This is a genomic window from Paludibacter sp. (assembly GCF_009712605.1).
Taxonomy (GTDB): Bacteria; Bacteroidota; Bacteroidia; order Bacteroidales; family Paludibacteraceae; genus Microbacter.
Window position 1 is genome coordinate 1 of the sequence record NZ_WASO01000009.1, and the last position, 57,671, is coordinate 57,671.

A 57,671-nucleotide genomic window follows, 5' to 3' on the forward strand; every position below is an offset into this window, starting at 1 on the left:
ATGGAATCTTAAAACAAGAGTTTTTATTGGAGGAATATCAGGTCGACATCCAAACGATGCAACTATTGGTAAAAGATGCTGTGCGAATTTACAATACGCAAAGACCTCATTATTCTTGCCATATGAGGACTCCTGAGCAAATGCATGAACAGAAAGAGATTGAAATCAGAACCTATAAAAACAAAGATAGATGTCGGGCTAGCCCGACATCTATCTCATAAAGCGTATTAATTTTGTCCTAGTAAAAACTGTAACGCTTTTTTAGGACTAGACAAACCTGTCTCATAAAAAAGTGATCCTACCGGGAATCGAACCCAGACCAACAGAACCGGAATCTGTCATTCTATCCATTAAACTATAGGACCAATCGGAGTGCAAAATTACACTTTTTCGTGGATATTTCCACTTTCCGGATGCAGATTCTATTCTGTTTTTTTACAAGACTTGTCTATTGTCAAAAAATTACGGACGTAAGCTTTTCATTACGAAATCGATAATTTCTTTTTCTCTTTTCTTGGCAAATTCAGGATAATCCATGCCATCCCAGTTGAAAATGTACTGAGAGAACGAACGGTTGATGAATACCGAGAACAGGAGAGAGAATACGCTAAAGAGCAATTCTTTTGTTTCGATCGGACGAATAATGCCTTGTTCGATAGCTTCTTTGGTTTGTCTTTCAAAACGGATCAAAATTTCCTGTGGGAAAAGAGAAATCTTACGTTTCAGGAAGTTCAAACGTTGAGGATTGTTCAAAAACTCATTAACGATAAACAAAGGCATTTTAGGACTTGAAATAAACAACTCAAACTGAGCAGCCATCATTTGATGAAGTCTGTCAAGATAAGGTTTTTCGCCGTCCACCGCTTCAGTAAGAACCACAAGTACTTGCTTGTACTTGTTGATAAATACTGTTTCAAATAAATTTTCTTTAGATCTGAAATAATAATGAACCAAAGCGTGGTTCACTTCTGCTTTACGTGCAATTTCTGTAGTTTTTGCTGCGCTGAATCCTTTGTCAAGGAACACTTCTTCAGCAGCCATCAGGATACGATGCTCTGTATTAATTCCCTTCATTGTTGTGTAATTGATTTGGTTAGTTAAAATATAGCACAATTAAAATAAACTCTGTTCAAAACGAATATATTTGTATTCGTATTTTCGAATCAGGTTAAACACCTTACAAAGATAACAATTAAATCTATTTTTCGGTTTTTTTAAAGTAGATTTTCTTGGCCGACAAAAATAACAGATATACACCAATAAAACAACAAAAAAAAATATTTTTTTATTTCTATAACACATAAATGTTCAACCAACTCGGATTAAATAATTTTATAATTTCTTCACCATGAGAAGCTCCATAATAATAATCATTATATTCTTGATTATAACCACTCTACCCGACATCATACTTTTTAGACGATGGATAAAACCGACTAAAAAAGAGTGGCTCAAAAAATTACACTGGACTCTTTATGCCATTTTTATTGTCGGAATATTGGCACTTCTCTTCATTTTACCCAAAATTCAAAACGAAATTTTTCTTGAATTATTCATCTGGTTTAACTGGTTACTCTTAACTATATATATACCAAAATTCCTTTTAATTCTTTTTTTACTACTAAATGGAGCCATTTCTTCTCTTTTCAGGAAAAAGTTTCAAATTGTAACGTACGCAGGATTTTTTCTGGCCGGCATCACTTTTGTCGGTTTTATATATGGCGCATTCATAGGCCGTTTCGACACGGAGGTAACTCATATCGAAATTAAAAGTTCATCATTACCAAGAGCATTCAACGGGCTGAAAATCGTACAACTGTCCGACCTACACATTGGCAGTCTTGGAGCCAACAGTTCTTACTGGAAAAAAGCCGTTGATTTATGCAACAAAGAGATGCCCGATGTGGTGGTAATGACGGGTGATATGATGGACAATTTTGCATCAGAACTCACCCCTGAGCTAATTAAAACGTTCCGTCAACTAAATGCGTGCACAGGCAAATATTCCATTCTGGGCAATCACGACTACGGAGACTATACCAAATGGAGTTCTCCGGAAGCAAAAAAGGCCAACCTCGACTCTTTAATACAACGCGAAAAACAAATGGGATTCCGTCTATTAATGGATGAACACTTATTCTTAGCAAAAGACAAAGACACTCTGGTTATTGCTGGCGTCCAAAATTGGAGCAAACCACCGTTTCATTGTTATGGAAACCTTGCAAAAGCAATGAAAGGAACAGAACGTTATCCCTACGTTTTACTCCTATCTCACGATCCGAATCACTGGATGGCGCAAGTTGTAAAATATCCAAATATCCGACTTATGCTTGCCGGCCACACCCATGGAATGCAGCTTGGCATACGCAAATTCGGATTACACTGGTCGCCGGCACAATGGGTATTCAAGCAATGGGACGGACTCTACTCATATAATAATAAATCATTATACGTAAACAGAGGATTAGGTTATCTTGGGATTCCGATGCGATTGGGCATGCCTCCTGAAATAACAGTAATCACGTTAATTACAAAGTAATAAAATAAAACGAAACAAATCTTATCGAATCACAAGTAACAAACTCGCAGTACAACTTAATTCTTTAGCATCATCACCGTTTTGCAATCCGCAAAAAATGCCCTATCTTTGCATTAATATATAGAAGAAGCGCTACCATTATGATTAATAGGATTTTGCTTCGTATCAAGATCGTCCAGATTGTATTTGCATACTACAAAAGTGGCGAAAAAGATTACGGAGTTGCCGAGAAAGAGTTATTTCACAGTATTGAAAAAACCTACGACCTGTATTATCATTTGTTATTATTGGCCATCGAAGTTACCCGCTATTCTCGTAACAAAATAGATGCCGGATTACAAAAATACAGACCTACGGAAGAAGAGCTCAACCCTAACAGACGTTTTGCAGACAACCGCTTCATTGCGCAACTGGAAGCAAACGAAATGTTCGTTGAACGGGTTGAAGAGAAAAACCTTTCCTGGATTGACTCTCCGGACGTGTTAAAATCTTTGTATGATTCGATTGTATCTTCGGAATGCTACAAATCATACATGGAAAGTGAAACGAATGATTATGCCGCCGACAAAGAGTTGTGGCGTAAAATTTTCCGTAACGAAGTTCTGAACAACGAAGCATTAGCAGTTGCTCTCGAAGAACAAAGCATCTATTGGTGTGCTGAAGCCGATTTTGTGATAAGCTTCATACTGAAGACTATCAAAAAATTTGACGAAAGCAAAGGCGCTACTCAGGCATTGCTACCCATGTACAATCACGATGAGGACAAACGATTTGCTCAAAAGCTATTTTTTAATACTATCCGACACGGAGATGAATACAAGGCTCTCATTGAAGAGTTTACAAAAAACTGGGAATTAGACCGTATTGCTTACATGGATGTCATCATTATGATGGTAGCTCTCGGTGAGCTAAACGACTTTCCATCCATTCCGGTCAATGTAACACTAAATGAGTACATTGAAATAGCAAAACAATACAGCACTGATAAAAGCGGAACTTTCGTCAATGGAGTTCTCGACAAGATAGTATCCCATCTCAAAAAAGAGGGAACTCTCATGAAAGCAAACTAAATTATCGAATTAAACAAAACATAATCCAAATTAAATTCTAATTATGAACACATTAGCTCTTATCTTACAAGCTCCTGCCGGGCAACCGGGCGGCATGGCCAACTACTCCGGTATCATCATGATTGTGTTATTATTTGTCGTTTTCTATTTCTTCATGATTCGTCCACAATCAAAACGTCAGAAAGAAATCAAAAACTTTCGTGCTGCAATGAAAGTTGGTGACAAAGTAATCACTTCGGGTGGCATCTATGGCCGCATCAAAGAAATCAGCGACGATACAATTTTGTTGGAAGTTGATGAAAACGTACGTATCCGCGTAGACAAAAACTCTGTTTTTGCTACTGTTGCCGATACTCAACAGAAATAACATCGCATCAATATGTCTGCTAAAAAACCCATACGGCAGATAAAACGCTTAGGCAAAAAGACAAAAGCTCCTTTCCCAACGAAAGAGGCTTTTGTCTTTTTGTCTTTTCTGATCTTTTCGACCTTACTTTGGTTTCTTTATAAAGTTAGTCATGTACAAGAACTTAAAGTCAAAGTCCCAATTGAATATGTTGGCATTCCAAACAACGTAGAACTCGTTGGCAAACTCCCCAAAACTCTCACCGTACAATTCAAGGATAAAGGGTCGGCTCTTTTCACTTACATCCTGAAACAGGAATTACCTCCTTTCAAAGTTGACCTGACCGGGCAATTCAAAGGAACAGGACGCATTTCCCTCCCGACCAGCAAATACGAAGGCCAGATATTCAACAAACTAAAACCGACCGCAACGCAAATACACATTGCTCCCGACTCGTTGATTATCCACTATTATTCTTTATACAAAAAGATTGTTCCGGTTCGGTTTTACGGTTCCATTCAACCTGCACAACAATTCATCCTCACACACGGCATTTCGGTTTCCCCGGCATTTTTGGAAGTGTATGGCAACAAGCAGAATCTCGATACACTCAAAATCATTTACACAGAACCAATACACCTTAAAGATGTCAAAGATTCCGTTAATTCGGATTTCTACCTTAAAGTTCCCAGAGGAATACACTTGTCACAACCCAAAGTAAGAGTGCATGCTGCGGTAGAACCATTTACCGAAAAAACGCTGGAGGTCCCGGTAACCAGCATCAACCTTCCCGATCAATATTTGTTGCGAACTTTTCCTGCAACCGTTAAAGTAATTTGTCTGGTGGGTGTCTCTCATTTCAAATCGCTGACTTCCGAAAGCATTCAGGCTGTTGTCAACTACAATACTTTGTCTAGAATCAACGCCGGAAAAGCCAAAATTCAGGTATTTTCCACATCATCCGACCTTATCCGGTATCATGTGTCGCCCGAGACTGTAGATTTTCTTCTTGAAATAAAAAAATAATCATGGATATTGTTGGTATTACAGGAGGAATTGGATCTGGGAAATCAGTGATATCAAAACTACTGATTGCCATGGGTTATCCCGTCTATGACTCGGACGTGGAGGCCAAAAAGATTATGCAGTCTGATTTAGTTGTAATCAAGGAACTTCAGCTGGAATTTGGAGAAAACACATATATCAACGACCAGTTAAACAAACAACACCTTGCCAGCGAAGTGTTCGGGAATCCTGAACGCCTACAAGCGCTGAACGCAATTGTCCATCCCGCGGTCAAAAGACATTTCCAGGCGTGGGCGACACAACAATCAGGTTCGGTTGTGTTTCTGGAAACTGCCATTTTATTTGAGAGCGGATTTAATAGCGAAACACATAAAGTCATTTTGGTTACGGCGCCATTAGACATTCGAATAGAACGGGTTGTTCGCCGCGATCAGTGCACCCAAGAGCAGGTAATGCAACGCATAGCGCAACAATGGACCGAAGAAGCGAAGGCGCTTAAATCCGACTTTATCATCGTCAATGACGGATTGCACTCTTTAATCAAGCAAACCGAGAAAATAATTTCGGAACTTACACAATAGCAGAACCTCCGGTTATTCTCCGGCAAACCGAATCACAAAATACATGTCCCAGTACAAACACCTCTTTTTCGACCTCGACAATACTCTTTGGAATTTTACGGAGAACGCCCGTTCAGCACTTTTTGACGTTTATACAACTTACAACCTCAACCGGTATTATCCTGAATTCGACTCGTATTTCAACCAGTTCGAAGAAAACAACGTTGCGCTCTGGCGGCTTTACGGAGCCGACAAAATAACCAAAGAATTTCTAAACACTGAACGATTTTTAGCTCCGCTGAGAAAATTTGGGATTCTAAATGAGCCGCTTGCCAGAGCAATGAGCACGTTTTACCTTGAGCAATGCTGCGAAAAGACAGCAGTCATGCCAAATACATTTTCTACTTTGGACTATCTGAAACCACATTACGATCTCTATATCATTTCGAATGGCTTCAAAGAAGTTCAGTACAAGAAACTAAAAAAATCGGGGTTATCCGGCTACTTCAACAAAATCTTCTTATCCGAAGAAGTAGGACACCACAAGCCCAAACCCGAATTTTTCGCACACATGTTTTCAGTTTCGAATGCTCAAAAGAAAGACAGCCTTGTGATTGGCGACAATTTTGAAGCGGACATTGAAGGCGCCATGAATTTCGGCATCGATCAGGTGTATTATTCTGCCGATTCATCTCAAACGCTCATCAAGCAGCCCACATATACAATTCACAACTTATCAGAGCTTTGCTCTTTTTTGTGAATTTATAAAAATCAATTAATATTTATTACTTTATTTAGATAATTCACACATTTTCACACTTATGTGGTTTCACTAAATAAAAGAATATGTATCTTTGTGGATAATCGATCTAAAAACTAAGGTATGTTTGGTATCAATCTCAACGGATTAATCCCGTTAAGAAGCGCTGCAGATGAGGCAAGCGAACAGCTCACACAGATTTTATTTGGTGAATATTTCACTGTAGAAGAAGTCATTGAACGCTGGGTTCGGATTCATAACGTCCGTGATAACGAGACCGGATGGATCGACCGTAAAATGATGACTCCTATTGATGAGCGATTATTCGACCAACTAAACCAACAGGAGCATGTCGTGGTCTCGAAACCTCTTTCGTATGCGACCCTTCAGGACGGAACAAAACAGCCTTTACCCGGCGGCAGCCTGCTTCCCTTCTATAACAAAGACAAACAGCAATTCTCAATAGGCGACCGCGTTTTCGGATTCTCCTCAGAAGACACAAACATCAACACATCATCGTCCGAATTTGTAGAAAAGGCCTTAGCATACCTCCACGCTCCTTATCTATGGGGCGGCAAAAACATCATGGGAATAGATTGCTCGGGACTGGTTCAGGTGGCAGCACTCATGTGTGGAAAGCAACTAACGAGGAACGCCCGTCAGCAAATAGAATTCGGAGAACAGGTAAGTTTTCTGGCCGAAGCACAACCCGGTGATGTTGCCTTTTTTGACCACGACGACGGCTACATAAGCCACGTAGGGATTCTGCTCAACGATCACCAAATTTTGCACGCATCAGGCGAAGTACACATTGCCCCTATCGACAATCAGGGAATCAAATCCGTCATTACCGGGAAATATACTCACTCTCTTAGGGTTATCAAGAGAATACTATAAATTCTGTCTTTTAATCACAAATAGCTACTACTATGAATAGCCCCTACCCCGTGTTATTTGTCGGACATGGGACTCCGATGAATGCCATAGAAGAAAATGAATTCACAACCCAATGGAAAGAGATTGGACGCCAGCTTCCGACGCCGGAAGCCATTGTATGCATATCTGCTCATTGGCTCACAAGTGGCTCATGTGTAACTCTTTCTCGCCATCCCCGTACCATTCACGATTTTGGGGGATTTCCGGAAAAGCTCCATGCTGTAAAATATGGCGCACCGGGGAATCCTGAATTAGCAAAAGAGATTATCGATACTGTCAGGACTGCAAATATAATAAGTGATCTGGAATGGGGCTATGACCATGGCTGCTGGAGCATTTTAACGCATATGTTTCCCGAAGCAACTATTCCTGTCATTCAGTTCAGTCTGAACGATACACTTCCCGAGAAGAAACATTTCGAACTCGCCAAACAATTAGCTTTTTTACGTAACAAAAAAGTGCTAATTTTGTGCAGTGGAAACATTATTCATAATCTTCGTTTGCTCGACTGGAGCAAAAAAGACGATGAAGAGTTTGGCTACGACTGGGCGAATGCTGTTAGTAGCCTGATGAAGAAATTGATCACTTCAAACAAGGTTGACGATTTGTGTAATTACCTCAAACTCGGACCTGACGTACAAAGGGCAATTCCAACCCCTGATCATTTTTGGCCAGTGCTTTACGCTTTAGCATTGAAGCGCCCCGAAGAAACAGTCCGTTTTTTTAATGATAAATTAGTAATGGGTTCATTATCTATGACCTCATTTATTATTCAATAAAATTGTTACAGCGAAAAATTATTATAGAATGAAAACAAATCCGGCAGAATGCCTCTATTGCACTAAAAACCAGACGCAACAAGACTTAATGATAAAAATTTGCGATCTTTCGGTTTCTGAACTTTTCCTTTTCAAAGAACAATCCTATCATGGCCGTACGTTGGTTGCCTACAAGGGTCATGTGGACGGGCTTTTTGAACTGACCGATGAAGAACGCAACGCTTTTATGGCTGATGTTGCCAAAACTGCTGCAGCAATGGACAAGGCATTCCATCCTGACAAAATCAACTTCGGAGCTTATTCCGACACGCTATCTCACCTTCACTTTCACATTGTCCCCAAATATCAGGGTGCATTCGGCTGGGGCGGTGTATTCGAAATGAATCCAAAACAGAAATATTTGAGCGATGCTGAGTATACTCAGGTAATCGATGCAATCAAAGCTGCTCTCTAAGAAAAAACACCTGAACATACATAAAGAACCGGAAGACCTTGTCTTCTATCTTTTTTCAAAGCAAAGGCTGATATTCTCAGTCTTTGCTCTGTTTTTAATACGGTTATAATGAAACGATTAATATTATTTTTTTGCTGTATTTTATATATCACGAATGCCATGGCGTTGCGTCAACCCAGAGAAATGAAAACTCAGGTGGATTCTCTGTTGGCAAGCTATGAACGTACTTACGCCGGTTTGGGAAGATTCCGCGTAAAAGAAATATCCATCAATGCAGCCGAAAAACGCGTTAACATTTACTGCAGCGAATCGTTATCGTATATTCCTTATCGTCCGGCAGTGGTGTCAAAACTATACGCTCAGCTTGATTCATTAACCCACGCAGGGCAGCCCGACTACAAAGTACAGGTTTTTGCCGGAAGCAAAGAACTCAGCGCCCTCATACCAAATATGTTCCGTCCTGATAAGAACGTAGACAGAAATAGATTCCCTAAAAAAGAATTTCAGGGAACACCTCTCATGACTCCATTGTCAAAGCCATACACTGTCACACAAGGACTGGGAAATCGTCATTTGGCTCTTTGGCAAAGTCACGGTTTATACTACCGCCTTCGCACCGACCGCTGGCTCTGGCAACGCGATCGGGTATTTCAGACCGTCGAAGACAAATACACCATGAGCTACGTTCTCCCTTATCTCGTACCAATGCTGGAGAATGCAGGTGCAAATGTTTTTTTGCCCCGCGAACGAGACACGCAGACCAACGAAGTGATTGTGGATAATGACGGTTCTTCCGGCTCTTCCATCTATCGCGAACGAGGCACAACCATTGAAAATGGAGGTAATTCAGGTTTTGGATTCACAAAGAAACAACTTGAAAATACCGAAAATCCTTTTACTCTGGGAACCTACCGTAAATCCGGTGCACGATCTACTGAAAATGTAGCATTCGAATGGATACCCGATATTCCGGAAGATGGTTGGTACTTCGTATCAATTGCATACAAAACCTTAGCAAACAGCAGTAAAAATGCTCATTACACGATTTATCATACCGGAGGCCAAACCGAATTTTCGATAAATCAGCAAATGGGTGGTGGGACATGGATTTACCTTGGTAATTTTTATTTTAAGAAAGGAATACACTCCGAATCAGGCAGAGTAACTTTAACAGGTGCTACAAAAGGAAGAGGAACTGTAATCACGGCCGATGCCGTTCGTTTCGGGGGAGGAATGGGAAATATCGCCCGACCGGACTTCAGCTATGAAAAAATGCCTTCAAAACCCGCAGCTCCGGCTAAACCTGACACCACATTGCAGCACATACAGGAACCGAACATTACGAACAACAACATCATCACAGATGAAAAAATGCCTCAGGACAGTCTGAGTACCGACACCGTTCGCTACACAACCAAACACGTTTCAGTCAGCGGCCGAGCCCGTTATCTGGAAGGAGCCCGTTACTGGCTTCAATGGGCTGGCATGCCGTCAAATATCTATCATAAACGCAAAGACGAAGCGCCGAATGATTACAACGAAGATATCTGGGCACGCCCTTATTGGGTGAATTATCTCAATGGCGGTTCTGTCTATTCGGGAAAAGATTCGGCTTCTACCGGTTTAAAAATCCCCATAGATCTTTCAATGGCTATTCATTCCGATGCCGGAAGAGTAAAAGGAGATTCCATTGTCGGCACATTGGCAATTTACACAACATCTCTCAACAACGGTCAGTTCAGCACCGGACAAACTCGCATGACCTCACGTGATCTGGCCGACATGATACAAACCCAAATTGTTGACGACCTGCACCAAAGGGGAGTAAAAAACTGGACGCGAAGAGGTTTATGGGATCGTTCATATGCCGAGTCCCGAGAAACAGATGTTCCTTCGGTGCTGATGGAACTACTGTCCCACGAAAACTTTGCTGACATGAAATACGGTCTCGATCCGAGGTTTAAGTTTACCGTCAGCCGGTCTATCTACAAAGCCATACTGAAGTATCTGGCCTATCAACATCATAGTCCGTTTGTCGTTCAACCACTCCCTGTCAGCCATCTTGCTTCGGAGTTTGTGGACGACACCCACATTAACCTCTCCTGGAAAGCAGAAAACGACTCACTGGAACCAACGGCAATTCCAAACCGCTTTATCGTCTACACCCGTGTGGAAGGCGAAGGTTTCGACAACGGGCAGATTACGGAAGGTACATCCATGACACTTGCTGTTGAGAAAGGGAAAATCTACAGTTTTCGTGTAACCGCTGTCAATGATGGCGGTGAAAGTATGCCGTCGGAAACTCTTTCGGTATGTCGCAACTGGAAGAGCACACCTGTGGCGATGATCGTCAACGGATTTGACCGCATCTCTGCGCCCACATGGTTCGACACGCCTTCTTACGGAGGTTTTACCGACAACGGTGTGCCTGACAAAGCGGATATTTCATACACCGGCAAGCAGAACAACTTCAACCGACTGAATTTCAAAGGTCAGGAATCGTCATCCTTTGGTAACTCCGATGCCAATTTTGAAAATACCGCTGTTGCCGGTAATAGCTTTGACTTTCCGTACATTCATGGGCAGGCGCTTAAAGCTGCCGGATATTCTTTTGTTTCCTGCAGCCGGGCAGCAGTGGAAGAAAACGGGGAGCTGTTGAACGGCTATAAAATGGTAGATCTTATACTCGGAAAAGAAAAACAGGTTCCTTTCGGAGGAAATATCAATCATGTAGCATTCAGAACATTTACCGATAAACTAAATGCGGCTTTACGCCGTTATTGCATTGCAGGGGGAAATCTTTTTGTTTCGGGCAGTTTCGTCGGATCCGACTTATGGAATAACGGACAAGCAGATTCTACGGGCGTTAACTTTGCGACTTCGGTATTGAAATACAAATGGCACAACGAAAAAGCATCCGTTTCCGGGCAATTGCAGGGCGTCACACTGCCCTACGCTACATTTGCAGGACAATGGAATTTTTGCACCCAGATCAACGACAAGCAATACGCCGTTGAGTCTGCCGACGGTATAGATCCGGCTGACAATGCGCCGAACGCGCATACCATTGCTTTGTATCCCGAAAGCAATATAAGCGCGGCCGTAGCTTACAAAGGAAGCTATAAAACCGTGGTATGCGGATTCCCGTTCGAATCCCTCAACACTGAAGAACAGCGCAAAGATTGGATGCAGAAAGTAATACGTTTCTTTGAGAAATAACAACCCGTTAAAATTTCGGCTTATGAACATCGTTTTTTTATTTATCGGACTCATTATCGGTGCGTTGAGTGTTGCCGTATGGCTGAATAAACAATTATCGGCCACCCGCAATGCGGCCACCGAAAGAGAGAAACAGTTCCTGTTGGATCAGGCTGAAACAGACCGTAAAAAATCGATCGTAGATGAAACATTGCGTATAAAAACCGAAGAAAATGCACGCCTGACGTCCGACTTGGAATCGGCCCGCAATTCTATTGCCGCACAGAGCGAACAAATTGCCCGTACCACTACGGAAAACAGCTATTTACGAGAACAACTCGATCAACAAAAGAGTGAATTGGCCGAATTGCAAAAGAAACTCCAGACCGAATTCGAAAATATTGCGAACCGCATTCTGAAAGAACGTTCGAACGAATTTGTTCAGCACAACGAAAAGAATATCGGAGAGATCCTCAACCCGTTACGGGAGAAAATAGCTTCCTTCGAAAAGAAAGTGGAAGAAGCCTATGATAAGGAATTGCGCGACAAAGTCAGCCTGCGGGAAGAAGTAAAAAAACTGACCGAACTAAACACCCGTGTAAGTGAAGAAGCCAACAATTTGACCCGTGCCCTTAAGGGTGATGTCAAGAAGCAAGGAAACTGGGGTGAAATTATCCTGGAACGCGTTCTCGAACGTTCGGGACTGACCAAAGGACAGGAATACGAACGTGAAGAGGTGGTTGAAGGTGCCGATATGTGTGTACAACGCCCCGACGTAATTCTTCACTTACCTGATAACAAACACATTATTGTCGACTCAAAAGTATCGCTTGTTGCGTATGAACGCCTGATGGCGGCAGAAACTGACGAGCAACGTGCTCTGTTTCAAAAAGAACACATCGCTTCACTGCGTAGTCATGTAAAGTTGCTCAGCGAAAAGAATTACCAAAACGCACACAACCTCAACACCCCCGATTTCGTGTTGATGTTCGTTCCGATCGAAGCCTCATTCTCTATTGCCGTTCAGGCCGACAACGAACTATTTTCGTATGCCTGGGAAAAGAAAATCGTCATTGTAAGCCCCACTACTCTGCTGGCCACCCTGCGTACCATTTCGTCTATCTGGAAACAGGAGAACCAGAGTCGTAACGCACAGGAAATTGCACGCCTTAGTGGAACGCTGTATGATAAACTGGCCGGGTTTGTAACCGACCTCGGCAAAATCAAAGACAGTATCGACAAGGCAGGAAATTCTTACGACGAAGCAATGAAAAAACTCCAAAACGGGAACGGCAATATTTTCCGCACTGCTGAGAAAATCAAAGAACTTGGAGCCAAAAGCAATAAGCAATTACCGGAAGATCTGATCGGATAACCACCTCTCCATCAGAGATTACGTATTTAATAATTAGATAAGGAGCTTCCGCCCCTTTGACCCCGACTACCTTTTTGTCTTAAAACAAAAAGGTAGCAAAAAATTCAAGGCTATGCCCGCTTCGCTCAAAAAACCGGCGCTCGTCAAGCTAAATTGACCAAACTTGCCCCTTCCTTTCGTCAGGAGCTTCAAACAATGGACAATTTTACGCTTGCCTCTCTTGTTTTTTGGCTCTCCGGACAAGGCCGGTCCCAATCTGACGTAGCATTCTTTACAAATTTAGCGTCTATTATTTACCAAAATTTTAAATACATAATCACTGACCTCTCACTATGAAACTGCTTATCCTGATCACGATATTTTGTCCCATTGCCCTGATATATCTGGTTCCCCGCTATATAAAACTGCGCGAGAAATATATCCGTCTTGAAGAAAACAGCGTCTCTCTCCAAAAGTATAATGCCGTTCAAAACGAACTAAAGCGGCTTAAAAAGTTATTGGCTCAAAAGGAGCAGGAAACAGGACAAACTTCCGGCAAGTAAACAAAACTTGACTATTTTCCTGCAATCCGACCATGTTGTCGGATTTCCTCTTTTTTCTTTTTTATCGAATCATTCGCTCTCTTTTGTGGGCAAAACATCTTTTAGAACTCCAACTATTTTGTCTCAATAGCAACCCTCAATCCGGCTTCATACAAAAAGCCGACTTTATTTTACCAGCGATCTTCATCAAGAATCTATCTGTAAAAATAACAAAACAACCCCAAATAATTAAACAAACAGCTTCTCGCAAAGCCATTACCCGAAAAATATTCATAAAACAATAATATTCAAAACATTACCCTCAAAATAACAATGTAATATTTTTTTAAAATGCAACAAAGATCACAAATTCAGCAGCATCGATTCAATTCATAACGACTAGATTTGCATGTATAGTATAACCACAAGAACCAATATAATTATACATTCCGAAGGAATGATTTTTCAGACAGCATATTGCTGTGCTACATTTAAGCCCAAATCTAAAGAGAAAAGCCGAGGTTAATTGATAGCCTCGGCTTTATTTTTTTGTATTTTATTTTCAGATCTTGCAAATTCAATTTATTTTTTGATAACTTTGTTTGCAGCGTTTTGAGAGAAATTTCAAGTATGTACACATACATGTATCTTCTTTTGAGTGTTGCTGACCGGACAAACCAATTGCAAACACAAGATCAAACTACAATATGGGACTCTATATTACCGGACTTGGAATGTTACTTTCCTTCGTGTTAGCATTATATTCCCGCCTGCATTTCAGAGGGAATATCTATTTGGCTATATTCTTTTTCCTTTTTAATCTTGAAGAGTTTGCTATTGATGCGCTGCATGTTGAGAAATATCCTGTCATAGCAGCAGTCATGTTATACCATTTTGCCCCCCTATTTTTCCTCATCGGCCCAGCTTTCTATCTATATTCCAGAAGTATAATCACGAACTCCGCCCGCTTGTACAAGAAAGACCTTTGGCATCTTCTGCCTGTTATTGTCACATTTATTGTTTTATGGAAGTATTATTTTTGGAGTTTTGATCACAAGATTTCTCTGGCAGTAGAAATAAGCAAAGGAATACAAGCTTACCTCTTCGGTTTTCGTAGCATTATTCCGCAGGCATATATCAACCTGTTACGAGCAATTTCAATTCTTGGCTACATTAGTTATGCTGCATGGATTTTTTATAGGAACCTGCCTCAAATCAGGTCTCATTCGCTCTTAAGACCCAAACAACGGCAAAGTGTAGAGCTTTGGTTGAGAGTCACCTTTATATGCACTATCACGCTTTCCTTTATTTATCTGTTGGCTTCGATACAATTAGTTGCTTTCAACAAAATTGACATAGTCGGACCCAATCATTTCATAATTCCGTTGATTTACATGGCGCTCAATATAATTCTCTTGTTTTGTCCGCAAATATTGTATGGACTTCTCTCTCATGTGGCAAGCATCGATGATATTGAAGATCAATCCGTTGCCGAGAAACCCGAAAACACTAAGAATAATGGTACTCCCGATTTACTTCTCTTTACTGACGAATATATTGACGAAATTGAAAGAAAACTGAAGAATGTTGTGATGCAGAAAGAATATTGTAACCTGGATTTGTCCCGTTCTAAACTGTCGAACCTAACGGGAATTCCCCTACATCATCTTTCCTATTATTTCTCCAATATTCTGAATATCAAATTCACAGACTGGAGAAATCAACTACGGGTAGACCATGCTAAGAAGTTAATTTCATCTGAAACAATGAAAACCATGACGCTGGACGCAATAGCAAATCAATGCGGATTCGGAAACCGGCAAAATTTCATTGCATCCTTTAAAAAAATGACCTCCATGACTCCGTCCGAATATCTGAATTCGACAAAGAAATGAAGGTCAAATATTAATTCAGGGTCTCTTCCGCTTAAATGTTGTCTTACCTCCAAACAACTTCAGGCTAATGCTATTCAATATTCAGCCAACCGGTTTCGTCAGGTGGAATGAATCATTTTACCTGAAACACACCTACGGGCGACGTAGAACTATTCCCCGCTTTATCTGTCGTTACCACCTTCCAGTAATAGGTCTTTCCACTTGACAAGTTCTGAGACAATGTCGTTGATGTTTGTGAAGCTACAACCTGAGTCGATGCATTGGTATTATCAAGATAGAACGCATAGCCGGCAATATCATTGTCAGGATCGGAGCCGCTCCATTGAAACGTAACCTGCGTAGTAGACGCACCTCCGGCATTGACTACCGCGCCTGAAGCCGGTGACGTCAAATCGGCAGGAAATGGTGCATAACTACCGGAGGCAACTCCCGACAAAAAGAATTTCCACGCATTGCCGGAGGTTTTCCCTGAAGAATTTATAGCCGTCACGCTCCATGAATATGGGACATTAGCATCCAGACTTGCTGTATATGACACGTTATTTGTGTTATAACTAACGGTAGCCTGAGTGTTCAGATTCTTAACATCTAAACGGTAGCTATCGGCATTGGTTGAGGCGCTCCACGAAAAAGTAACCGATGCAGAACTTCCGCTTGCTGACGAACTTTTAAGACATGCTGTATTATCAGCTGGAGAAGATAATGTTACAGCACCCGGAACCGGCACAGGTGTATCCTTCTTTCCACAACCTGCAAGCAGGAACGTTGCTATCAAAGCAACAACAGAAAATAAATATTTTGATTGCATATTAGTAGTTTCTTTATTTAGTAATCTCTGCTAATACAGGTTAGCAGAGACTATTCTTGTTTCAATTATATATTTCCGAATCCGACCATTATTTCTTCATCAGTCGCATGGTATCGTGGATTTGTGTTCCCTTAATATGGAGAATATAAATCCCGGCAGGAAGACCGGCAACATTGAGACGAATCAAACGATCGGAGGCTACCGCAACAGTTTGCTGAAATTGAATGCTGCCATTCATAGTAGCGATTTCGACCTTGACAGCCTCATCCTTACCCGGCACTCCGATTAACAATGGTCCATCGGTAGGGTTTGGGAACACAGTGGCCTGGTTGTTTCCATCAAAATAGATGGTTTCCTGATAAATTCCCTGACAATCTTTATCGGTACGGATGCTTATGCGGTTCTCTCCTTTCTGCAATGGTATGTTCGCCATTTGAGACTGCGTAGTTACTGTATTGTCATTTACCGTAATATAATAATTCTTGCCTCCATTCAGACTATATTGCGCAACGCCTTCCGATGCTTTCACCTTCATCACGTTTAAATCCTGAGGTTGCGACACCACTATCGTGAAATTTTGCTTATAGCCGCTAATGTCTGCGGATGTAATTTCTACCGTGTATGTGCCGGGAGCCAAACCGGACAAACTATAGCCCGACGTAGCGGTAGCAGTTTTACTGTAACTTGTTCCCTTTATGTTCAATGAATAGCTGAACGGCAAAGTAAATGTAATATCAAGAGCTCCATCGTTGCTGTCGCGGCAGGTGCAATTGGATACTTTAAGCTTGCAATTGCTATTGCCGGGACAAAAACCTGCAACAAGCGTACGTGATCCGCTGACGGTGAAAGTGTATGATGCATTTGAGGAAACCAAAACTCCGCCTTCCGTCCAACCGGAGAAGGCATATCCGGTTGCAGGAGTGGCTGTCAGGGTACATGAGGAACCATTGCTGTAAATACCGCCACCACTGACTTTTCCGCCGGCATTGTTATTGGACGAAATGGTTATGACCGGATCGTTTGCCGATGGCTTGGAAAAATCGCTGTTATTGGTTACATAAACATCATTAATGTTAATTGGAGAACCTCCGTTTGCCCACAATCCGACGATATAAACGTGAGACGATGTAAAAGCCGTCGTTGTGCCCGACTTCGTTGAGTTCGACAGATTAATAACCGCCCTGTTATTGGAGTCGAAAGAAGCTTCCGTCGGCTTGGTCCAATAACTATTTTCGTCAAACGCCCGCACAACGGTTCCACCCGGAGGAACAGCTCCAAGTTGTACCACCAGATATTTGTAGCCAGACAAATCGATTCCGTTGTTATAGCTCCATCCCCCAAAACCCCACTGACCAGGCACAAACGTATGGGTAGTGGCATTAAAGGTACCCGTGGCGTAAATAGATGGATTGAACAGATCTGCCGTTAACGGAAAATAGGTAGAGCGGACGTTCAAAGTCAAACTTTTCGCACTGCCCATACCGCCCTGATAAGTAACTGTAACCGTTGCATCACCATTGGCTGTTGCAATTAAGAGTCCGTTTTTAATGGATAAAGTTGATGGACTTGAATTTGCATAAGTTGCACTCAGCGTTACATCTTCGGTATGACCGTCTTTGTATACGGCTGTTATTACAAAGCTTTTATTAGTTCCGGTCACCATCGTAATATCAGTTGCATCTGTTTTCAGGTCACTCAGGGTCAATGCATCTTCGCTGTAGCCCACAAAGGACTTATCGAAAAACGCATCCTCAGTAAAATCTTTCTCTGTGGAGAACCAGTCAACATCGACATAACCACCCGTGGCTACCGTGGAATAATTAAAAATCCCGAAACGATTACCGACGAACACCGATAGATTGTACTGCATAATCAAAGACCCTACTTGTGTATAAGTCTTATTATCTGTACTGTAATAAAAATCGGCCTGACTGGTAGCATAATTGGCAACTGTCCGCAGGTAGATTACACTATCGTTTACAGCCGCGCCCAGTTGCTGAGTTTTGGTTCCGGAATTCAGGAAAAGCAAGCGCTTTTGTCCGCTGACCATTTTCACTCCAAGAAAAGCGTACGGATCCTGGAATACGCACAAACCTGCCACGTCACCTTCCGCCATATTTGCTGTATGCAGCTTAACGGTGCCGTATGACAAATTCTGATTGGCCGGAAAGCCCAGAATACGTTGTGTCAGGGTATTTTTCGCTTTTGGAAGGCTATCTGCAACATTTGCCGCATACAAGCGCAAAAATCCCGGACGCTTCACTAACGACCATTTTGAATTATCGGGATTATGATTCCATTCCCACTGAGAAGCCAGCTTGTAATCCCTGAAATTATCATTAGTAGGCAAATTCGTAACTGCATACGACCTGCCGACGTTGGGTTTTTTATACGAAGTAACATCTTTTCCGCTCACCCCGACCATCGGCCAGTTGTCTACCCAGGTTACCGGTTCCAGATTCGGCAAACGCCCATAAGCACCTTTGTCGGCAAAGAGCATTGTCCACCATTCGCCGGTTTGTGTTTGAATCAGAGCTCCCTGATGAATGCGACTGCTGTTGAACACTTCTTTTTCATCGTACGGGCCAAAAATAGACGACGACCGGAATGCCACCTGAGTAGCATAATATCCACCGGTTGTAGAATAGATGTAATAATATCCGTTTATTTTATACAAATGGCTTCCTTCTGTTGCCGCGTTATCAATGCCCGATGGAATATTTCCGAAGGTAATTGCCTGATCTTTCACGACATTAAAATCGGCATCCAGTTGCGCAATATGCAACTTTCCGATGCCATAGACGATATAGATTTTATCGTCATCATCAAAGAAAAGGCCGGCATCATAAAAAGAAGAGGATAGTTTTTTCTTCGTCCACGGACCTGCGGGATTGGTGGCTGTCAGCAAGTAACTACCCTCGTCCAGCGTATTGAAATGAAGGTAGTAAGTGCCTTTATGATATTTCAGGCTGCTCGCCCATTGCCCACGGCTATAACGATTACAGCCATCTAAATTATAGCAATTCGTCGACTCGATTTTGTCCAGAGGATTGCTGCAATATTCCCAGTTCACCAGATCGTACGATTTTAATATGGTGGCTCCCGGGAACTGGTGCATGGTAGTAGTCGACATGTAGTAAACATCCCCCACGCGAATAACATCAGGGTCAGGAAAATCGCCAAAAATAACCGGGTTTTTGAATGTACCGTCGCCGTTATCACTATTGGAAAGGTATGTAAAATCGGGTCGTGGACAATTATTGAGGGCATATTGCTGATACCAGTGAAAACATGACCATGGACATGCCTGCGGATCATTAAGGAAAACAGTATCTTTAGGAGCTGCCACGTGGGTAGAGTCAAATTTTGCCAGCAAATCAGGGCCAGTAAACAGCAGCCAGCTTACATTTCCCGAATCGTCGGTAATCTTTTTGAAATTTGCCCCGAATCCGTTTCCACCCGCCGTTCCGGTACTGTCTTTCCCCCAGGAAGAATTATATTTTGCGGGAGCCCAGTCCATTTCGGTAACAACAATCGGAGCTATGTTGGCCGCAGGTTTCACCTGCGTATCCCATCCTTTCTGAAAATCGGCATAGCCCTGACCGCTGTTAAACCATCCCGGGTACATGTGCACCGCATAGCCGATATTCTTTCCCTCGATAGGATTTACAGCAAACCCCTGATACAAGGCTTGATATCCGAGGCCCGGAACCCAGAGAATATTGTCAGCGCTGGAACGGATGGTATCAACAACTGCCTGAAAATATTTTTTCAGATTATCGAAATGTCCCTGCGAACCGGCGCCGTAGGTGCCATCCGTTCCCTGGATAGTAACCGGTTCGTTAGCCAGCTCAAACATTACATTGGAATTATTTTTTAATTTGGGATGCTGAGCAACATAACCCCAGACTTTAATCAAATACTGATTATAAGCATCTCCGACTGCAATTTTTTCGGGACAGACACCGGGAGGTCGCATAATGACATACAATCCTTTGGATATGGCGTATTCGGCCATCGGAATGAACACGTTATCAAGAGCAGTTTTGAATCGGTCGAAGCTAAATGCGGATATGTCGTTTTCGCCTGTAACAGCAGCACCCGGAGTGTTCGACCAGTATGGATCCATGTGTAGGCGGATGAAATTCATTTTCCAGCCCGCTTTCAACATGTTATCAATCAAACCCTGATTATATTTCAAACATCCGGAGACATCATAATTAGTCCAGATTTTTCCCTGCTCGTTAAACCAGGGAGAATAAGTTTGAGCGAATCCATGCAAATTAACGATATTTCCATGGGTATCTTTCAGATAGCGCCCATCTACGTGCAACCGCGGCATCGGTGACCCCACCCATGCACTGACATGAGAGGTAAAAGCCACAAGCCAGACCAGCAGCAGCAATGATTTCAGGTTCTTGTTTTTCATAGCAAAATATAGGTATTTAAGGTAATAGGTGTATTAGTAAGCCTTGAACTTACGGAGAATTCGTCACGAACTCTTTCTTCGCTCTATCAACTCTTTTCGGCATTCCGATGGTTGCGGAATATTGGTTCGTCTACCGATAGCGAACCTGTTTCATAAGGAAGTCGTCTTGACTTCGGAAGTTATGTAACTTACCGTTTATGTTTACTCATCAACCCCTCCTAACCTCCCCTAAATGGGGAGGAACTCGTCTTTAAAACGAGCAAATTCTATTCATTTTGCAATGTTACAGCCCCCATTTTGGGGGTTGGGGGTCAAAATGAAAAAGTCAAGATGACTTCAAGGAATCAGTCTCCGGTATTTGTTCCTGACTTCTTCAAAAAAAGGCTTCATTCCCTTCTTTTTAGTCCGAAGAGTCTACGTAAAAACGAAAGACTACAAATGAGGCGGTAAAATTCAGAAAAAAAACAGTATCCAAATTCAATTTTTAGACATGAAATTTCTAAAAACAGACAGATATAACGGTCTATCACCGACTTTGGATGAAAAGAGCGGCTCCAACAAGGAAAAGTTTTGTTTCATGAGCATGCGAACATAGAGAAACCTTGCGGCTAAATTGCACACCGAGGAATCGAATCAATGATGATACACAAACACAATAAGTACAACTGTCTTATCAATCCAGATACCCATCAAGTCTTTTAAGTCCGCAAAAACAGAAAGTGGCGGACACAATGCCCGCCACTTTCTTTACAAACTACTGCACCACCACAGAGCAGTAACATTCGACAATACTTTTGCCATACCATAACAATTCCGTCAATCCATTGGAAATGAAATTCTATCAATAACTACTCCGGGATCGACGGCATATATTTTCAACGTATGTTTACCCGGAACAAGTCCTTTCAACTCTACTTTTGCCTGCACATAATTATTCATAATGCCGTTACTCCGGACAGAGCCGTTTTCGTCCTCTTTACCACTCGATCCGAGCACTTCAACCACCTTTGAAATCTGGTTATCAATGCTCACATGCACCCTTAGTTGCATTCCGGGGCAAATTCTAAAAGAGGGCAGAAAGTCAATTAGTACATTATTATCTCCTCCTTTTGTCTGAAAATCATACTCAAGACAAGGTGCTGAATTGTCGCCCACATTCCATGAAGACTCTAAACCGGCAGGTTTTAAAGCCAACGCTTTTCCGGTAGCGCCCAAACCCTGGATCATCTTCCAGTTGGCTTTTCCCGAAGACGATCGGCGATCGGCAGAATTAGCATCCCGCCATTTACGATCGGGATTAGCAGTAACAGCTGAAGTGCTCCATCCCTTTTCGCCCCATGGCCAGCGCACCTGACTATTCCAATCCATCAGACTCTTAGCCGTTTCGGTCTCCTTGCCGGGCATCATGTACTTCCATTTTCCACCCGCAACGTCGTTATTATAGGAAGCAACCTGTTCATCGATATACTGACACAGGCGGACAATCTCCTTTGTTGCAGCAACACTGTCACTGCCCAACTGAATATCCCTGTCGGCCATAAAAATCAACCCCGCTGCACCAAGAACTCTTGCCGAAAATCCAACCATCTCAAAATAGGCATCTTTTGTTTTTCCGTCGATCTGAACAGCTATTTTTGCTTCGTTATCCAAAAGCTGTTGATAGTCGTGTTTCAGTTGTAGCGCCTCTTCCCGCGGCAGAGAGACCGCCCACATACGGTTCATCTCCTCCGGTTTTCGGATAGTGCCCAACCGATAAAATTCACCCAACAAATCGGCTATCGGTTGTCCCTCATTTTCGCCAAACTGCTTTTTAGCGAAGTCGCTTAAAAATTGAGGCTGCGAGTCAATATTTTTCTCGTTTATATTCCATGCAAAACGCGCAAAATAATCCATCCCGATCTCCATCGGTTTAAGATCGCCCACATTGAGAACCCATATCTTTCGCGCATCGTTTTCCCATGCCTTATGCAACTCTTCCCACATCAAGGCCGGAGGTGTCGTATTCATCCACAAATAAGAATGAGGTCCGCCATAATAAGATAAATGCCAGTAAACGCCGGCTCCTCCCGATCGTGTGCGTTCGGCAGCAGCTCCCAATCGACGGATATATCCAAAATTATCGTCTACCCACATAATCGTCACATCATCGGGCACTTTCAGCCCTGCATCATAAAGCGGCAACACCTCTTTGTACGGGACAAAACACTGAGCAACATCGCCCCACTCTTTCGTTACATTTTGATTGATCAAGGCTCTTTGATCGTCAAATACCTGTTGTACAAGATTAATTCTATCTGGAATTCCGACTGGCGGGGTTTCCATCCCCCGATCATGAATTCCTCTGATACCCAATGTCCACACAGCCTCTTCAGATCGGCGTTCCTTTACGCTTTGTGCCCAATATGCATGTATCGTATCACGATTCAGGCTATAATTCCAGGGTCCTTTTGCCTTTTGGTCCCAATGAATATTATTGCACAGCATCGGTTCGCAATGCGACGAACCCGCTACAATCCCATACCGATCGGCCATTGCAACATTTTCGGGCACCAACCCAAACTCCGTACTGCATTCGTGCATCGCCGGCCAGATATAGTTCAACCGAAGCCTGAGCATCAGTTCAAAAACCTTTTCGTAAGTCTTCGGGCCTATATTTCCAAAAGCGGGATCGAATGTCTGCTTTGCCCATTTATACATACCCCAATCTTCATCATTAATAAAGATTCCCCGATATTTTACGGATGGAGAAGCCGATGTATAACTCAGATTTTTAATAGACAACGACGAGCGCTTAACGACCGGCACGTCAGCCCACCAATACCAGGGAGAAACTCCAATGGCTTCCGACACCGAAAAAACGCCATAGGCTGTACCTCTGCGATCGCTACCCGCAATGACCAATGCCTTTTTCACTCCCGGAAAAGGATTCTCTACAGTTTTAATGACAAAACGTTCCCACTGACCGCGTATGGGTGCAACGTCCAGCTTCTTAGCTGTAACCAACTGATTTATCAACCGGTTTTTCTCTACCGTACCGACAATAATCACCTCATCTGCCGGAAACGATTTGTCTGCAGCAATACATTGAGGCTTTTTACCGGTCACCCGTTCAATATCGGAGGCAAGGAGATTTCCCGATTTCTTAACCACTTCATAATCGTTGACATCAAAACAAATCCGTGTGGCTTTTGATCCGGCAACTACAGGAAACGAATTTTTATCCTGAGACTGGTGCAAAACTTCAATCTGAGCCCACAAAAGCTGAGGGAGACACAACACAAACAGTAATATTTTTTTCATACAGACACACTTAAAACATGTATATCAGACAATTAAAAACACAAGTTTTCAACAACACAGCTTCAACGCCGGAATGCAATGTTCCGGTCTTCAAATTTAGGAAAAAACAGACATTCCTGAAAGCTACGTGCAAAACTACTGTCTTTCCATAGCTCATCGGCATCTCCCTGGCTTCTGGTTTGCAGGATGCTTAATGCTGATTACCGCTTCGCCTTCATCCAAGCTATTCAATCTGCCATACCACACTATCAAAAGAATTATATTTAACCAAAAAACTATTTTATGAATTGTTTTTCGTAGTTTTGAAGCTGAATACCAATGAAAAAAGCGATGGGTAGAAGCGGATTAGCACAAATAAAGACTTAACCGTGATTAGAGCAGAGAAAACAACACAGACGCGATAGCCGATATAGGCAAATACTATGAAAAAACAAAATATCAATACAATAGATATTCTGATAGAAAGATTATCGGAAAATTTTTCCAAGGTAAAAAACTTTGATAAACTTCAAGAATCAGAAGAAGGACGAAAAATATTCGATTTTATTATTAAATCCATATCTGATATGGAAAATTTTCAATCGCTTTTTCTAAATTATTATATTCCAGCTTCCAATAAATCAATAGTAGAAAGTTGGAATCAAGTTAGGAGTTCGAAATACAAGCATTTAATGAATGTTTCAAGAGAAGATCTAAAAGATAATTTATACGAAACCATTAGGCTTGGATATATTGGACTGTTTCATAAATATGAATCATATCTAAAAGCTTTAGTTGACGCTGTAAATTTTTTATTTCGAGAGTTGAATGAAGAAAATAATCTTTTAAGTATTGAAGATTACTGCAAAAAAGAATTTCATGTCAATATCTATAAATCACATGATCTATTTTTAATCACAAAAAGAATTAATTATATTTCAAATTGCATCAAACATTGGGATGGTTACCCAATAAAAGAACCAATTCACCCTAATTTTAGATATTGTAGAACTGATAGAAAAATAGAAATTGAGAAAGAAGCTTTCAAAATGGATATTGATTTATTAAAAACGCATTGTCAGTTTTTAATGACGCAAATAATAATGATTGGATTTAAACAATATTTCGAACTCAATGATGAGATAATCAAAAAAAGTTTGACCCCTGAAGCATTAAAGGATCTTGATACTAATAAAAAAATGGGGCAAATTAAAGATAGTATCAATATTATATTATCAGATTTTATTCAATAACTAGCATCTAATTCATAACTCCGCGCCAGCGCGATTACATCGCGTGGGCAAACCATGTAGCTGAGAAACAAAACAACCTGAAAGAAAAAATATATGACAGGAATAGTTCATTTTGAGACATTTTTATTGGCTGGTATGTTATTAAACTTAACACCAGGTAATGACACCATTTTCATCTTGACAAAAAGTATCGGACAAGGAAAAAAAGCTGGAATTATTTCAACTTTAGGAATTGCGACAGGAAGCGTTGGGCATACTATTCTTGCTGCATTTGGACTTTCCATAATTATTACGAAATCAATAATGCTCTTCAACATTATTAAATATCTTGGAGCTGCATATCTGTTTTATATAGGCTATAAAATGCTCACAAACAGAGCTCAACTTAATACTAACGGAATAATTGAGACAAAATCAGTCGACTACCTGAAGATTTACAGAGACGGCTTCTTTACTAACATTTTAAACCCTAAAGTTGCACTTTTTTTCATTGCATTTCTTCCTCAATTTATAGACCCTACATTTAGCAATACAGCTTTCCCATTTCTTCTGCTTGGCACAACATTTATAACAACAGGAACAATTTGGTGTTTGATTTTAGCGGTATTCGCCTCCAGTATTTTTGCAAAATTGAAAAACAACAAAAAAGTTTCGACTTACATAAACAAGATTTGTGGACTAACAATGATTGGACTTGGGATAAAAGTCGCATTGATTGACAGGAAATAAAACTCTCCGGCTAGCGCAAATCTCCTTCTCTGTGCTATAAATTGTTCCATTAACCATGCCCCGTTACAATCCCGAAATACATCATCGCCGTTCCATCCGGTTGAAAGGATGCGATTATTCGCAGGCCGGATTGTATTTTATCACGATATGCGTACAGGATAGAATATGTTTGTTCGGCAAGGTGGTAAACGGTAAAATGGAATTAAACGAGGCGGGTAAAATCGCCGTTAGTTGTTGGTTGGAAATTCCCGCCCATTTTCCAAACGCAACGTTGCACGAATACGTGGTAATGCCCAACCACATTCACGGCATCATCGAATTATCCGGAACGTCCGTAGGGGCGAAAAACATTTCGCCCGAAATTGGGACGGAAAACGAAACGGTCAGGATAGGGGCGAAAGATTTTTCGCCCATTTATCGCGAAACCGGCACGCCGGATAATAAGGCGAAAAATTTTTCGCCCCAACGGCCGGAACCGTCGAAATCCGAATCGTCGAGACCGCGCGGAACATCACAAACCATCGGGTCGGTAGTACGAGGATTCAAAATCGGGGTAACAAAATGGCTGCGCCAAAATTCGAACGTACACCACGTTTGGCAGCGCGATTATTACGAACACATTATCCGCGACGAATTGTCGTACATCCGCATTGCCCGTTACATCAACGATAATCCCGCGAAATGGCAGGGCGATAAATTCTATGGCGTCTGAAATAACCAATGGTTCGTAATGGTGATCAACCATTCATAAATATATTCTGTCGTTATTTTCAGTTTTGTTTCGTCTTCCCCCTAAAAACGCCCATCCAAACCCATCTATTTTTTATAAAAAACTCACATAATTAATAATTTTGGTAAATTTATACTGTTTCATGGGATTTCCGGTATTAATTTTGCAGTCTGAAATCACCTTATTACAACCAAGACATTTTCAATGGATCAAGTAAAATTTGTCGCTGAATATGCCGCCCACCTAATGGGCTGTGGCATACACACTTCCAGAGTGATCCGGAATACAAAGCGATTGGGCGACGCGCTGAATTTTGATGTCAATATCAGCGTATTCCAAAAGAGTATTATTCTGACTATTCAAAAAAACGAAACTCAACAGATCTTTAGTGAAGTAATTGAGATTCCGGCGCTACCCATTAGTTTTGAGCACAACGCTGAACTCAGCGGCCTGAGCTGGGAAGCAGTGGACCGAAAACTCTCTTTCGAGGAGATCAAGGCAAAATACGACAAAATTGTTTCTGCACCAAGGATGAACCAGTGGCTGGTATTACTGCTTGTCGGACTGGCCAACGCCTCTTTCTGTCGCTTGTTCGGTGGCGACTGGCTTTCGATGTTCATTGTCTGCATTGCCACGTTTGCAGGCTTCTACACCCGACTGTTTCTTCAGGCGCGCAAGATAAACCATTACATCATCTTTATCGTTTCGGCCTTTATCGCCTCCATGCTGTCGTCGACGGCTCTGCTTTTCAACACCACTTCCGACATTGCACTTGCCACCAGCGTGTTGTATCTCATTCCGGGCGTTCCCCTCATCAACGGCGTGATTGATATTATTGAAGGGCATACACTGACCGGTATCAGCCGTCTTACGAATGCCTTTTTGCTGATTATCTGTATTGCCATCGGCCTTTCTTTCACATTGTTCCTCTTTACAAACCGCTTAGTATGATACTATTCGATATACTCTCCGACGGATTATTCGGTGCGATCGCTGCCATCGGTTTCGGCGCCATCTCCAATCCCCCGAAACGGGCTTTTAAGTTTATTGCACTACTGGGCGCTATCGGTCATGCCTGCCGCTTTTGCCTGATGACTTACCTGCATGTCGATATTGCTTCGGCTTCGCTGGTCAGCGGATTGATTATCGGCTTCGGCAGCCTGTGGCTCGGCAAACCGATCTATTGTCCCACCACGGTAATTTTCATTCCAGCGCTGTTGCCCATGATTCCGGGTAAATATGCCTATAACACCATTTTTTCTCAGATCATGTTTTTGCAAAATATTAATCAACCCGATTTAAAGGCAAAATATATGGAAATGTTTTTCTCAAATGGGATGGTTACCATCACGGTTATCTTTTTGCTGGCCATCGGAGCCACCCTTCCAATGTTCATTTTCCACTCCCGTTCGCATTCATTGACCCGAAGGGCATATAAATAACAGTCAGGTTATTCTACAAGTTATCAGACCAAAAAATCAAAGGATTGCCTCCTCAATGGAAGCAATCCTTTTTCGTTGCATCAGATTTTCCGACCGATATAGAATACGTAACCATAATAGGCTTTGTATTTACGATACAGTTCCGCTTCGTGCCGCTGATAGGCAACCAACTCTTCGGCTGTAGTATTACCGGCATATTTTTTCAGAAATTCATCCTGCACGGCAGCCTGTTTTACGTAAAAATGATCTGTCCAGCAGGTTTCGGGCAGGATAAATGTTGCCACAGGCATGTATCCAGCCTTCTGCATCTGAGCTGTCTTCACCGCAATGGTATCGATTTCGGGATATGCGTTCTTCCAGAAAGCGTTGATCTCTTCAGGGCGTTCGTGGTAAACCACGATGCCTCGGTAACGGCCAGATAACCGCCAGTTTTAAGGAAACGACGCCATTCGTTCACGCCCCGTTCGAAACCAATATTATAAATGGCGCCTTCCGACCAGATCAGATCCAGTTCTTCATCCTGAAAAGGCAGATTCTCCATCGAACCGACTATCCCCTTCACACGCTGTTGTAATTTCAGCGCTGCCGCGTTGGCATTGAAGAGGTCTACAAAGTGCAGAAAGAGGTCGATGCCGGTAATCTCTCCGGGAGCATACTGCGCCAGCACCATTGTCTGGCCTCCCGTTCCGCAACCGATATCGGCAATGCGCGAATGTTCGGTCAGGTTATCGACAAAACTCAACGCTTTCAGGGTCACTTCGGGACTGCCCGGCCCCTGACGGTCAATACTCGCAAAATATTCACAGATTAAATTAAAGTCGAAGTCGTGAATTGAACTATTTTCGTTACTCATGATGTTTAAATGATTTGAATGACTGCAACAACGGTAGAAATGAACAGGTTCATCTCATTCCGGCAGTCAGGTTGTTAAATAAAAGATACGATAAAGTTTCCCGGTCAGGAAAGAGTCCGGGAGAATTCGAGGGGATAACCGCAGAGTTTCAGTCCGGGGTTATTTACTTTACAATGTCCGTAGTAGATTTAAACATCCAACGATTTTAGTAATGCAAAGATAAGGATTTTATGAACAATTATTTCCGAATCGGCCTGAAAATTAAGCACCAATATGTAATACTGCTGATTCATAACCCCGACTTTTAAGTCGGGGATAATACTATATCAAAGATGATTGGCTTTAGCCATAACTTTTATTCATCCAGTATTTCATCAGTCTGTTTTCATGGCTAAAGCCGGAAAGCACTCAATTCCAAGCCTGCTCCGCCCTAAAGTGGCGGAGTTATAATAATCAGCCTTATACAAAAAAGCCCGTCGTTACTCTTCATGAGCAAGCGACGGGCTTTTACGTCGAGCAAGACGATTATTCGTTGTCAAACGCTTTCAGATCTTTATAACTTTTTATCAATGAGTCGATATCCTTCATTTTTTTGAAGAAAAGCAATAAACCAATGCTTAAACCAATACAGGCTCCCACTACCACCCCTGTGATGGCCGCGGTGTTATTCAGGTTTTTATCGAGCACCACCAACAGCACAAACAGCGGCACAATCAGTATAAGTCCCACCACAGTTCGCATTCGGGTAATTACCTTGTAACGGATCGCCTTTTGAAGTAGCTCTGCTGTTGAGCAGGTATCAATTTGCATCCGGTTCAGTAAATAAATTTTATACACCTGCCATAATCCGCACAATACAAACACCGAGGACAGGATGATAATTGAGGATAAGGCATAAAAACCGGAAAACCAGGTCACCACAGTAAAGCCTGTAAAGAAAATACACAGAATAAGGAAAGCCACTTCGAAACGCATCAATTTATCCTTCGCCGATTGATGACGCGTATTCAACATTTCATTAATTAATCGTTTGTTCAGCACCTCTGTTTTTTCGAGACGCTGGTTCAGTTCGCTCCATGATTTTTTTATTTCGTCAAGTTCCATAATAGTTGTTTGTTAATGATTCGACATTTGAGACAGCTTCTCTTTGATACGGTTGATGCGCACACCAACATTATTGCGGGTAATCCCTACGATTTGAGCAATTTCATCATACGAACGCTCTTCGAGATAGAGCAATACAATTGCCTTTTCAATTTCGTTCAGGCGGTTAATCAGCGTGTAGAGTTCCTTGATTTGCGAGGTATCGATAGAGTCATCGTACACAATCAGATCCTCCGACAAAGCCGTAGTTTTGGGCCTCGATCCTGATTTGCGCATAAACGTCACGCAGGTATTCAGAGCAATACGATATATCCAGGTCTGCACCTTGCAATCGCCCCGAAACGTCGGGTACCCCTTCCATAAATTGATGATCACCTCCTGAAAAAGATCCTGCGGAGTATCGGCTTCGTTGGCGTACATATAGCAAAACTTGTATATCAACGCTTTGTTTTGCTCAATCAGTGACACAAAATATTGTTGTTGATCTTCCATTCAAATAATAGTTGTTTTTAATGAGTTGATCCGTTGGATTCGAGCTGGCCCGGCTACGAACTCCGGCACGGTTGCATGCATGCTAACTCTTGTGTTTGTTCTATTAGTCGCATAAACGACTGTAATATTACAGCTTTTCGGAAAATAATTAACATAAACCAGAATCTTCTTTCTCTGTCGTTATGTATCTAATTAAAAATCATGAAATAACGGTCGAAACCTTTATCGTTCGGGTTACGCAAAAAATGCTGCAAAAGACTCTCTCTTGCAGCATTCAAATCCAATCAATCAACTTATTTTCTTACATGACTCGTTTTACAACGCCATCATTGTATTCGAAATAGAGGGGAACGCCGGTCGGAATTTCTAGTTTCAGTACTTCTTCTTCCGACAGCCCGTCGATGTGCATCACAATCGAACGCAAACTGTTACCATGCGCCGATACCAACACATTTTTCCCGGCTTGCAACTGCGGTAGAATTGTGTCGGTAAAAAACGGAATGGTTCGTTCTGCCGTATCTTTCAAACACTCACCGTCAGGAGGAGCCACATCGTAACTGCGCCGCCAGATATGCACCTGTTCTTCGCCGTACACCTCCGCTGTTTCGGCTTTGTTCTTTCCCTGAAGTTCTCCGTAATACCGTTCGTTCAGGTGCCAATCGCGATACACCGGAATCACGTTCCTGCTCATGGCATCGTTGTAAATAGTAGTCCATTCAGCCATTTTTCCTTCGGTATGAATCACCACCGGAGTCTTCTGGCTATTGTTGGCCGCCATGGCGATCATGGCCGTTTCGATGGCGCGTATCTGCACCGAAGTAAATATCACATCGAATTCGATGCCGGCAATCTGTTCTCCGGCTTTCAATGCTTCGCCCACACCTTCGCGGGAGAGAGGCACGTCCACCCATCCCGTAAATACATTCTTTTTGTTCCAGACCGACTGTCCGTGACGTATCAATATCAGTTTTGACATAATATTCTCAGTTTTCATGTTGAACATTTTGATTCCGAAAGTTACAACATCAAAAAGGGCTTGTCAAGAGAAAAGTGAACCCGAACGAGGGAAGCAATTTCAGGGCTTTTCCCGGACATTTCGGTAAGGTGTCGCAATAAAAGTTACATAAATGTAGCTACGGCAACTCATCACTCCAATGTACCATGCTAGTTATTAATAAATTGAATTACTGGCACACTTTTTATTACACAAACTAATGAAGAACAAGTTATCACGCGGCAACAAATAAGATGAACAACGAATCGACCGAAATATTGACCCTGATAAAGATCAGCAGCTTTGAAAATACTCCCTTCTATATTTTCATGAACGAAGAGGGAGAATTCCGTTCGCTGGAAGCCAACAAATCTGCGCTAATGCTCGAACCCGGAGCGATAGTCAAAGCCAGCATTCGTAAAAAAGGGTGCGCCGGCAGAGAAATTACCGCACTTTGTTCTCTACCGTAATCAAGCACTTCTTCTCCGGAATTACACCTTTAAGATGTTGATAAGGGGCTTCCGCCCCTGTGCCCCCGACTTCCTTTTTGTCTTAAAACAAAAAGGAAGCAAAAAATTCAAGGCTATGCCCGCTTCGCTCAAAAAACCGACGTTCGCCAAGCTAAATCGCCCAAACTCACTCCTTCCTTGCGTCAGGAGTTTCAAACAGTGGGCAATTTTACGCTTGCCTCTCTTGTTTTTTGGCTCACCGGACAAGGCCGTTCCTAATCTGGCGTGGCATTATTAGCATATTTTGTATCTGTTTTTTCCAAACTTCTTAAATGCGTAATCCCTGCACTTCTTCTCTTTTGGCTTGCATAGTTCCTCATCTCTGCCTATCTTTGCAAACCGATGATGAAATTGCTGGCTTACATATTATCCATTTATGTTGTACTGCTGACGCTGATGCCCTGCGTGGATCTGCCACAGGACAACCGTCTGCATCAACAGGAAATGACTACTCAAACCGGCAGCACTCATCAGGATTGTCTGGATGTGTGTTCTCCTTTCTGTACCTGCAATTGTTGCTCCGTTCCGGTGGTATGCGTTGCTGCAAAAACCGAAATAAAAGGTGCAATGGCGGAACCTCGCAGATTCTCGAGCTATCTTCCGGCATCCGAATTCAACCTCTACTGTTCGATCTGGCAACCTCCCAAGCTGGGTTAATCACTTTCCTTTTTTAATTCCGGATTCTTCCGGAAACTCCTTTTGTATCCACAAGTCATTTGCGAATACAATTTCCCAACATCTGTAACCGAACGGTAATGCGGCATTATGTCCGTCATTATTCCGTTACTCATTACCCGTTCCTAACATTATGATCGAACGCATTATCCAATTTTCAATCAAAAACAAATTCATCGTGGGGCTGTTTGTGTTGGCTCTTATCGGCTGGGGAACCTACTCCCTCACCCGACTGCCCATCGATGCAATACCTGATATCACCAACAATCAGGTACAGATCATCTCCTTAGCTCCATCGTTGGCGGTACAGGAGGTGGAGAGTTCCATCACGGCGCCCATCGAGGTGGCCGTTGCTAATATTCCCGACATCGTGGAGTTGCGCTCCATTTCGCGACTCGGATTGTCGGTGGTTACCGTTGTTTTTAAAGACAACACCGACATTTACTGGGCACGTCAGCAACTATCCGAACGCCTAAAGGAGGCCGAAGAGGCAATTCCTCCCGGCGTGGCAAAAACCGAACTGGCTCCGATATCTTCGGGCCTGGGTGAAATTTATCAGTATCGACTTGCCGTAACTGCCGGATTTGAACAGAAATATTCGCCAATGGAGTTACGCACCCTTCAGGATTGGGTGGTACGGCGCGAAATGCTCGGAACGCCCGGCGTGGCCGACATCAACAGTTACGGCGGCTATGTAAAACAATACGAAGTGGCCGTCAACCCCGAACGTTTACGGGGCATGAACCTCACGCTGACCGACATTTTCACGGCACTCGAAAAGAACAACGAAAACACCGGCAGCGCCTATATCGACAAAAAACCGAGCGCTTACTTTATTCGTGGAATCGGCTTGGTGAAATCACTGGACGATATCGGAAAGATTGTGGTAAAGACCACCGCTTCAGGCATTCCGGTATTAATCCGCGATGTGGCAACCGTCCAATACGGCAGCGCAACCCGTTACGGCGCTTTAGTCATCGACAACTCGGAAGCCGTGGGCGGCGTGGTGATGATGCTGAAGGGAGCCAATGCCAACGAGGTAATCAAAAACGTGGAAACCCGCATTGCCGAAATACAAAAATCATTGCCTCAGGGGGTAAAAATCGAACCGTTTCTCAACCGTTCCGATCTGGTGGGACGTGCCATCGGTACCGTTTCGCGCAACCTGATGGAAGGTGCGCTGGTGGTGATCTTTATTCTGGTGCTCTTCCTCGGCAACCTTCGCGGCGGCCTGATTGTGGCTTCGGTTATTCCGCTCTCCATGCTCTTTGCCATTTCGCTGATGAATCTCTTCGGGGTATCTGGCAATTTGATGAGCCTCGGCGCTATCGACTTCGGGCTGATTGTAGACGGAGCCGTGATCATCGTGGAAAGCGTCGTTCACCGCATTACACAGAGCAAAACGCATCATCAGGGCATTACACGTTTGTCGCAACAACAGATGGACGAAAACGTATTCGAATCAGCCAAACGGATGATGAGTTCGGCCACCTTCGGACAGGTCATCATCCTCATCGTTTACCTGCCCATTATGGCATTGGTAGGCATCGAAGGCAAAATGTTCCGTCCCATGGCGCAGGTGGTTGCCTTTGCACTGATAGGAGCCGCGATCCTTTCGCTCACCTACGTTCCGATGATTTCGGCGCTCTTCCTCAATAAAAATACGGAGCACAAACGAAACTTCTCAGACCGCATGATGGAGAAACTGCACGAATGGTTTACTCCGGTCATTCATTGGGCTTTGAATCACAAAAAGAGCGTGATCGGGGGAGCTGTCGGAGCTTTCATCGTATCACTCTTCTTCTTTACCCGTTTGGGTGGCGAATTTATTCCACAACTCGAAGAGGGCGATTTGGCAGCCGGAGTCATCACGCTTCAGGGAGGTTCGCTGTCGAACACTATCGACATGGTAGAAAAAGCGAACAAAATTCTATTGACCAATTTTCCGGAAGTGAAACATGCAGTCTGCAAGATCGGAGCCGGAGAAATTCCAACCGATCCGACTCCCATGGAAACCGGCGATTACATTATCACACTGAAAGACAAAAACGAGTGGACATCGGCCAAAACCCGCGAAGAGTTGGTGGAAAAGATGCAGGAAGCGTTGATTCCGCTAGCCGGAGTAAAATTTGAGTTTCAGCAACCTATCCAGATGCGTTTCAACGAACTGCTTTCCGGATCAAAACAGGACATTGCCATCAAACTTTTCGGCGACAACCTCGATGTGCTCGCACAGAAAGCTTCCTCAATTGAACAAATAATCAAAAGCGTGGAGGGTGTGGAAGATATCAATGTGGAGAAAGTTACCGGATTAGCGCAGGTTCAGGTAAAGTACAACCGCGACCGCCTGGCGCAATACGGTTTGTCGATTGAAGAAGCTAACCGCATTTTACGCGTGGCATTTGCCGGCAGTCAGGCAGGCGTAGTGTTCGACGAAGAAAAACGTTTTGCGCTGGTAGTTCGTCTCGAAAAGGATTACCGCCAAAGTCTCGAAGATGTCAAAAATATTTCCGTTGCCCTGCCCGGAGGAGGACAAATTCCTTTTGAACAACTGGGCGAAATATCGATTCAGTTGGGACCGGCGCAGGTATCGCGCGAAAATACCAAACGCCGCATCACCATCGGATTCAACGTGCGCAACCGCGACATCGGCAGCGTTATCAACGAAGCGAACCACAAAATCGACCAACAGATCAAACTGCCGACCGGTTATTACGTTTCGTATGGCGGACAGTTCAAAAATCTGGAAGCAGCCAGCAACCGACTGGCGATTGCCGTTCCGATAGCGCTTTTACTGATTTTCGTGTTACTTTACTTCACCTTCCATTCGGTAAAACAGAGCCTGCTCATCTATTCTGCTGTTCCGATGGCTGCCATCGGCGGAATTATTGCGCTTTGGTTGCGTGGAATGAATTTCTCCATCTCGGCCGGAGTAGGATTTATCGCCCTCTTCGGGGTAGCAGTTCTGAACGGCATCGTGCTGATAGCAGAGTTCAACCGACTGGAGAAAGCCGGTTACACCGACATCACCGAACGGGTGATTAAAGGATTGCAAACCCGGTTACGCCCAGTATTGATGACGGCTGCCGTCGCCTCCATGGGTTTCCTACCAATGGCGTTGTCGACCTCAGCGGGAGCCGAAGTGCAAAAGCCCCTGGCGACCGTAGTCATCGGCGGACTTATCACTGCTACAATGCTAACTTTGATTATTCTACCTGTGCTCTACATCATTTTTTCGACGAGGAAATTTTCGTTTTTCAAAAGGAAGAAAAAAGCCGCTGCACTTGTAACAATAGGATTCTGTATGATATTTTCCGGTCAGCTTCAGGCGCAAACGCCCCGAAAAATCACACTGGATCAGGCAATTCAACTGGCGCTCGATAGCAATCTCTCGGTACGCTCTTCGGCTTACTCCGTCGATGTGCAAAAGGCAATGAAAAGTGGGGCATGGGATTTACCCAAAACCAGCATCGAAGGGCAATACGGACAGATGAATTCCTACCGAAAGGACAACAGTTTCACGGTAAGCCAGTCGTTCGCCTTTCCGGGACTTTATATCAACCAAAACAAGTTGGCAAAAGCAAATATCAAAAGCAGCGAATGGCAATTGAAAAGTACCCGTTTGCAGATTGCTACAGAAGTAAAGCAGCTTTATCAACAACTGATCTATCTCGACGCAAAGCTGAAATTGCAAAGCTATCAGGATAGTCTTTACGGCAATTTCTCCAAAGCAGCTGAACTGCGCTCAAATACCGGAGAGACCAACCGACTGGAGATGATCTCAGCACATTCGCAAAATATGGAGATTCAAAATCAACTGAAGCAGACACGTGCCGACATAGACATTGCCACTCAAAAATTGACTCTGATGCTGAATATTAACACGCCAGTCGCTCCGTCCGACGCGGTTTTGAAACGACTGGAATGGTTACCGACTTCGAACGAAAATGCCATTATTGATAATCCTTCGCTCGGCATTACGGCACAGCAGGTAGAAGTCTCCCGTTTGGAGAAAGCCGTTGAGAAAAGCAAGTTGATGCCCGACTTTTCGATCGGTTATTTCAGTCAGACAATGCTTGGCACACAGGATGTGAACGGTACGCAACGTAATTACACTGTGGCCAATCGTTTTACGGCAATTCAGGCGGGGATCTCCATTCCCCTTTGGTTTGTGCCCGGCAATGCAAGGGTAAAAGCAGCCCGTTTCAAAGAGAAAGAGGCGCAAGCTACACACGAAGCCTGGGCGAAATCGCTGACCGGCAACTACCGATCATTATTGCTTAAACTGGAGAAAGATCGCAACAGCGTAGATTACTACGAGAAACAGGCCATTCCGGAAGCAGATCTGATTATCAAACAATCTACGCAAAGCTATCGAGCCGGAGCCATGGATTATCTCGACTATCTTCAAAGTCTCGGCAGGGCGCTAAGCATCAAACAGAATTATCTGGAGGCGTTGAATGAATACAATCAAACGGTAATTGCCATCGAAGCCATTACCGGGAAAATAAAATAACACGTGAACATCTTTAGTTTGCCTGCGGCAGGCCTTACTTTTTGGCGCAAAAAGTAAGCAAAAACATTGACGGAAAGAACTCGTTCGCTCGGCCATGAAACATTTTCTCATTACAAAACGTCTGTTACTGGCCTACTCACTCAAACAGCTTTCCGTCGGTTTGGTATTCTTGTTTGTCCCTTCGGGTCTGATTTAGCAATGATTATGACAATACTCCTGTTCTATTATTATAAAACTTGCTTATGCAGATTCAAATGGCCTTGTCCGGTGAGCCAAAAAACAAGTGAAGCGACGCAAAAATCGTCCTTGTTTGATGTTATCGACGATAGGAGATAACGAGTTTGGACGATTTACGTCGTTGAACGCCCGTTTTTTGAGCAAAGCGGGCATAGCCTTGACCTTTTTGTTTACTTTTTGTGTCAAGACAAAAAGTAAAAGGATAAATAAGACTCAGTTTACACACGAATTTAATCATGTCATATTTCACTAAACTATCTAATTTACAGACTATTAACAGCCTGAAAAAGTTAAATTAATTAACCAAAACTCATATACACTTATGCAACGATATAAATTTCTATTTATTACAGCCATTTACTCCATTGCCCTGATTATTTCATCGTGCAGCGGAGGTAAAAAAGAGGCAAACGCCAAAGAAGCGGAAAACCTGCCTGAAGATATTGTGGAGATGCGAGACGATCAGATCAAACTGGCTGGCATCGAAACCGGTTTAATTGAAGAACGCACTATGAGCGGAACCCTGAAAGTAAGCGGAACCATTACCGCATCGCCGCAGGATATGGCATCGGTAAGTATGCCCATGGGGGGGTTCGTCAAATCTACTTCGCTTCTGCCGGGAAGTTCCGTCCGGAAAGGTCAGGTACTCGCGATTATAGAAAACCCGGAATTTATCGATATTCAGCAAAACTATCTCGAAGTGAAAAGCAAACTGGAATATACTGAAGCGGAATACAAACGGCAATCGGAACTCTACAAAAACGATGTGGCTTCGAAGAAAAACATTCAGTTGGCAACCTCCGAATTCAAAGCACTGAAAGCCCAGCAACGGGCACTGGAACAAAAGCTTTTGCTGATTGGAATCAATCCTTCACGATTAAGTGACGACCGCATCAGCCGTTCGGTAGCACTCACCTCGCCCATCTCGGGGTATGTAAAAACAGTCAATGTCTCTATCGGAAAATCGGTTGCTGCTACCGACGTACTGTTCGAAATTGTAAACACCGGCCATCTCTTGCTCGAACTGACGCTGTTTGAAAAAGATGCCGACAAGGTAAAAGTTGGCGAAACCATCCATTTCTACATCAACAATGAGACCGAACAACACGATGCGAAGGTGTACCAAACCTCTAAGTCGGTCGGTAGTGACCGGAGTCTGAAAGTATATGCTTCCATACAAGGCGAATGCAAAAATGTTCTTCCCGGCATGTATGCCAATGCACTTGTGAAAGCGACTGGAAGTAAGGTAACAGCCGTACCTTCGGATGCTGTGGTCAGCTTCGACGACAAAGACTATATTTTCGTATTTGACCGCAACAAAACAGAGAATGGACGAGCCTTCTGCGAATACCGTATGGTTCAGGTGCACAAAGGCGTTTCGGATGATGGATTTATCGAAATTGTGTTGCCAAAGCAAATCGATCCAACCAAAGTAAAAGTGGTAACGAAAGGAGCTTACAATCTGTTGGCGGCAAAGAAAAATGCAGGAGAGATGAGCTGTTAACGAATTCGTAGCAACAAACCCGTACATTTGTAGACCTTAAACAAACAACGTTATGCGAATACTATTATTTATTGTCGGACTAATATTTATTTCTTTACAAACCAAAGCTTTGACTCCCGATATTATCAAAGACGGCGATGTAAAAGGAATCTATGCCACCTTGTCCGACTTTCGACACAATACGCCCTATTTAATTGACGGAAAGCATAGTGGAGACAAAGTCAAACTCAATCAGTTTTTCTTTTCGTCTACGATCAATTGTATGGAAGACGGTCAATCGAAGCTCTTTTACAAAGATTCTATCTTTGCCATTACATTGAAAGACGGGAGGAATTTCCGCTTTATCAACCGCGAGCCCTATTTGATCGCCGACACTTCCTGTCTTTATATTTACTCCAGAAGAACGATTGTCAGTGAGCGCAAACAGGAAGGACCGCACACCCGTACGATCAATAAAGTCGTGACCGGATATTTCTTCTCGACCGGTAATCATTCTTCCGTGATTCCATTGTCAATAATCAATCTCAGGACTCACTTGAACATAAGCAAAACTGCATTCGATCGTTTGGATAAAGAGTTTATAACCGACGAAGCGCTGACCAAAACCAACAAACAAACCGGTAGGTTCCGCATCAATGAGTTGCTTTTAACCGGAAAGAAATAGTCAAGACGACAAATTCAATTGAGTGTAATAGCCAACCAGACTGTTTTAGAGCAGCACGGTTGGCTATTTCTTTTTACATGAGTATCTGATTGTTTGCCTTTTGGTTTGAAAAACCTTATTTTCATAACCGCAAATCTATAGCATGTAAAAAGACAAACCTTAGCCAATGCGACCTAAAAAGTCGGAGAAGGCTCACAATTATACATTTCTGAAAGGGGCGTTAGCCCTATTTTCTTGGTAGATGATCTCGCTGAGAACAAAAAGAGGGGTGTAGCCCTGACGTCTGAATGCAGTATAAAATTTTGATATGAAAGACATCAGAGCTACGCTCCTTCGGTATCATGCAATATCAGGTCTACCTAGAAAATAGGGCTACGCCCCTATAATTTGCTTTAATGAACATCAGGAAGTTTGGTTTAAAAAACACAATTTTACAGTCGTGGAGTGACTTGTGCGTAAAAACAAAACCCACCAATTATAACATAACCTGCAATCAACAAACCATTAAGAAATTAAGATTGTTAAGGAAGTTTCTTCATGCTCCTTATTGCCTTAATGGTTTTGTTTGATAGCACAAATGACAGATATAAAATCACAAAATCATTCCAGATATGCTATATTTGAAACATTTATAAGACATTATGTCCACCTGCAAAAACACATTACTGGCAGTTGTCTGTTTTTTGTCTCTTCAATTTACAGACAATCTATTCGGAACAGTCTATTACGTTTCAAAGTCCGGAAATGACGCCTTTAGCGGTTTTGCCGCTCAAAACAAAACCACCCCAAAACAAACTATTGCAGCCGGCATCCGTTGTTTATCAGCAGGAGATACACTTTACATACGTGAAGGAATTTACAACGAAGCAATCAACGAATACAGGATAAAATTTCCAGGTGGCAGTTCATGGCAAAAGGCAGTCACCATTGCAGGCTATCCCGGAGAGAAGATTATTATCCAGCCCAGGACTGGTGAATCGGAAGTACTGCGATTGATGGGATCTTCCGGCGGAACATGCTATGTGGTATTTGATAATCTGATTTTAGATGGAATTAATATCACGTCCAACATTGTGAAGATAACCTACACAGGAACCAATCCAAACAACACGGCTCACCATATCAGAATACAAAATTGTGAACTTAAACATGCCAAAACCAATGGCATATTTGTCGATGCGGAATCCGATCATAATGAATTTATCAACTTAAAAATACACGATAACGGAACCTCTGATTTCGATCATGGTATGTATATCACAGGCAGCAACAACCTGATTGAAAAATGTGAGATTTACCGGAATGCCGGTTGGGGAATCCATATTTACACGGAACATAAGCCCGCAAGAGCCAATTACAATATTGTTCGGCGCAACAATATTCATAACAATGCACGAGCAGGAAACCGTGGTTTTGGAATTATCGTTTCGTCAGGCACAGAAAATACCGTCTATAACAATCTGATATGGAGCAATAACGGTGGCATTCAGATTGATTATCATGCAGTCAACGCCAGCATTTACAACAACACCATCTGGTCGAATAACAACGGTAAAACTCACGAGTCAGGAATCAAAGCTGGAGCCGGAAGCATCAATGCAAGAATCGTGAATAATATTTCCTGGGACCACAAGGCAGGCAACATCTTTAATGCCGGAATAAATACATATCTCTCCAATAATCTCACCGACAAATCTCCTCTGTTTTTAAATAGTTCTACATTAGATTTTCGCCTTCAAAAAGAATCTCCGGCCATCAATGCAGGCAAAAATCTTTTTCCCCTGATAACTGACGATTATAACGGGATTCGTCGCCCGCAAGATTCCGCGTATGATATTGGTGCTTTCGAATACAGAACTCGCAAATAAGACGTAACGTCATACCGTAAACGCCTCAACAGTTCTGCAATAGCCAACAAATTATATTTCGTTTTCATTTCTATTGTTTATTTTAAATAATTAACGGCACATCCCTTGCTTTTAGTTGCAATTGTTTATACCTTCGTAACAGATATATTAACTCTTATTGTATAATATGCGAACCATAAAGATGGTTTAAAAAATTTATCCCGGACACGTCGTAAGACCTAATGTACATGCCACAACTGTGATTCAGAAACCAAGTAAGATATTGTGGTATTGATGATCTAAAGAGAAAGTAGTTCGTATCGCTAAAGAGAAATACGGGAGGTGTCTATGCTCAAAAAGACACATAAATTTTGGGATGTTATTGTACATCGTATAGTAAGTTCCAAATACGTCAGCAGATGGACTATTCTGGGAATTGACCTTATATTATCCGTTATTTCTCTTGTTTGGTGCTATCTATTCGACTCAAGCCTGCATTTCAACGATGCCGTCTCTCTCCCCAAAGTCGAATATCTTATTATTGGCAGCCTCTTTATTTGCCCCTGGTATTTTCTATTCTTCAAAACTCATACAGGAATTATCCGTTACTCTTCCTATCACGAAGTCGGGAGAGTGTTAGTTGCCGTTGTATCCATCAACCTCACCTATTACATTGTCGGCTTACTCAGCGGATATGGTTATTCTGCCATGTTCATCTCTTTGATTGTAAAAAACACCACTCTCAACTTTATCATTCTCATCGCCTTCCGGTTTGTGGTAGTCAGTTTCTATCGCTTCCTTACCACTTACGTAGCCGGCCGCTATCGGCAAAGAAGCCTTGTATATGGTGTTAGTCGCCAAAGCATAGCACTGGCAAGCCTTTTCCTGACAGACGGATATAAAGGCTATAGAATCGTCGGCTTCCTGACACACGACAAACACATGATTCATCAACGAATATTCGATTTACCGGTTTATTATGCTGACGACAACCTCGACCATGTAATCAGAGAATACAAAATCAGTGCTTTATTCCTTGTGAAAAAACAGCCGATAGAGATTCCTGACAAGAAAATATTACGGCAGTGCATTGACCTTCACATCAAAATATTATCCCCCGATCAGGCTCAGATGTTTCGGGATTTGATACCTCAAAAATATTACCTGAATCCTCAAATCAAGGATTTGCTCGGGAGAGACGAAATCCAGATTGACTTTGAAAAAATCAAACATCAGGTTGAAAACAAGACAGTTATGGTCACAGGCGCTGCCGGTTCAATTGGTTGCGAAATGGTGAGACAACTGGCAACATTCAAACCTCAAAAAATCATCTTATTCGATTCGGCCGAAACTCCGCTCAACTCACTGCTGCTGGAGATGGATAAATATTACCCCAATGTTTGTGAAGCCATATTGGGAGACATCCGCATCAGAAAACGCCTTGAATTTGTTTTCAGAAAGTATCATCCGAGCATTATTTATCATGCAGCGGCGTATAAACACGTACCAATGGTTGAACGGAATCCGTGTGAAGCCGTACTTACCAATGTGTTGGGAACCCGCAACATTGCAAACTACGCACTGAAATTCAGGGTTGAAAAATTCATCATGGTATCAACGGACAAAGCTGTCAATCCGAGCAATGTGATGGGTGCTTCAAAACGCATTGCAGAAATATACATTCAATCGTTGGCGAATCATCTGGATGGAAAATCGGCGACCAAATTCATAACCACGCGGTTTGGCAACGTACTGGGTTCAAATGGTTCTGTAATTCCTCTATTTAAAGAACAAATAGAAAACGGAGGTCCTGTAACAGTCACCCACCCCAACATCATCCGTTACTTTATGACCATTCCCGAAGCATGTCGCTTGGTGCTTGAAGCCGGAGTGATGGGACATAACGGCAACATTTACATATTCGACATGGGCAAACCGGTTAAAATTTCAGACTTAGCAAAGAAAATGATTGAAATGGCAGGCCTGATTCCCAACCGTGATATTCGAATTGTATACACAGGATTACGGCCGGGAGAAAAACTGTATGAGGAGCTGTTAAACGACAAGGAAATTACTCAACCCACGACAAATCCCAAGATTAAAGTGGCGAAGGTGCGAAAATACAAGTTATCGGTGGTTGCCAAGCTGATAAATGAACTGATTATCAAAGCGATGTTATTTGACACACGGGAAACTGTAAAGAAGATGAAAGAAATCGTACCTGAATTTATAAGCATGAATTCAGCATATGAACGATTTGACAAAAAGCTTCCTGATTAGTTTCATTATGTATTCCAGGGAAAAACAAAACGACATCTTTCAGATTCAACATATTAATAGCATATTACGATGAAGACAATTCTTGTTATTTTATTCAGTATTGGCCTGTTGCTATCGTGCAGCTCATCCAAGAACATAGCCTATTTTGAATACACAGGGAATAGGCCCGCTTTTTCGGATTCTTCGGCAACATCCGAAACCAAACTGAAAGCCGGCGATTTGTTAATCATAACGGTCAATTCCACGTCGCCCGAAGTTGCAGTTCCGTTTAACCTGCCAACGGTACCCTTACCTGCAAGTAGTTCATCAACCACAGCAAATCCCGTGGCTACAGGTACGATTGCGTTACAAAATTACCTGATCGATAAAGACGGCACCATTACATTTCCGGTATTGGGTAAAATAAACGCAGCGGGGATGACCAAACTTCAATTGGCAGAATACATCAAAAACAAAATATGTCCCCACTATATTAAAGAGATGCCGATTGTAAACATCCGGTACACCAATTATAAGATTTCAGTATTGGGCGAAGTAAACAAACCAGGCGTTTATACCATTGATAATGAAAAGATAAACCTTTTGGAAGCAATTGCACTCGCCGGAGATCTCACCATATTCGGCATCAGAGATAACATTTTGCTTATCCGGGATAACGACAAAGGCCAGAGGGTAACATTCGAAATTGATTTAAGAGACCGGGACATAGTCAACTCGCCACTTTATTACCTGCATCAGAACGACATACTATATATTCAGCCTAACAAACCGAAAGCGCGTTCCGCTTCTTTCAACACCGGAGAATCAATGACGGTTTCGGTAGTAGGCATACTCATTTCCGTTGCGTCTTTGGTAACGCTGTTAGTCAAGAAATAAAGCGTCGCAATCTAGCGGCTCATAAAATAAAACGGTATGCAATCCAGAATTCAAAATATCACTGACAAATCCGTCAATTTTCGGGAGTCGATTGACAAATACCTGCGCCACTGGCCGTGGTTTGTCGTCTCTGCCATTTTAGCTTTGATAGCAGGTTTTCTGTATGCCCGTTCGCAACCCGACACCTACGAAACCACAGCTTCAATAATGGTTCTTGATCAGAGCAAGAACGGCGCTACAAATCAGGCCAACCTCATCAGCCAGCTAAACAATATCGGCCTGACCACTTCGCCAACCATGACAAATGATGAAGCAAAGATGATCGGCTCAACGGCTTTGATGAAAAAAGTGGTATACCGGCTGGAATTATACACCTCCTACTCTCACCGATCATTCCTTAAAAGCGAGGATCTTTATGATTCTTCGCCGCTCTATGTCCGTTTAGACATGGATGCACTTGAACACATAAAAGGCAATATAATGCTTACCGCACGTTACGACAGCGGAAATATTGTAATTGACGGAGAATACATGGGTCACCATTTTGTACTACATCCCAACAATTTACCGGGCTACTACGCCACACCGGCAGGCAGCTTATATATTGCTCAAAACAAAGGTTACACTACCGATAAATTTCCGTTGACCATAAAGATTACCAATCCTTCAAAAGTTGCCAAGTTTATTGCTTCAAGCAGCCTTCTAACGCTGGTTAATAAAGAAGCCAATGTTATCGATCTCACGCTACAGACCTCGAACATCAAAAAAGGACAAGACATTCTGAAAACACTGGCAACAGTCTATAATGAAGATGCGGTAGAACAAATTAACCATTCAGCAATGAGTTCCGCCAATTTTCTGGATGGAAGAATTAAACTGCTAACCGGAGAACTAAGCACCGTAGAACGCAATGCAGAAGAGTATAAACAGAGTAACAACCTTACAAACATTGACGCTGACGCACAGATGTATTTAGGCAGAAGCAGCGGATACATCACGCAACGCAGTACAGTTGAAAACCAACTGAACCTGATCTCGTATGTAAAAGATTTTTTGCGCAACCCGGCCAACAAATCGGCTTTAGTACCCAACCTTGGACTGACAGACGTGGGACTTGTAAATGTAATCCAAAAATACAACGACCTCGTAATTAACAGAGAACAAATTGCTCAGGGATCATCCGAAGATAATCCGGCTCTGAAAGCAATTAATCTGCAAGTGCAAACAGCGCGTAAAGCAATTCTGGAGAGCATCGAAAGCACCCACAAAGGACTTCAAATCACCAATCAGGACCTAAACGCTCAAAACTCGATGGTATCGTCGAAGCTCCGGCAAATACCCAAGCAGGAAAGAGAATTTCTGGAAATAAAACGGCAACAACAGGTCAAAGAATCATTGTACCTATTCCTGCTTCAGAAGCGTGAAGACGCATCTCTCAGCATGGCCGTTACCATTCCCAAAGGAAGGCTCATCAATACACCCGACACATCAAAACAGGTAGCTCCACGGACATCGGTCATCCTGTTTGTGGCATTTTTATTAGGACTCGCACTTCCGGCCTCTTCCATTCAGATTAAAAATCTGATGCATACCAAAATCGAGAATCGCCAGGATGTGGAAAAAATTACCCAGGTGCCTGTTTTAGCCGAACTCGGACACATCAGCACGGACGAAATAATATTGAACCACAAGACTGCCATTAGTCCTAACTCCGAACTTTTCAGGCTCTTGCGATCGAACCTGCAGTTTGTGCTTGATGCTTCCTCTCAAAAAGTAATTGTTATTACTTCAACACAACAGGGCGAAGGCAAAACTCTGGTCAGCATCAATCTGGCAGCTATCTTATCGTTAGCCGACAAAAAAGTATTGCTCGTTGAACTGGATTTACGTCGACCACGGTTATCAACATACATGGAGATTGAAGCCAAGAAAGGTATAAGTTCTTACCTTATGGGCGAAGATACGGATATGCAGGAAATCATTAAACCGGTTCCTGACTATCCAATGCTGGATATATTGCCCACTGGAATTATTCCACCGAATCCGAATGAACTGATACTGAAAGATCGTCTTGATATACTGATTTCCAGACTAAAAGAAGAATACGACTATATAGTAATCGACTCGGCACCGGTAGGAATCGTATCGGACACGTTCCTGATAAACCGACTGGCAGACATCAACCTGTATGTTTGCAGATCGAGGTATACAGACAAGCGTAACCTGGTGTACATCAATCAAATTAACCAGGAAGGACGGTTAAATCACCTTTACATTGTGATTAATGATGTTTCGCTTCAAAACCACAGCTATTCTTACCACCGAAAATATGGCTATGGTTATGCACAGGAAAAACATAATGACAACACTAAACGTAAATCGTCATGATTGAACTGCTTCACAAAGAAGATTGTAACGGCTGTTGTGCCTGTGTTGACATTTGCCCTGTAACGGCAATAAAACTCCACACCGACGAAGAAGGTTTCTGGTATCCGGAGACCAATAAAGACGTATGCAATGAATGTGGATTATGCAACAGTGTATGCCCCGAATTACACGTCGCAGAGGTAAAGAAAAATGATTTTGAAAAACCATTTGCATATGCCGCGGTGCATAAAAATCTTGATGTCAGATTCAACAGCACATCCGGCGGATTGTTTTCCGCAATGGCCGAAATTATGTACAAAAACGGAGGAAATATTGCCGGCGCTGTGTACAATGAAGATTTTTCGGTTAAGCATTACATCTCAAATACCAAAAGCGATCTACTGAAAATTCGCAGTTCTAAATACCTGCAAAGCAATATGAGCGGGATGCACCGGGAGATCAAACAGCATTTGGATGACGGCGAAAACGTGCTTATTTGTGGCACACCCTGTCAGATGGCGGGATTAAGGCTATTCCTTGGAAAAGATTACGAGAACCTCATCATTCTGGACTTTGTTTGCCGCGGAGTGAATTCACCCATGGTTTTTCAGAAATATCTGCAATCACTTGAGGAAGCCAACGGAGCAAAAATCATTGCAGCACAGGCAAAAAACAAGGAACTGGGATGGAGAAGCCTCACCTTCAAGATGACTTTCGACAATGGCAAATCCATTTACCAAACCAAAGAATCGAACCTGTTTTTGCGTGGTTATCTGAGTGCAAACGCTTATTGCCGACCTTCTTGTTACACCTGCCAATTCAAGGGATGGCCGAGAATAGCCGACATTACGCTGGCCGATTTTTGGGGCATCGAACATGTGGATGCATCGCTCGATAATGATCTGGGGACTTCGATGGTGCTGATTAACTCAAAAAAAGGAGCCGCATTCTTTGAAAACATAAAGGAGAAAATCGACGTTAAAGAAGTAAGTCTTGCGCAGGCATCTGCAAACAACGGCGCGTTATTAACCCCCTTAAAAAAGCCGACAATAGACAGAAAACAGTTTTTCGCCGAGTTGCAAACGTCATCGTTTGAGAAAGTGGCGACTAAATATTTTCCGCCGCCTGCTGTTCCTGCAAAAGAAAAGATTCGGGAATTTTTAGGCACCATACTAACGATTGCTCAAACAACACGCTTACACCCCAAAGCGCTTTACCAGTTTGTGAAATACAACTTTTTGTCCGGTAAAATAACGACAAATATCAGAAAACAGGGATGGTTGATAACATCGCCACACTCGGTTTTGGAGATACACAAAAGAGCAAAAATCGACTGTAAAGGCACTCTTTATCTGGGAATGAAAAGAATTAAAAAGTCCAGACTGGAAAGCCGCCTGTTGGTAGACCCAGGAGGAGAAATAGTGGTGAACGGAGATTTTATATTTGGATATGGATCTGATATAGAAGTATTTAAAAACTCAAAACTCATCCTAAACGAAAACGGAGCAACTAATATCTCCACTACCATTATTTGCGCCGAACGAATAGAGATAGGCAAGCATGTCAGGATGGGGCGCAATGTCACCATCAGAGATACTAACGGAAATCACTTTCTGGCACTTCAGGGATACAAACCATCGCGGCCAGTAATCATCGGCGACCACGTATGGCTTTGCGAAGGTTGTACTATTTTACCCGGAGTGAAAATCGGCGATGGAGCCATCGTCGGGGCATGTTCAACAGTCGTTTCCAATGTACCGGCCAATGCCATTGTGATGGGAAACCCGGCCAAAGTGGTGGATGAAAACATTTTATGGAAATTCTGAGTCCTGAACATTTATATTAACCCTTTAATAACAAAGTATATGGAACTGCAAGATTACATCAGCAAATTCGCTTCCAGGTTTGACGAAACACCTGCTGAAAAATTTACCGCCGATACTGAATTTAAGGCGTTGGACGAATGGAGTTCTCTTTCTGCATTAACCATTATTGCAATGGCTGATGAAGAATATGGAGTCAAAATCAAAGGTGAAGATATCCGCAATTCGGATACCATTAAAGATTTGTATGCTATTGTAAAATCGAGAGCCTAAGCAACTTTCACAAAAAACACGTGCCCTATGAACCGAAGCTACATAAAAGCGCTAACATACTACCTCCCCAAACAGGCACTCACCAACGAAGACCTGGCGAGAGAGTTTTCCGATCCGAATGTTGAAAAAACAGCGGGTAAGGTCGGAATAGATGTAAGGTACATTGCGGCCGAAGATGAGACTGCGGGAGACATGGCAGAACAGGCCGCACGAAATCTGTTTCAGGAGTATAACATAGCTCCTGAAACGATAGATTTCCTGATACTCTGCACAGAAAGTCCTGATTATTTTTTACCAGCCACTGCCTGTGTTTTACAACACCGGCTTGGGATCCCCACAAACGCAGGCGCTCTCGATTTCAATCAGGGATGCTCCGGCTACCTGTACGGACTCGCCCTTGCAAAAGGCCTGGTTGCAGCCAATGTAGCCAAAAACATTTTGTTACTGACGGCTGAGACTTATTCCAAACATATTCATCCACAGGATAAAGCAAACCGGATTTTATTCGGAGATGCAGCCTCGGCTACACTTATCTCCAATGAAGGTTTTGCTGCAATCGGAGAATTTAGCTTGGGAACAGACGGAGCCGGAGAAAATAATTTAATTGTCAAAACCGGAGGCATAAAGCACAAAAATGCGTTGAATGATTTCTCAATAGACGAAAATGGCGCTGTTATTTCATCCGACCATCTGTTCTTAAATGGCGCTGAGATCTTCTCTTTTACTCAAGAGAAAGTTCCTCTGCTGATAAAAGATACTCTGTTAAAGAATAAATTGGAACAAGAGCAGATCGACCTGTTTGTCTTTCATCAGTCCAACCGATTTATGCTCGACTTCCTGCGAAAGAAAATCAAAATCGACGAAGAGAAATTTTATTATTGCTTATCCCGCTTCGGAAATACAGTATCATCCACCATACCAATAGCTTTGAAAGAAGCCATGGCCGACAACACGATAAAGATCAACAACAAAATACTTCTGGCAAGCTATGGCGTAGGTTATTCCTGGGCAGGAGTTGTTCTTAATTTTTAGATTAGGAAAAGCGTAAACATCTAAAAATATACACGTACGACATCATGAAGAAAAGACTAACAATTTCCAATACGGCAAATTATAACGTCCATGTCAACCGCTTCAAATACACGAATAGCAAAAAATACGGCAATGCTCTATTTTCGAATGCTATTTACAATGGGTGTCACTCTGTACACATCCCGAATTGTATTATATGTACTTGGTGTTGAGAACTATGGAATCTACAATGTCGTAGGCGGAGTTGTTGTACTATTCACTTTTCTGAATGGTGCCATGTCGGCAAGCACGTCACGGTTTCTTACTTTTGAATTGGGCAGACACGACACGGAACAACTAAAGAAAACCTTCAGTGCCGCATTAACACTTCACATCATCATCGCGTTTATCATTCTGCTGCTGGCCGAAACTGTCGGTTTATGGTTTGTTCTGAACAAATTAGTAGTACCGGCCGCACGCATGAACGCGACCATCTGGGTTTACCAGTTATCGATCCTGACGTGCGTCGTTAGTTTGATACAGGTTCCCTACAATGCAGCCATCATTGCCCACGAACGCATGAGCGTCTACGCCTATGTCAGCATTATCGACGTATCACTGAAACTGGCCGTTGTATTCCTGCTGAAATGGTTCGTTCCTTTTGACAAATTAGTATTCTACTCATTCTTAATCTTTTGTTCAACCATCATAATAGTTGCTATTTACCAAACATACTGCAAAAGACAATATGAAGAATGCGTCTATCACATTTGTTGGGATAAACCGACCTATCAGAAAATGATCAACTTTTCGGGGTGGAGCCTGTTGGGAAACTTCGCCTGGATTATGCTAACCGAAGGTTCCAACATTTTGATGAATCTCTTTTTCGGACCGGTGGTTAATGCCGCTCAGGCGGTTACAATGCAGGTAAATGCTGCAGTAACCAGTTTTGTGAACAATTTCCGGACGGCAGTTAATCCACAAATAATCAAACTGTATGCTTCCGACAGAAAAAGCGAAATGTTCAATCTGGTATTTCAAAGCGGGAAGTACTCTTATTTCATTCTGTTCGTTTTGGTCTTACCCATCCTGCTCGAAACAGAATTTATCCTCAACCTATGGCTCAAGGTTGTACCGCAGTACACCGTATTATTAGTGAAGCTTGCACTCATCAACTCTTTGGTGTCGACGCTGGATATAAGTGCATTTATTGTTTTACAGGCAGTCGGAAGATTGAAAGAAAGTGCACTGATCGGCTCATCATCCATTTTGTTATTTGTGTTACCTCTGTCATACATTCTATTCCATTTCGGCTTCGCACCCAGTATTTTTTACTACGTGATGATTATCAATTCGTTTCTGTTTTCTTTTGGTATCAGACCATACCTGCTACACAAAATTGCAGAAATGAACATCAAAGAATACTTTACTCATGTAGTATTTCCTGTTGCGAAAGTGACTGTGGCTGCGGTAATCGTCCCAATCGGAATAGCATTATACATGCCGGACAGCATATTACGATTCTTCTTGATTTGTCTTGTATCGGTAATCTCAGTTGGGTTCGGAGTATATTATTTAGGCATGGATAGCATGACAAAAAAAATGCTTGGTATTTGGATAAAAGCGAAGCTCTCGAAGTTGCCAACTAAACAATAGAAGTGCGATTTTATTATTGCCTGAACCAATAAATAGAATTTCTATGAAGAAGATACTTATTACACACGTGTCCAACACATTAAACTACGGTAGCGCCATGATGGCCATCAACCTGATTTATTATCTGCGCAAAAGAATGCCGGAGGTTGAAATATGGTGTGAATGTGATCAATATCATCTTGATCGGCTTAAGAAAGCAACAGGAGATCACGACCTTAACGCATACCAAAGCAAACCTGTAAAACGCAGCAACATAATAATGAAGATATACAGGTTTTTGTCCGGTAACCGTGAGGACATACTTCATATAAGCTACCAGTTTGATTTAATGATTGTTCTGGGCGGCGATGACCTGTCGGAAGTATATCAAAGCAATGCCATGTCGAATGCTTTGTTCTATTACCACATCAACCGGCGTAAATGTAAGGTCATCTTATTGAATCAAAACATCGGGCCTTATACCGGCATCTACAAAATAATCAACGGATTGTTATTGCACAAGCTGATTATTTCCACCAGGGATCAGCGCAACTACGAATACCTGACACGCAAGCTGCATCTGAAAAACGTGCAGGCAACCCGTGACCTTGCCTTTTTGCCGCTTCCCAATCAGGAAGAAACGATAAAAGAAATGCACGACAACTTTATTCATGACAGGTACATCGTGGTGGTACCTTCCGGAGTATTTGTTCATTACGGACTCAACCAGATGCAAGCCGTAAGAGTTTGGGCAACCATTACCAATCTATTGCTATCCAAATATAAATCACACATCATCGTGCTTTTGGGTCATGTATTAGCCCCACCCACATCCAATGACCGGCAAATTATAGATCCGTTATCGACAATGTTCAAAAACGATCCGAGGGTAATAACGGTAACAAGCGTATTGCAACCTGCAGAAGCAAGAGCCATCATCGCAAACAGCGAACTGGTATTTACCGGCAGGATGCATGCGGCAGTTTCCGCCCTTGCAACCGGAACCATTCCTCTGGCATTTGCATACAGTGAGAAATACTTTGGTGTGGTGGCAAGAGGATTCGACATTCAGGAACTGGTAATCGACTGCCGAAACGGAGTGATGAATCAGGTCAATTTTATAAACACCGTGCAGGAACATGTCCAGTTCATCAACAGAACAAAAGCTGACCTTGAAAGCAAAATCAGATATGAACTAAACAAAACCAGAGAGCTGGCAAATAAAAATATTGACATTGTGGTACAACATCTGACTAAGTAACAGCGCTTAAAATGTTTTCGGTAATAATTCCTCTATATAACAAAGAAAACAATATCGCACTTACCATTGATTCCGTTCTGAATCAGGATTTTCGTGACTTTGAAGTGCTTATTGTTAATGACGGATCGACAGACAACAGCCTTTCGGTGGTAAAAAAAGTTGCAGACGAAAGAGTCCGGGTTATTGATAAGTCGAACGGAGGAGTTGCAAGTGCCCGAAACATGGGAATAAAAGCCGCCACATACGATTGGATTGCTTTTCTTGACGGCGACGATCTATGGAAGCCGGATTACCTGTCGAAGATGAAAAAGTTAATAAACGATTTTCCCGAAGTCTCCTTCTTTGGCTGCCAGTTTATCAAACAGGAAAAAGGACACGACAGGATTATTAATTCAATTCACAGCAAACGAGGATATGTCGACGATTTTTTCCAAAAGCAAACCGAGGCGTTGTTGATTTCGTCTTCCAGCGTAATCGTCCGAAAAGATTGTTTTGAGAAGGTCGGCTATTTTAATGAATGCTATACAAGAGGCGAAGATTTGGACATGTGGTGCCGGCTGGCAAGAAATTACAAATTTGCATTTGAGCCAATACCTCTTTGTTACTATCTCCTCGATGGAGAAGACAGAGCGTGTAAAAAAAAACAGCCGCTCAACCAATATTATCTCGAATTTCATTTATCCGGCAAATCGCGTTACGAAAAGAAGTTTCATTTACAAATAGCCGAGGTTCACCTTATAGAAATGCTAAGCAGCAGAAGGTATGCGGATTTTTTCCGTCTAGCCCTGAGGTATAACATTTATCTGGTTGTTATCCTTCTGAATATCATCAAAAGGCACCTATCAAAAATAATAAAGCATCATTATTTCAATTTGAGAATTCTTTGAAAGCATTAGAGTTTAAATCGATTAGGCCTGTATCAAATTATCAATAACTCCGCTCTGAAGGGCGGAGGCAAAAACAGGCTGATTTTGAAAGGGCTTTAGCCCTGAAAGAAATACAAAGAGAAAAGATAACAAGAAATAACTTACACATGAACTGGGAGAAGCTACATATTATCATCCTGTATTGCTTCGTTTTCCTGTTGCATTTTGAATACTGGAGCGTATTCGGAAAAGACGAGGATAACATGACAATCACCAAATTTGTCGGTTACCTGTACTTTATTCTGGCGCTTCGTGACGTGGAACGATTCTTCCTGTTCTCCAGAATTAAGACCTTTTTAATTCCGGTTCTGGCTTTCTTCGGCATGCTCACCATCATCTCATATGCCAATTACAATTCACTATACCAGCAATTTGCGAATGTCATTGATTTTTCCGCTTTACAATGTATCCTTATGTTCTGGATCGTTTGTAATCAGCTGAACGGGCAACCCAAAGTAATTTACCGCACGTTAGTCGCGTTTGTAGCCGGGGCCGTTGTGATGGGTATCCTTTACAAGATGGGCGTGGGTGTCACAATCACCGACGGACGGCTATCCATGTTTGGTGATGATGAAAATGCGGTAGGAATCCGCATGGCATTGGCAATTGTAGTTGTGTTGAGTTTGATTTTTGAGAATCCGTTAAACTGGAAAACACCACGATTCCTCCTACTGCTGGCATTGCCGTTCCTGTTTCCCGTACTGGCGCTTTCGGGTTCACGCACTGCGCTTATCTGTATGGCAATAGGACTGTTAATTTTCATTCTGCTTATCAGGCTCAAACCTTTGTACAAAGCCGGATTTCTTGTTATAGCCGCTGCCGGAGTCATACTGATGGTGAACTATTTCTCCCACTACGACACGCTACAACAACGTCTTGTCAATTCAATTTCATATGGAGACACGGCCGGCAGAACGTCCATTTGGAAACACATTCTCCCCATTTTTTACGAATCGCCGATAGTAGGCGTTGGCACCACCGGCTATGCCAAACGGGCAATTCCTGTTTTCGGCGTATTCAAGGGCGGCCACTATCGCAGTCCGCACAATGTCTACCTCGAAATGCTCTGTTATACAGGCGTTGTCGGGCTGGGATTATTCCTGCTGTTCTTAGGCAGGGTCTCTTTCAAAAGTGTACAACTCTACTTACGTAACAACTATATAGTCACTGGAATATTGATACTGATTACAATGATTGACATGTTTGTTGGCCAGGGGTTATACAACAAGATTTTCTGGTATTTCTATGCCGTCATTGTGGCGCTACAACTGAATGAAGAAACTGAATTGTCCAATGAGCCGATAGTAAGCACTTAGATTGTTTCAAAAAACTATTCACCATGCAGAACGGTTTCATCAAGATATTAGCCAGAAAAATCATCGATGCATATTTTCGGTGTTATACCAATTTCATTTTCCGGATGAATCGTGTAAAGCACGGAGCCAATTGTACCGTGAAAGGGAAAATCTATATCCGGAATTTAGGAACAATTGAAATCGGCGACAACTTCAGAGCCAACTCCGGAAACCGTTTCAACCCGATAGGAGGCGATACTTTACTGAGGCTCAACGCTGACGAGAATGCAATCATTACCATCGGAAATAATGTAGGGCTTTCCAATTCCACCATCTATTCCACGCGAGCCGTTATCATAGAAGATGATGTGCTGGTGGGAGGCAGTTGCAAAATCTACGATTCCGATTTTCACTCTAAAGACTTTGCAGAACGACGAAATTCATTCTTTCATGGCAATGATGGCACTCACATAGCCGCCTTGCCGGTGATTATTAAGAAAGGAGCCTGGATAGGCGGTCATTGCATTGTACTAAAAGGAATTACCATTGGGGAACATTCGATTATCGGCGCGGGAAGTGTGGTTACCAAAAGTGTTCCTCCCAATGAGATATGGGCGGGCAACCCAATAAAATATATAGGAACAGTAAATCAACGTACGGAATAAACAACTCAACATTTATTTCGATTCACGATGAACGACAAGCCCAAAATAATGCAGCATTGCGTAGAGGCCTACCTGAATATCGGAGGTCCCGCAACGGAGTACCTGTTATTGATGAACTCTCCTCTGAAAGATAAATTTCAGTTTGATCCATTGTTACAGAGAGAAGCTCCTCATGGCATTAACCTGGCATTATTGAGGGATATGATTGCCCAAATAAAAAAAGTAAAACCCGATATTGTACACGTGAGAGGATTACACAGCGAAGGATTTTACGGTTTACTGGCTGCCCGTTTAGCCGGTGTAAAGAAAGTGGTACTCTGTGTTCACGGCACTTATACCGATTCTCTGAATGTAGGAGTTTTCAAAAAATTTATCTACGGCAGAATCATAGAACCATTTACGCTCCGAAATGCAGATCTGGTGTACTGCGTTTGTGACTTTGCAGCCAGAAGACCCTACATCTATCAACACACCAACCGTTTGTACGGGTTTATTCACAATGCAGCGCCCGATTATTCCATGTACAACAAAGAGGAAAGCCGGCAAAAAATCCGCACTGAGTTAGGCATCAGACCCGACGAAATTGTTGGCGTCACGGTGGGAAGAGTCACCTTCGGCAAAGGGCACAAAACACTTATAGACGCGATAAAATTACTTGAAACGCGAAACTACAACATACGGTACCTGATTGTAGGTGAAGGCGATTACCTCGACGAACTGCAAACACAACTGGCCGACGAAATAAAATCGAAACAGGTAATATTGCTTGGTCAGCGCTCGGATGTGAAGGATATATTGTTTGCCAGCGACATTTTTATTCTTCCTACGTTGCATGAAAATCTGTCCATTGCACTGCTGGAGGCCTGCGCAGCCAAACTTGCAATCATTGCTACCAATGTAGGGGGAAATCCGGAGGTAATTCAGCATGGGAAAACGGGAATTATGATTCCCCCACGCAATGCAGAGAAACTGGCAAATGCCATACTTGCACTGGTAAGAAATCCGGAAAAACGGGAGAGATTAGCAGTTCAGGCACAGAAAAATGCAAGAACCGATTTCAGTCAGGAAAAGATTTTCAACGAGATAGAAACGATGTATAATTTGGTATTGATGCAGAAGAAAACGTAGCGATTGTCATTCTGATTAAAGATTATCATATGCGAACTGCTTCCTTTGTCATTCCCACCTTCAGGGAAACGGACAAAATCAAAGCTCTGATTCATAGTTTCGACAACATCAGAGACGAAAACATTGACATCATCATTGTGAATGGCAATCCCAATGATGAAACCAGTCAGTGGTTAAGGGATTGCAGTGACTCGCGAATCATCGAAAAAGCAGGCAATCCCTCTCTTTACTGGGCTGGATTGGTAAACGTTGGTTTGCGGCACATTCTGGAATCAGAACCTCGTCCGGCATACGTTTTCCTGATGAATGCCGACATCGTATTTTCATACGACATTCTCCAATCATTCCTGAACGAAGCTAAGATTTTACCCCCTTGCCAACTTGGAGTGGTGACGGTCTCCAACGGCAAAATTATTTCAAGCGGAGTACAGGTGATCTCGTGGAGTTTTACACAAAACCGGCATCCACTGGCAGGCAGCGATGTTTCACTATTACCAAAAGATCGATTAATCCCGGTCGACTTTTTGCCAACACGTTGTATCATGTTTCCGTTTGAAGCTTTGCAACAAGCCGGAATTACGTCAGAAGAAAAGTTGCCGCACTACTG

At 42.6% G+C, this 57,671-nt stretch carries 45 protein-coding genes, 1 tRNA gene and 1 pseudogene (1 of these 47 running past the window's edge); 38 read left to right on the forward strand and 9 right to left on the reverse strand.

Going from position 1 to position 57,671, the window contains the following annotated elements; translation table 11 throughout:
• The coding region (locus F8N35_RS07120; protein ID WP_293050727.1) for an integrase core domain-containing protein at positions 1-221 on the forward strand (221 nt) is incomplete at its 5' end.
• A 72-nt stretch (positions 222-293) separates the two neighbouring features.
• Here the strand turns inward: F8N35_RS07120 and F8N35_RS07125 are convergent.
• Positions 294-365 (reverse strand) — tRNA-Arg (locus F8N35_RS07125).
• 97 nt (positions 366-462) lie between these two features.
• Positions 463-1,074: a TetR/AcrR family transcriptional regulator gene (locus tag F8N35_RS07130; protein ID WP_293050728.1), complete on the reverse strand. Its 612-nt coding sequence runs from the start codon at positions 1,072-1,074 to the stop codon at positions 463-465.
• A gap of 274 nt (positions 1,075-1,348) precedes the next feature.
• On the opposite strand from F8N35_RS07130, the gene F8N35_RS07135 reads away from it, so the two are divergent.
• The 13 genes from F8N35_RS07135 to F8N35_RS07195 all read left to right on the forward strand — a co-directional run bounded on the left by F8N35_RS07135 (position 1,349) and on the right by F8N35_RS07195 (position 15,459).
• Positions 1,349-2,539, forward strand: coding sequence for a metallophosphoesterase (locus F8N35_RS07135; protein ID WP_293050729.1), 1,191 nt, complete (start codon positions 1,349-1,351; stop codon positions 2,537-2,539).
• 140 nt (positions 2,540-2,679) lie between these two features.
• Positions 2,680-3,609: a transcription antitermination factor NusB gene (gene nusB / locus F8N35_RS07140; RefSeq protein WP_293050730.1), complete on the forward strand. Its 930-nt coding sequence runs from the start codon at positions 2,680-2,682 to the stop codon at positions 3,607-3,609.
• Between the two features lie 43 nt (positions 3,610-3,652).
• On the forward strand, positions 3,653-3,976 hold the full coding sequence (gene yajC, locus F8N35_RS07145; RefSeq protein ID WP_293050731.1) for a preprotein translocase subunit YajC: 324 nt from the start codon (positions 3,653-3,655) through the stop codon (positions 3,974-3,976).
• 12 nt (positions 3,977-3,988) lie between these two features.
• Positions 3,989-4,981: a YbbR-like domain-containing protein gene (locus tag F8N35_RS07150; protein WP_293050732.1), complete on the forward strand. Its 993-nt coding sequence runs from the start codon at positions 3,989-3,991 to the stop codon at positions 4,979-4,981.
• 2 nt (positions 4,982-4,983) lie between these two features.
• Positions 4,984-5,562: a dephospho-CoA kinase gene (gene coaE / locus F8N35_RS07155; protein WP_293050734.1), complete on the forward strand. Its 579-nt coding sequence runs from the start codon at positions 4,984-4,986 to the stop codon at positions 5,560-5,562.
• Between the two features lie 43 nt (positions 5,563-5,605).
• Positions 5,606-6,301, forward strand: a complete 696-nt coding sequence (locus tag F8N35_RS07160; protein ID WP_293050736.1) for a YjjG family noncanonical pyrimidine nucleotidase — start codon at positions 5,606-5,608, stop codon at positions 6,299-6,301.
• Positions 6,302-6,424: 123 nt separating this feature from the next.
• On the forward strand, positions 6,425-7,198 hold the full coding sequence (locus tag F8N35_RS07165; protein ID WP_293050738.1) for a C40 family peptidase: 774 nt from the start codon (positions 6,425-6,427) through the stop codon (positions 7,196-7,198).
• 32 nt (positions 7,199-7,230) lie between these two features.
• Positions 7,231-8,016: a 4,5-DOPA dioxygenase extradiol gene (ygiD, locus tag F8N35_RS07170; protein ID WP_293050740.1), complete on the forward strand. Its 786-nt coding sequence runs from the start codon at positions 7,231-7,233 to the stop codon at positions 8,014-8,016.
• A 28-nt stretch (positions 8,017-8,044) separates the two neighbouring features.
• On the forward strand, positions 8,045-8,470 hold the full coding sequence (locus F8N35_RS07175; protein ID WP_293050741.1) for an HIT family protein: 426 nt from the start codon (positions 8,045-8,047) through the stop codon (positions 8,468-8,470).
• Between the two features lie 108 nt (positions 8,471-8,578).
• Entirely contained in the window at positions 8,579-11,689 is a 3,111-nt protein-coding gene (locus tag F8N35_RS07180) for an N-acetylmuramoyl-L-alanine amidase (RefSeq protein ID WP_293050743.1), read from the forward strand.
• A 22-nt stretch (positions 11,690-11,711) separates the two neighbouring features.
• A complete protein-coding gene (rmuC, locus tag F8N35_RS07185; protein ID WP_293050745.1) occupies positions 11,712-13,043 on the forward strand; it encodes a DNA recombination protein RmuC in 1,332 nt (443 codons plus the stop codon).
• Positions 13,044-13,375: 332 nt separating this feature from the next.
• The gene (locus tag F8N35_RS07190; RefSeq protein WP_293050747.1) at positions 13,376-13,585 is read left to right on the forward strand and encodes a hypothetical protein; all 210 of its coding nucleotides are present in this window, start codon (positions 13,376-13,378) and stop codon (positions 13,583-13,585) included.
• A gap of 686 nt (positions 13,586-14,271) precedes the next feature.
• Entirely contained in the window at positions 14,272-15,459 is a 1,188-nt protein-coding gene (locus F8N35_RS07195; RefSeq protein WP_293050749.1) for a helix-turn-helix domain-containing protein, read from the forward strand.
• Between the two features lie 112 nt (positions 15,460-15,571).
• On the opposite strand, the gene F8N35_RS07200 is transcribed toward F8N35_RS07195, so the two are convergent.
• The 3 genes from F8N35_RS07200 to F8N35_RS07210 all read right to left on the reverse strand — a co-directional run bounded on the left by F8N35_RS07200 (position 15,572) and on the right by F8N35_RS07210 (position 23,996).
• The gene (locus tag F8N35_RS07200) at positions 15,572-16,267 is read right to left on the reverse strand and encodes a hypothetical protein (protein WP_293050750.1); all 696 of its coding nucleotides are present in this window, start codon (positions 16,265-16,267) and stop codon (positions 15,572-15,574) included.
• A gap of 88 nt (positions 16,268-16,355) precedes the next feature.
• Positions 16,356-20,696, reverse strand: coding sequence for a family 43 glycosylhydrolase (locus F8N35_RS07205; protein WP_293050752.1), 4,341 nt, complete (start codon positions 20,694-20,696; stop codon positions 16,356-16,358).
• 816 nt (positions 20,697-21,512) lie between these two features.
• Positions 21,513-23,996 (reverse strand): glycosyl hydrolase 115 family protein, encoded by a 2,484-nt coding sequence (locus F8N35_RS07210; RefSeq protein WP_293050754.1) that lies wholly within the window; start codon positions 23,994-23,996, stop codon positions 21,513-21,515.
• Positions 23,997-24,418: 422 nt separating this feature from the next.
• On the opposite strand from F8N35_RS07210, the gene F8N35_RS07215 reads away from it, so the two are divergent.
• The 5 genes from F8N35_RS07215 (at position 24,419) to F8N35_RS07235 (ending at position 28,129) form a co-directional block, all read left to right on the forward strand.
• Entirely contained in the window at positions 24,419-25,228 is an 810-nt protein-coding gene (locus F8N35_RS07215) for a hypothetical protein (protein ID WP_293050756.1), read from the forward strand.
• Positions 25,229-25,321: 93 nt separating this feature from the next.
• Positions 25,322-25,957, forward strand: a complete 636-nt coding sequence (locus tag F8N35_RS07220) for a LysE family translocator (protein WP_293050758.1) — start codon at positions 25,322-25,324, stop codon at positions 25,955-25,957.
• Between the two features lie 55 nt (positions 25,958-26,012).
• Positions 26,013-26,669, forward strand: a complete 657-nt coding sequence (locus F8N35_RS07225; protein WP_293050760.1) for a transposase — start codon at positions 26,013-26,015, stop codon at positions 26,667-26,669.
• A gap of 222 nt (positions 26,670-26,891) precedes the next feature.
• Positions 26,892-27,638 (forward strand): threonine/serine exporter family protein, encoded by a 747-nt coding sequence (locus F8N35_RS07230; RefSeq protein ID WP_293050762.1) that lies wholly within the window; start codon positions 26,892-26,894, stop codon positions 27,636-27,638.
• The gene (locus F8N35_RS07235; RefSeq protein WP_293050764.1) at positions 27,635-28,129 is read left to right on the forward strand and encodes a threonine/serine exporter family protein; all 495 of its coding nucleotides are present in this window, start codon (positions 27,635-27,637) and stop codon (positions 28,127-28,129) included. Before F8N35_RS07230 ends, F8N35_RS07235 begins: the two co-directional genes overlap by 4 nt.
• Before the next feature lie 80 nt (positions 28,130-28,209).
• On the opposite strand, the pseudogene F8N35_RS07240 reads toward F8N35_RS07235, so the two are convergent.
• The 4 genes and pseudogenes from F8N35_RS07240 to F8N35_RS07255 form a co-directional block, all read right to left on the reverse strand.
• Positions 28,210-28,982: pseudogene (locus F8N35_RS07240) on the reverse strand (methyltransferase domain-containing protein).
• Between the two features lie 525 nt (positions 28,983-29,507).
• Positions 29,508-30,086, reverse strand: coding sequence for a hypothetical protein (locus F8N35_RS07245; protein WP_293050766.1), 579 nt, complete (start codon positions 30,084-30,086; stop codon positions 29,508-29,510).
• Positions 30,087-30,098: 12 nt separating this feature from the next.
• Complete coding sequence (locus F8N35_RS07250) at positions 30,099-30,578, reverse strand: sigma-70 family RNA polymerase sigma factor (protein WP_293050768.1); 480 nt, start codon at positions 30,576-30,578, stop codon at positions 30,099-30,101.
• A gap of 301 nt (positions 30,579-30,879) precedes the next feature.
• The gene (locus F8N35_RS07255) at positions 30,880-31,554 is read right to left on the reverse strand and encodes a 2,3-bisphosphoglycerate-dependent phosphoglycerate mutase (protein WP_293050770.1); all 675 of its coding nucleotides are present in this window, start codon (positions 31,552-31,554) and stop codon (positions 30,880-30,882) included.
• Positions 31,555-31,826: 272 nt separating this feature from the next.
• Between F8N35_RS07255 and F8N35_RS07260 the strand changes: the two genes are divergently transcribed.
• The 19 genes from F8N35_RS07260 to F8N35_RS07350 all read left to right on the forward strand — a co-directional run.
• Complete coding sequence (locus F8N35_RS07260; RefSeq protein WP_293050772.1) at positions 31,827-32,042, forward strand: hypothetical protein; 216 nt, start codon at positions 31,827-31,829, stop codon at positions 32,040-32,042.
• A 381-nt stretch (positions 32,043-32,423) separates the two neighbouring features.
• A complete protein-coding gene (locus F8N35_RS07265) occupies positions 32,424-32,738 on the forward strand; it encodes a DUF6660 family protein (RefSeq protein WP_293050774.1) in 315 nt (104 codons plus the stop codon).
• A 151-nt stretch (positions 32,739-32,889) separates the two neighbouring features.
• Entirely contained in the window at positions 32,890-37,272 is a 4,383-nt protein-coding gene (locus F8N35_RS07270) for a CusA/CzcA family heavy metal efflux RND transporter (RefSeq protein WP_293050776.1), read from the forward strand.
• A gap of 559 nt (positions 37,273-37,831) precedes the next feature.
• Positions 37,832-39,013, forward strand: coding sequence for an efflux RND transporter periplasmic adaptor subunit (locus F8N35_RS07275; RefSeq protein WP_293050778.1), 1,182 nt, complete (start codon positions 37,832-37,834; stop codon positions 39,011-39,013).
• Between the two features lie 52 nt (positions 39,014-39,065).
• A complete protein-coding gene (locus F8N35_RS07280; RefSeq protein WP_293050780.1) occupies positions 39,066-39,677 on the forward strand; it encodes a hypothetical protein in 612 nt (203 codons plus the stop codon).
• A gap of 641 nt (positions 39,678-40,318) precedes the next feature.
• Positions 40,319-41,545: a right-handed parallel beta-helix repeat-containing protein gene (locus tag F8N35_RS07285; protein WP_293050782.1), complete on the forward strand. Its 1,227-nt coding sequence runs from the start codon at positions 40,319-40,321 to the stop codon at positions 41,543-41,545.
• A 327-nt stretch (positions 41,546-41,872) separates the two neighbouring features.
• Positions 41,873-43,804: a nucleoside-diphosphate sugar epimerase/dehydratase gene (locus tag F8N35_RS07290; RefSeq protein ID WP_293050784.1), complete on the forward strand. Its 1,932-nt coding sequence runs from the start codon at positions 41,873-41,875 to the stop codon at positions 43,802-43,804.
• Between the two features lie 69 nt (positions 43,805-43,873).
• A complete protein-coding gene (locus F8N35_RS07295) occupies positions 43,874-44,680 on the forward strand; it encodes a polysaccharide biosynthesis/export family protein (RefSeq protein ID WP_293050786.1) in 807 nt (268 codons plus the stop codon).
• A 36-nt stretch (positions 44,681-44,716) separates the two neighbouring features.
• The gene (locus F8N35_RS07300) at positions 44,717-47,068 is read left to right on the forward strand and encodes a polysaccharide biosynthesis tyrosine autokinase (RefSeq protein WP_293050788.1); all 2,352 of its coding nucleotides are present in this window, start codon (positions 44,717-44,719) and stop codon (positions 47,066-47,068) included.
• Positions 47,065-48,873, forward strand: coding sequence for a Coenzyme F420 hydrogenase/dehydrogenase, beta subunit C-terminal domain (locus F8N35_RS07305; RefSeq protein ID WP_293050790.1), 1,809 nt, complete (start codon positions 47,065-47,067; stop codon positions 48,871-48,873). Before F8N35_RS07300 ends, F8N35_RS07305 begins: the two co-directional genes overlap by 4 nt.
• 39 nt (positions 48,874-48,912) lie before the next feature.
• Positions 48,913-49,143, forward strand: coding sequence for an acyl carrier protein (locus F8N35_RS07310; protein WP_068705699.1), 231 nt, complete (start codon positions 48,913-48,915; stop codon positions 49,141-49,143).
• Positions 49,144-49,170: 27 nt separating this feature from the next.
• Positions 49,171-50,175 (forward strand): ketoacyl-ACP synthase III, encoded by a 1,005-nt coding sequence (locus tag F8N35_RS07315; RefSeq protein ID WP_293050794.1) that lies wholly within the window; start codon positions 49,171-49,173, stop codon positions 50,173-50,175.
• Positions 50,176-50,265: 90 nt separating this feature from the next.
• Positions 50,266-51,810: a lipopolysaccharide biosynthesis protein gene (locus F8N35_RS07320; RefSeq protein ID WP_293050796.1), complete on the forward strand. Its 1,545-nt coding sequence runs from the start codon at positions 50,266-50,268 to the stop codon at positions 51,808-51,810.
• A 43-nt stretch (positions 51,811-51,853) separates the two neighbouring features.
• Positions 51,854-53,050, forward strand: a complete 1,197-nt coding sequence (locus tag F8N35_RS07325) for a polysaccharide pyruvyl transferase family protein (protein WP_293050798.1) — start codon at positions 51,854-51,856, stop codon at positions 53,048-53,050.
• Positions 53,051-53,061: 11 nt separating this feature from the next.
• On the forward strand, positions 53,062-53,937 hold the full coding sequence (locus tag F8N35_RS07330) for a glycosyltransferase (RefSeq protein ID WP_293050799.1): 876 nt from the start codon (positions 53,062-53,064) through the stop codon (positions 53,935-53,937).
• 146 nt (positions 53,938-54,083) lie between these two features.
• Positions 54,084-55,292: an O-antigen ligase family protein gene (locus F8N35_RS07335; RefSeq protein ID WP_293050800.1), complete on the forward strand. Its 1,209-nt coding sequence runs from the start codon at positions 54,084-54,086 to the stop codon at positions 55,290-55,292.
• Positions 55,293-55,315: 23 nt separating this feature from the next.
• Positions 55,316-55,936, forward strand: coding sequence for an acyltransferase (locus F8N35_RS07340; RefSeq protein ID WP_293050802.1), 621 nt, complete (start codon positions 55,316-55,318; stop codon positions 55,934-55,936).
• A 27-nt stretch (positions 55,937-55,963) separates the two neighbouring features.
• The gene (locus F8N35_RS07345; protein WP_293050803.1) at positions 55,964-57,064 is read left to right on the forward strand and encodes a glycosyltransferase; all 1,101 of its coding nucleotides are present in this window, start codon (positions 55,964-55,966) and stop codon (positions 57,062-57,064) included.
• A gap of 29 nt (positions 57,065-57,093) precedes the next feature.
• A protein-coding gene (locus F8N35_RS07350) for a glycosyltransferase (RefSeq protein ID WP_293050805.1) crosses the window boundary here: on the forward strand, positions 57,094-57,671 show its 5' portion. It continues 340 nt past the right edge of the window; only the first 578 of its 918 coding nucleotides appear in the window; the start codon lies at positions 57,094-57,096; its stop codon lies off the right edge, out of view.

What these genes read in the sequence shown, in the direction of transcription:
- F8N35_RS07285 (WP_293050782.1), top strand. Translation starts at nt 40,319, where the DNA reads ATGTCCACCTGCAAAAACACATTACTGGCAGTTGTCTGTTTTTTGTCT.
- F8N35_RS07160 (WP_293050736.1), top strand. Translation starts at nt 5,606, where the DNA reads ATGTCCCAGTACAAACACCTCTTTTTCGACCTCGACAATACTCTTTGG.
- F8N35_RS07335 (WP_293050800.1), top strand. Translation starts at nt 54,084, where the DNA reads ATGAACTGGGAGAAGCTACATATTATCATCCTGTATTGCTTCGTTTTC.
- F8N35_RS07245 (WP_293050766.1), bottom strand. Translation starts at nt 30,086, where the DNA reads ATGGAACTTGACGAAATAAAAAAATCATGGAGCGAACTGAACCAGCGT.
- F8N35_RS07190 (WP_293050747.1), top strand. Translation starts at nt 13,376, where the DNA reads ATGAAACTGCTTATCCTGATCACGATATTTTGTCCCATTGCCCTGATA.
- F8N35_RS07200 (WP_293050750.1), bottom strand. Translation starts at nt 16,267, where the DNA reads ATGCAATCAAAATATTTATTTTCTGTTGTTGCTTTGATAGCAACGTTC.
- F8N35_RS07210 (WP_293050754.1), bottom strand. Translation starts at nt 23,996, where the DNA reads ATGAAAAAAATATTACTGTTTGTGTTGTGTCTCCCTCAGCTTTTGTGG.
- F8N35_RS07150 (WP_293050732.1), top strand. Translation starts at nt 3,989, where the DNA reads ATGTCTGCTAAAAAACCCATACGGCAGATAAAACGCTTAGGCAAAAAG.
- F8N35_RS07290 (WP_293050784.1), top strand. Translation starts at nt 41,873, where the DNA reads ATGCTCAAAAAGACACATAAATTTTGGGATGTTATTGTACATCGTATA.
- F8N35_RS07135 (WP_293050729.1), top strand. Translation starts at nt 1,349, where the DNA reads ATGAGAAGCTCCATAATAATAATCATTATATTCTTGATTATAACCACT.
- F8N35_RS07295 (WP_293050786.1), top strand. Translation starts at nt 43,874, where the DNA reads ATGAAGACAATTCTTGTTATTTTATTCAGTATTGGCCTGTTGCTATCG.
- F8N35_RS07320 (WP_293050796.1), top strand. Translation starts at nt 50,266, where the DNA reads ATGTCAACCGCTTCAAATACACGAATAGCAAAAAATACGGCAATGCTC.
- F8N35_RS07265 (WP_293050774.1), top strand. Translation starts at nt 32,424, where the DNA reads ATGATGAAATTGCTGGCTTACATATTATCCATTTATGTTGTACTGCTG.
- F8N35_RS07305 (WP_293050790.1), top strand. Translation starts at nt 47,065, where the DNA reads ATGATTGAACTGCTTCACAAAGAAGATTGTAACGGCTGTTGTGCCTGT.
- F8N35_RS07300 (WP_293050788.1), top strand. Translation starts at nt 44,717, where the DNA reads ATGCAATCCAGAATTCAAAATATCACTGACAAATCCGTCAATTTTCGG.
- F8N35_RS07250 (WP_293050768.1), bottom strand. Translation starts at nt 30,578, where the DNA reads ATGGAAGATCAACAACAATATTTTGTGTCACTGATTGAGCAAAACAAA.
- F8N35_RS07280 (WP_293050780.1), top strand. Translation starts at nt 39,066, where the DNA reads ATGCGAATACTATTATTTATTGTCGGACTAATATTTATTTCTTTACAA.
- nusB (WP_293050730.1), top strand. Translation starts at nt 2,680, where the DNA reads ATGATTAATAGGATTTTGCTTCGTATCAAGATCGTCCAGATTGTATTT.
- F8N35_RS07165 (WP_293050738.1), top strand. Translation starts at nt 6,425, where the DNA reads ATGTTTGGTATCAATCTCAACGGATTAATCCCGTTAAGAAGCGCTGCA.
- F8N35_RS07225 (WP_293050760.1), top strand. Translation starts at nt 26,013, where the DNA reads ATGCCCCGTTACAATCCCGAAATACATCATCGCCGTTCCATCCGGTTG.
- F8N35_RS07180 (WP_293050743.1), top strand. Translation starts at nt 8,579, where the DNA reads ATGAAACGATTAATATTATTTTTTTGCTGTATTTTATATATCACGAAT.
- yajC (WP_293050731.1), top strand. Translation starts at nt 3,653, where the DNA reads ATGAACACATTAGCTCTTATCTTACAAGCTCCTGCCGGGCAACCGGGC.
- F8N35_RS07330 (WP_293050799.1), top strand. Translation starts at nt 53,062, where the DNA reads ATGTTTTCGGTAATAATTCCTCTATATAACAAAGAAAACAATATCGCA.
- coaE (WP_293050734.1), top strand. Translation starts at nt 4,984, where the DNA reads ATGGATATTGTTGGTATTACAGGAGGAATTGGATCTGGGAAATCAGTG.
- F8N35_RS07205 (WP_293050752.1), bottom strand. Translation starts at nt 20,696, where the DNA reads ATGAAAAACAAGAACCTGAAATCATTGCTGCTGCTGGTCTGGCTTGTG.
- F8N35_RS07325 (WP_293050798.1), top strand. Translation starts at nt 51,854, where the DNA reads ATGAAGAAGATACTTATTACACACGTGTCCAACACATTAAACTACGGT.
- rmuC (WP_293050745.1), top strand. Translation starts at nt 11,712, where the DNA reads ATGAACATCGTTTTTTTATTTATCGGACTCATTATCGGTGCGTTGAGT.
- F8N35_RS07275 (WP_293050778.1), top strand. Translation starts at nt 37,832, where the DNA reads ATGCAACGATATAAATTTCTATTTATTACAGCCATTTACTCCATTGCC.
- F8N35_RS07130 (WP_293050728.1), bottom strand. Translation starts at nt 1,074, where the DNA reads ATGAAGGGAATTAATACAGAGCATCGTATCCTGATGGCTGCTGAAGAA.
- F8N35_RS07260 (WP_293050772.1), top strand. Translation starts at nt 31,827, where the DNA reads ATGAACAACGAATCGACCGAAATATTGACCCTGATAAAGATCAGCAGC.
- F8N35_RS07345 (WP_293050803.1), top strand. Translation starts at nt 55,964, where the DNA reads ATGAACGACAAGCCCAAAATAATGCAGCATTGCGTAGAGGCCTACCTG.
- F8N35_RS07220 (WP_293050758.1), top strand. Translation starts at nt 25,322, where the DNA reads ATGACAGGAATAGTTCATTTTGAGACATTTTTATTGGCTGGTATGTTA.
- F8N35_RS07230 (WP_293050762.1), top strand. Translation starts at nt 26,892, where the DNA reads ATGGATCAAGTAAAATTTGTCGCTGAATATGCCGCCCACCTAATGGGC.
- F8N35_RS07310 (WP_068705699.1), top strand. Translation starts at nt 48,913, where the DNA reads ATGGAACTGCAAGATTACATCAGCAAATTCGCTTCCAGGTTTGACGAA.
- ygiD (WP_293050740.1), top strand. Translation starts at nt 7,231, where the DNA reads ATGAATAGCCCCTACCCCGTGTTATTTGTCGGACATGGGACTCCGATG.
- F8N35_RS07215 (WP_293050756.1), top strand. Translation starts at nt 24,419, where the DNA reads ATGAAAAAACAAAATATCAATACAATAGATATTCTGATAGAAAGATTA.
- F8N35_RS07315 (WP_293050794.1), top strand. Translation starts at nt 49,171, where the DNA reads ATGAACCGAAGCTACATAAAAGCGCTAACATACTACCTCCCCAAACAG.
- F8N35_RS07195 (WP_293050749.1), top strand. Translation starts at nt 14,272, where the DNA reads ATGGGACTCTATATTACCGGACTTGGAATGTTACTTTCCTTCGTGTTA.
- F8N35_RS07175 (WP_293050741.1), top strand. Translation starts at nt 8,045, where the DNA reads ATGAAAACAAATCCGGCAGAATGCCTCTATTGCACTAAAAACCAGACG.
- F8N35_RS07340 (WP_293050802.1), top strand. Translation starts at nt 55,316, where the DNA reads ATGCAGAACGGTTTCATCAAGATATTAGCCAGAAAAATCATCGATGCA.
- F8N35_RS07270 (WP_293050776.1), top strand. Translation starts at nt 32,890, where the DNA reads ATGATCGAACGCATTATCCAATTTTCAATCAAAAACAAATTCATCGTG.
- F8N35_RS07235 (WP_293050764.1), top strand. Translation starts at nt 27,635, where the DNA reads ATGATACTATTCGATATACTCTCCGACGGATTATTCGGTGCGATCGCT.
- F8N35_RS07255 (WP_293050770.1), bottom strand. Translation starts at nt 31,554, where the DNA reads ATGTCAAAACTGATATTGATACGTCACGGACAGTCGGTCTGGAACAAA.